Here is a 56559-nt window from a genome sequence, read left to right as displayed (position 1 = left end):
CCAGCACGCGGGCACGCAGGGTTTCCAGCGGGCCGGGGCCGGTGGGCACATCAAAGGCGGGCAGGCGGCTGGGGCCGCTGGCACCCGGGGGTTGCAGGTAGATGCCCGATCCCAGGCGCACCTCGACGAGGCCTTGCACCTCCAGCGCAATGATGGCCTCGCGCACGGCAGTGCGGCTGACGCCGAACATGTCGGCCAGGGTGCGCTCCGACGGCAGGCGCTGGTCGGCTGCCGCGCTGCCTGCGGCGGTTTCTTCGAGGATTTTTCTGGCGAGGTCCTGGTAGGACCTGACACCGGTGGTGCGGCTGTCATCGTCAACCGGAGGGACCAGCTTGTGGGGCATCTTGCGCGTATTCCGTATTCCATTCATCGGCCGGTCCGCCAAAACCGGAAGGGCCAGCAGCAGTGTAAGCCGCCGTCTGGCCCCAAAGCGGCAAATACCGGACATAGTGGTAAACCATCAATTTAAATGGTCTAGCCAGTTTGTAGAATTGGTCTAACCAGATTTTTTGATTGCAGGAAAAGGTGCATCCATGAAGATGTCGTTTCGTTGGTTTGGCAGCTCGGACCCGGTGTCCCTGGCCTATATCCGCCAGATCCCCGGGGTCACCCATATCGTCTCGGCGATCTATGACGAGCCGGTGGGCGCCGTCTGGCCGCTGGCCAAGATCGAGGCGCTCAAGCAGCAGATCGAAGGCGCCGGCCTGGCTTTTGAACTGGTGGAATCGGTGCCGGTGCACGAGGACATCAAGCTCGGCCGCGACAGCCGCGACCAGCTGATCGCCAACTACCAGCAAACCCTGCGCCATCTGGCCGCCGCCGGTGTGCAGGTCGTCTGCTACAACTTCATGCCGGTGTTTGACTGGACGCGCACCGAGCTGGCCAAGCAATTGCCCGATGGCTCCACCTGCCTGGCCTTTGACAGCCGCATGGCCGACAGCATCGATGCGGAAAAAGGCATCTCGCTGCCCGGCTGGGACAGCAGCTACCGCAGCGATGAGCTGCAAGGCCTGCTGCAGGCCTACCGCCAGGTCGATGCCGAGCAGCTCTGGCAGAACCTGGCCTATTTTCTGCAGGCGGTCATCCCGGTGGCCGAGGAGTGCGGCATCAAGATGGCGATCCACCCCGATGACCCGCCGCGCCCGATCTTTGGCCTGCCACGCATCGTGAAGAACCGCGACGACCTGGCCCGTATCGTCAACCTGATCGACAGCCCCGCCAATGGCCTGACCCTGTGCTCGGGCTCGCTGGGCGCCGGCCCGCAGAACAATGTCGAGGCGCTGGTGCGCGAGTTTGGCGGCCGCGGCCGTATCCACTTTGCGCATATCCGCAATGTCAAGGTCTCGCCCGACGGCGATTTCGAAGAGACCGCCCACCTCTCGACCTGCGGCTCGCTCGATATCGCGGCCATCGTCAAGGCCTACCACGATGTGGGCTTTGAAGGCTATGTGCGCCCGGACCACGGCCGCATGATCTGGGGCGAAACCGGCAAGCCCGGCTATGGCCTCTACGACCGGGCACTGGGCGCCGTCTACATCAACGGCCTGTGGGAAGCGGTGGACAAGTTCTCACCCGTGCAGCAAGACAGCGCAGCGACTGCTGCAGTCTGATTTCAAACCAAGGAGACATAACAATGAAGACCAAGACCAAGACCACACCGCACGCGATGCTGCGCCGCAAGATCACCCAGGGTCTGACCCTGGGCCTGGCGCTGGGTGCCGGCTGGGCCAGCGCGCCAGCGCTGGCGCAAGGTGCCTATCCGACCAAACCGGTCACGTTGATGGTGGGCTTTCCACCGGGGGGGCAGACCGATTTTGCTGCCCGTGTGATCAGCAACAGCCTCGCGGCCAACCTGGGCCAGGGCGTGGTCATCGAGAACAAGGCCGGCGTCAACGGCAACCTGGGCTCGGCCGACATCATGCGCTCGGCGCCCGATGGTTACCGCATGCTGGTGGGCAACGGCTCGATGACCGTGACCCCGCATGTCTTCCCGACCTTGGGCATTGTCGATCCGACCAAGTTTGTGCCGGTCGGTATTCTGCTGCAGTCGCCGCTGGTGCTGGTGGTGCCGGCTGCATCGCCGGTGAAGGACTTTGCGCAGTTTGCCGCCCTCGTCAAGGAGCGCGCCAAGGCCGGCAAGGGTGTGGACTATGGCACCCCCGGTGCCGGCTCGCTGGTGCATGTGACCACCGAGCTGATGCGCGAGCGCCTGGGCAGCCCGGCGATGAACCATGTGCCCTACAAGGGCAGCGGCCCGGCGGTGATCGATCTGATGGCCGGCCGTATCGAGGCCATGTTCGATGCCACCTCGGTGTTTGATCCCTATATCAAGTCCGGCAAGGTGCGCGCCATCATGGTGACCAGCAGCAGCCGCGTGGCCTCGCTGCCCGATGTGCCAACCCCCGCCGAAGTGGGCCTGAAGGATTTCGAGATCATCTCGTTCATCGGCATGTATGGCCCGCCCGGCACCCGCCCCGAGGTGGTGCAAAAGCTCAATGCCGCCATCAACACGGTGCTGAAGGAGCCGGCTGTGATCCGCAGCTTTCAGGAACGTGGTGACCAGCCGGGCGGCGGCACGCCTGAGCAGCTGGATGCGATGACGCGCGCGCAGTACAAGCTCTGGGGCGAGGTGGTCAAGGCCAACAAGATCCACGCGGAGTAAAGGCTGAGCCAGACCAGGCGCGCCGCACGGCGCCCTGGCCTGCAGCGTTCAACGCACAAACTGGTTGAGTTGGATGATGGGCATCAGCACCGCCATCACGATGATGCCGACCACGATGCCCATGCCGACGATCAGCAGCGGCTCCAGGATGGTGGCCAGGCGCATTGCGCGGCGCTTCACATCGCCGGCCAGCTGGTTGGCCACACGCTGCAGCATTTGCGGCAGCTCGCCGGTCTGCTCGCCCAGGCGGGCAAACATCGACAGCAGCGCCGGGTAGCGCTTTTTCTGGGCCAGGGCCGAGGCGAGCGGTGCGCCTTCGCGCACCATGTCCAGCGCATCGATGGCATCCTGGCGCATGGCCTGGTTGGAGACGGTTTGCGCAGCGGCCTGCAGCGCCTTCAATATGGGCACACCGGCATTGCTGAGCATCGCCAGGGTGGAGGCAAAACGGGCGGCGTTGTAGTTGCGCGAGAGCTTGCCGATGACCGGCAGCTGCAGCCAGCCGGCATCAAAGCGCTGGCGAAAGGCCGGCTGGCGCAGCGACAGGCGCAGCATCACGGTGCCGACAATGGCCAGGCCCGCGCCCAGCCACCACCAGTGGCGGATCAGGTCGCTGAAGCCCAGCATGATGCGGGTCAGCAGCGGCAGCGCATGCTTGGTGCCCGAGAACACCTCGGCCACCTGGGGCACCACATAGCTCATCAGCACCATCACCACGACAAACGCAAAGCAGGTGACGATGGCCGGGTAGAGCGAGGCACCGATGAGGCTGTTCTTGAGCTGGTCGCGCTCTTCCAGATCATCGGCCAGCCGCGACAGCACCTGGTCCAGGTGGCCGCTGTGCTCGCCCGCATCGATCACGGCGCGGTAGATCTGCGAAAAATCACGAGGATAGAGGGCCAGCGACTTGGCAAAAGTGGAGCCGCCATTGACTTCGGCGCGCAGGCTGGCGACCAGCTGGCGCTGGGGCTCGCTGTCGATCTCTTCGATCAGGGCAGTCAGCGCGCGCTCCAGCGGCAGGCCGGAGCTGATGAGGCCGGCGAGCTGGCGCGTCCAGACTGCCAGGCTCGTGGCATTGAAGACCGCGCGCCGGCTGCGCACCGTGCTGGCACCGCTGTCGTCGACATCGCCCAGCGGCTCGACCGCCAGCGGCACCATGGCCTGGGCACGCAGCAGGCTGCGTGCCGCCTTGGCGCTGTCGGCTTCGATCATGCCCTTGCGGGTCTGGCCCTGGGCGTCTAGAACTTCGTACGAAAAAGCGGGCATGGACTGGTGGATATAACAAGGTGGCGCCACGGCCACCCCGGGCTATTGTGCCTGATCCACATGGCATGCCGATGGCAGCGGCCCGATCAGGCAGCCGCTGCGCCGGGCATCTGCACGGGGCCATCGAGCGCATCGGCACGCTGGGCAGCCGGGCGCTGCAGCAGCGGCAGCGCGTAGTCCTGGAAGGCGGGCAAGCTTGGCAAGGTGCCTTCCTGCATGCTCCAGCCGATGTAGCTGGCCAGGTACAGATCGGCCGCGGTGAAGTGGTCGCCACAGGCATAGCGCTTGCCGGTCACCGCCAGCTGCAGGCTGCGCAGCACATCGTCAAACCGGCCATAGCCGGCCGACAGCGCCTGGCGCTCGGTCTGGTTCTGCAGCCAACCCTCCGCCTTGGCAGTGGACACGGCCTCGACCGGTCCGGCGACAAAGAACAGCCAGCGGTAGTAGCTGCCGCGCTCGGGGCTGTCCAGCGCCGGTGCCAGCTTTTTTTCGGGGTAGAAGTCGGCCAGGTAGGCCAGGATCGCGCCGGTCTCGCTCACCACCGTGTTGCCATGCTGCAGCGCCGGCACCTTGCCCATAGGGTTGAGTGCCAGGTAATCGGGCGCCTTCATCGTGCCGCCAAACTCCAGACGCACCGGTTCATAGACGGCGCCGCACTCTTCCAGCATCCAGCGCACGATACGGGCGCGGGACTGGGGGTGGCAGAAAAAGCGCAGCGGGGCGTTGTGGGGGGTCATGTCTTGGTCCTTTCAGGGCTTGGCAAGATCGCCATGCCCTGCAGGTTAGACAGGGGTGCTGACAGAAACTGTCAGCAGCTGACATGGGGCGCAGGTCCGTGCCGGGCACCTGTTTCCGATCCGGGCGCAGGCGCTCAGGACCAGCCTTCCAACGTATAGCCCGTCTCCGCCAACCACCGCTGGATGAGGCGGTGCCGGCTTTGCGGGTAGCGCTCCTGCAGCTCCTGCATCGCATGCACCCGGTCGGCCCGAAAATGGCGAAAGCCCTGGCGCAGCTCGCACCAGGCAGAGACCACCCGGCTGCGGTCGAAATAGGCCATGGCAAACGGCCAGACCAGGCGCTCGGTCAGGCAGCCGTGCTGGTCCTCGTAGTGCAGCACCACCTTGTGCTCGGCACGGATCGCGCGGCGCAGCGCGGTCTGCCAGGGCTCGGGCTGGAGGGTGGGCTGCATGTTGGGCACCATCAGGCCGCTGGTATCGACTGCGATGCGCAGCTCCAGCGGCAAGGCGCTGCGGATGCGGTCCATCGCGGCGCTGGCGGCATTGGCCAGTTGCGGGTCGGCCTGCAGGCTGGCCCAGCGCGCGCCCAGCAGCAAGGCTTCGAGCTCATCGGCATTGAACATCAGCGGCGGCAGCAAAAAGCCGGGCCGCATCTCAAAGCCAATGCCCGGATCGCCCTCAATGGCCGCGCCTTGCTCGCGCAGGCTGGCGATATCGCGGTAGAGGGTGCGCAGGCTCACCTCGAGGGTCTGGGCCAGCGCCGGGCCGGTTTGGGGCTGGCGGGCGCGGCGCAACAGATCGAGCAGGCGGAGCAGGCGGGCAGGGCGGGACATCGCGCAAGCATAGCCGGTCTGCCGGGCCTGCGGCTGGCTCAGCCCGGCGCTTTTTGCCCGATCTCGAAATTGGCCTGGATCTCCAGCGCACGCACCAGGCCGGAATGGTCCCAGCCCGCACCGCCATGGGCCACGCAGCTGTTGAACAGCTCCTGCGCCTGGGCGGTATTGGGCAGTGACACGCCGAGCTGGCGTGCGCTGGACAGCGCCAGGTTCAGGTCCTTTTGGTGCAGCGCGATGCGAAAGCCCGGATCAAACGTGCGCTGGATCATGCGCTCGGCATGCACTTCCAGAATCTTGGACGATGCAAAGCCGCCCAGCAGCGCCTGTCGCACCCGGGCCGGATCGGCACCGGCACGCGATGCAAACAGCAGCGCCTCGGCCACCGCCTCGATGTTCAGCGCCACGATGATCTGGTTGGCCACCTTGGCGGTCTGGCCGTCGCCATGGCCTCCTACCAGGGTGATGTTCTTGCCCAGGGTCTCGAACAGCGGCTTGACCCGCTCGAAGGCTGCCTCCGGCCCGCCGACCATGATGGACAGGGTGGCATTCCTGGCCCCGACCTCGCCGCCCGATACTGGCGCATCCAGGTACTGCGCGCCCAGTGCCGTGATGCGCTTGGCAAAGTCCTTGGTCGCTACCGGCGAGATGGACGACATATCGACCACAATCTTGCCGCTGCTGCCCTTGAGGCCGGCGGCCAGGCCATCAGCCGCAAACAGCACTTGCTCGACGTCGGGCGTGTCGGGCACCATCACAAAGACGATGTCGGCCCGCTCGGCCACACCGCGCACCGATGTGCATTGGGTGGCGCTGCTCTCGGCGATGGCGGCGGGCACCTTGCCGCGCGTGTTGATGAACAGCTGGTGGCCGGCGGCGATCAGGTGGCTGCACATGGGCGCGCCCATGATGCCCAGGCCGATGAAGCCCAGTTTGAGTGGCGTTGCATGCATGCGGAAATCTCCTTGGTTTTTATCGATGTGTGGGTGTCGGTCCCGGGGCGGTCAAGCAGTGGCCGCCGCGCGCTTCTGGCCCGCCACGGTCTGCAGCCAGTGCAGGCCCGCCTCGGTGCTTTGCGCGGGCTTGTATTCGCAACCCACCCAGCCGCTGTAGCCGATGCGGTCCAGGTGTGCGAACAGGAAGGGGTAGTGGATCTCGCCGGTGCCCGGCTCGTGGCGGCCCGGGTTGTCGGCCAGCTGCACATGGCCGATGCGGGCCAGGTGTTTTTGCAAGGTGGCAGCCAGCTCGCCTTCGCTGCGCTGGGCATGGTAGATGTCGTACTGCACAAAGGCATTGGCGGCGCCTACTTCGTCCAAAATGGCCAGCGCCTGGTCCGTACGGCCGAGGTAAAAGCCGGGAATGTCGAAGGCATTGATGGGCTCGACCAGCAGGCGCAGGTTGGCCATCTTCAGCGCCGCTGCGGCAAAGCGCAGGTTGTCGACCAGGGTGCGGCGCAGGGTGGCGGCATCCACACCGGCGGGCGCCTTGCCGGCCAGGCAGTTGAGCTGGGGCACGCCCAGCGCATGGGCATAGGTGACGGCCTTGGCAACGCCGGCGCGGAATTCATCCACCCGCCGGGGATCGCAGGCAATGCCGCGCTCGCCGGCCTCCCAATCGCCCGCAGGCAGGTTGTGCAACACAATCTGCAGGCCCGTCGCATCGAGCCGCTGCTGGATCTCATCGACGCTATGGGCATAGGGAAACAGAAACTCCACGGCCTCAAAGCCGGCCTGGGCGGCGCGCTCGAAGCGGTCGAGAAAGGGCACTTCGGTAAACAGCATGCTGAGGTTGGCAGCAAAACGGGGCATGGCAAAACTCCGGTTAAAAAACGAGGGGCTCTTCAATCCAGCATCGCGAGGGCGCTGGGGACATCGGCCTTGCCGGTGGCCAGGCCTTCGAACTCGACGACGTTGTCGATCTCGGTGCCCATCGCGATATTGGTCACCCGCTCCAGAATGCATTCGATGACGACCGGCGTGCGGTGCTCGGCCATCCAGGCCTCGGCCTGCTCCATTGCGGGCGCAAAGTCTTCGGGGCGGTGCACGCGGATGGCCTTGCAGCCCAGGCCTTCGACGACCTTGATGTGGTCCACGCCATAGCCGCGCGCGGCCTCGCCGGCGTCCATGTTGATGTTGTCAAAGGCGAGCTGCACGCAGTAGTCGATGCTGAAGGCGCGTTGCGCCTGGCGGATCAGTCCCAGGTAGCTGTTGTTGACCAGCACATGGATGTAGGGCAGCTTGAACTGCGCGCCCACGGCCAGCTCCTCGATCATGAACTGGAAGTCGTAGTCGCCCGACAGCGCGACGATCTTGCGCTGCGGATCGGCCACACGCACGCCCAGCGCGGCCGGCGTGGTCCAGCCCAAGGGACCGGCCTGGCCGCAGTTGATCCAGTGGCGCGGCTTGTAGACATGCAGAAACTGCGCCCCGGCAATCTGCGACAGGCCGATGGTGGAGACATAGGTGGTGTCGCGGTCCAGGGTCTGGTTCATGCACTGGTAGACGCGCTGGGGTTTCATCGGCACGTTGTCGAAGTGGGTCTTGCGCAGGTAGTCGATGCTGTTCTTGCGGCCCTGGCAGTCGGCCACCCAGGCGCTGCGGTCGCGCAGCCTGCCGGCGGCCTTCCAGTCCTTGGCGACAGCAACGAACTGCTCCAGCGCGGCTTTGGCGTCCGAGACGATGCCGAAGTCAGGCGCAAACACGCGGCCGATCTGGGTAGGCTCGATATCGACATGGATGAACTTGCGGCCCTTGGTATAGACATCGACCGAGCCGGTATGGCGGTTGGCCCAGCGGTTGCCGATGCCCAGCACAAAATCCGAGGCCAGCATGCTGGCGTTGCCATAGCGGTGGCTGGTCTGCAGGCCGCACATGCCGGCCATCAACGGGTGGTCGTCGGGGATGCTGCCCCAGCCCATCAACGTGGGAACCACCGGCAGATCGAGGGTCTCCGCCAGTTCCACCAGCAGGTCTGCGGCATCGGCATTGATGACGCCGCCGCCGCTGACGATCAACGGGCGCTCGGCGGCATTGAGCATCGCGATGGCCTTCTCTGCCTGCTTGCGCGTGGCGGCGGGCTTGTAGACGGGCAGGGGCTCGTAGGTGTCGATGTCGAACTCGATCTCGGCCAGTTGCACATCGATGGGCAGGTCAATCAGCACCGGGCCGGGGCGGCCGGATCGCATCAGGTGGAAGGCCTGCTGGAAGGCGCCGGGCACCTGGGCGGGCTCCAGCACGGTGGCCGCCCACTTGGTCACGGTCTTGGCGATGGAGGCAATGTCCACGGCCTGGAAGTCTTCCTTGTGCAACCGGGCGCGCGGCGCCTGGCCGGTAATGCACAGGATCGGGATCGAATCGGCGCTGGCCGAGTACAGCCCGGTGATCATGTCGGTGCCGGCCGGCCCGCTGGTGCCGATGCAGACGCCGATATGGCCTGCCACAGCGCGGGTATAACCCTCGGCCATGTGGCTGGCACCTTCGACATGGCGGGCGAGGATATGGCCGATGCCGCCATGCTCCTTCATCGCCGCGTACAGCGGGTTGATGGCAGCGCCGGGAACGCCGAATGTGACGCTCACACCTTCTTTTTCCAGCACGCGGACGGCGGCTTCGATCGCTTTCATTTTGGCCATGGGGTCTCCTTTACAGCTGGGATCGACTGTAGGGAAGGAGGGCGTTTGCCGGAAGGCGCAGGCGGACCATAAAATTTATTCCAGCCAGGAATGGACGGCGGTGCGCTGCATGCCGCATCATCGGGCGCAGAGGTGCTATGAACCTGTTCAAAAAAGCGCCCCGCATGTGACATGCGGCCTGCCAGGCCGCAGCTATCCCAGGAGACACAACCATGGACCGACTCGATGCCATGCACATGTTTGTGCGCGTGGTGGAAACGGGCAGCTTCACCAAGGTGGCGCAGGAGTTTTCATCGACCCAGCCCACGGTGACCAAGCAGGTCGCAGCGATGGAGGCGCGGCTCAAAGTGCGCCTGCTCAACCGCAATACGCGCGGTGTGAGCCTGACCGAAGCGGGCGCGCTGTACTACGAGAAATGCAAGCGCATCGTCAGCGATGTGGCCGATGCCGACAATGTGGTGCAGGTGCGGCAGACGCAGGTGCAGGGCCAGCTGCGCATTGGCAGCTCGGTGGCGTTTGGGCGGCGCGTGCTGATTCCGCTGGCGATGGAGTTCATGCAACACAACCCGCAGGTGCAGGTGGACCTGAGCTTTGAAGACCGCTACACCGACCTGGTGGCCCAGGGCATCGATGTGGCGCTGCGCCTGGGCAAGCTGGCCGATTCATCGCTGGGCGCGCGCATGCTGGGGGTCAATCCCTGGGTGCTGGTGGCCTCGCCCGCCTACCTTCGCAAGCACGGCACGCCCCGAAAGCCGTCGGAACTGAAAGAGCATTCGGCGCTGATCTACAGCAGCGTGCAGGGCAATGATGTCTGGCGCCTGCGCAATGCCAGTGGCGAGTCCGTCTCCGTGCCGGTCACCGGGCGGCTGCGCTCCAACAACCTCTCGGCCTTGCTGGCTGCGGCGCGCTCGCACATGGGCGTCGCCGCGCTGCCGCGCTATGTGGCGCATGAATCGCTAAAGGCGGGCCGCGTGGTCGAGGTGCTCAAGACCTGCCGCCTGCCGGAGCAGGAGATCCACGCGGTCTACCCCTCGCCGCGCCTGGTGCCGCAAAAGGTGCAGTCCTTTATCGCGTTCCTGCAGGGCAGCTTTGATGCCGCCTGGTGGGAAAACCTGCCCCAAGGCGGCTAGGCGCGGAGCGTCTGCCCAGCCTGGCAGCCCGGATCACAGAATCAGAATGGCGCGGAAATCGTTGACGTTGGTGTGCGTCGGCCCGGTCACCACCAGGTCGCCCAGCGCTTCGAAAAAGCCATAGGCATCGTTGCGGTCCAGGTGGTCGCTCAGGCGCAACTGCAGCGCCGCAGCGCGCTGCAATGTGTCGGGCGCCACGCGCGCGCCGGCATTGTCCTCCACACCATCGATACCATCGGTATCGGCCGCCAGCGCCCAGACACCGCCCTGGCCTTGCAAGGCCTGCGCCAGGCCCATGCAGAATTCGCCCGCGCGCCCACCGCGCCCCTTGGCCGCGCCGGGCTGGCGCGGTCGGATGGTGACCGTGGTCTCGCCGCCCGAGAGGATGACGCAAGGTTTGGCAAAGGGGCTGCCGTGGCGGGCCACGGCGCGTGCCAGCGCTGCATGCATCTTGCCGATCTCGCGCGATTCGCCCTCGATTTCATCGGACAGCACATGGGCGGCGATACCGGCGGCAACGGCGGCTTCGGCTGCCGCATCCAGCGATTGCTGGGGCGTGGCGATCAAATGCACCTCGTGGCTGGCAAAGCGTGGATCGCCGGGCTTGGGGGTTTCCAGCGCGCCATCTTCCAGCGCGGCGCGCAGACTGTCGGGCAACGGGATCTGGTAGCGGTTCAGAATGGCCAGCGCCTCGGCGCAGGCCGAGGCATCGGACACCGTGGGGCCGCTGGCGATGACCGAGGGGTCGTCGCCAGGCACATCGCTGATGGTCAGGGTCACCACCTTCGCGGGGTAGCAGGCAGCGGCCAGGCGCCCGCCCTTGATGCGCGAGAGGTGCTTGCGCACGCAGTTCATCTCGCCAATGGCGGCACCGCTCTCCAGCAGCGCCTGGTTGATGCGCTGCTTGTCCTGCAAGTCCATGCCGTCGGCGGGCAGGGTCAACAGCGCCGAGCCACCGCCCGAGACCAGGCAGAGCACCAGGTCATCGGCGGTCAAGCCTTGGGCCAGCGCCAGGATGCGTTCAGCCGCGGCCAGGCCGGCGGCATCGGGTACCGGATGCGCGGCTTCGACCACCTCCAGGCGCTGGGCCAGCCCTGGAGGGCGGGGCGGAATATGCCCGTAGCGGGTGACGACCAGGCCCGACAGTGGTGCATCCTGGGGCCACAGGGCCTCGAGCGCCTGCGCCATCGAGCCGCCCGCCTTGCCGGCGCCCAGCACCACGGTGCGGCCTTTGGGCGGTGGCGGCAGGTATTGCGCCATGCTGTGCAGCGGTTGGGCGCGCTGCACCGCGCGCTGGTACAGGTCCAGAAGAAACTGCTGGGGATCGCGCCGGGGATCGGCCAGCGCTGGGGATGGGGTGTGGCTCATGCGGTAGGTCTCCGCTGGCCATTATGAAAGCAGGCGGCGCGCGCCGGTGGAATAGACGTTATTCCTGGCCACGCGCTGTACAGCCGCGATGGCCGCCATCAGCCCGGTGGCGTGCGGTTGCCCCAGTCGGTGTAGAACACGCCCGCCGTGTCCTTGCGGATGTAGACATAGGCCGGGCCGGCATGGGTGTCGCCGTGGGCATGGGCCTTGTCCGGAATGCGCCAGTAGTAGACGGTGCCGTCCAGCTCGGCAAAGTGGCCGATGTACTGCAAATCCTCAGCCAGCACCGGGTCGGCGCTGGCCAGCGACTGGCCCAGTTCCATGCGCACATAGCGCGGCACGGAGCGCTCCTGGGCCTCCGTCAACCCGGTGCTGCCCAGCCAGGGGGCGTTTTCCTGCACGTCGGCCTCGGTCTGCAATTGCTCTTGCTTGGTACGGTATTCGCGGCGGAACTCGGGCGTTTGCATGTGCGCCGCCAGCGCGGGGTCTTCGTTGCCGGCGCTGGTTGGGGGCTGGGCGGCCGCTGCAGGCAGGGCCATGGCCGGCGCAGCCTCCTGTGCCTGGGGCGTGGGTGGCGGTGGATCGTCGGGGGGCTGCTGCAGGCAGCCGGCCAGCAGAGTGCAGGCCGTCAGTGCCACTGGCAGGGTGGTTCTAGAGGGAGCAGACATGGCGCAAGCATAGCCTGGGTGAGGCGGGAGCGGCGCCGCTTTTGCTGAAAAAAGGGCGCTGATCAGGGCGAAAGGCGCAGGTTAAGCCGCTGCTTAGGCGGCGTAGCCTGCACGCAAGGCCTGCGTGGCAATATCGAGCGAGCGCAGACGCAAATCGCCATCATAGACATCGCAAACCAGCATCAGCTCGTCGGCCCCGGTGTGCTGGGCTAGCACCTTCAGGCGCTGCTGTACCCGCTCGGGCCCGCCAATGGAGGCCACCGCCAAAAAGCCTTCGATCGCCTGGCGCTCGGCCATGTTCAGGCTGTCCATAAAGCCTTCAACCGGTGGCGGCAGCAGGCCGCGCTTGCCGGTCACAATGCCCAGCACACGCTGGTAGGTGCTGCTGGCGAGGAACTCGGCTTCGCTGTCGGTAGGCGCTGCAATCACCGGCGCGCCGACGATCACATAGGGCTTGTCCAGGGTAGCCGAGGGCTTGAACAGGTCGCGGTACAGCTGCACGGCCTGCTGCAGCATGCGCGGCGCAAAGTGCGAGGCAAAGGCATAGGGCAGGCCCAGGTGGGCGGCCAACTGGGCCGAGAACAAGCTCGATCCCAGCAACCACAGCGGCACATGGGTGCCAGCACCCGGCGTGGCCACCAGCTTTTGCCCAGGCTGGGCGGGGCCCAGCAGGCGCTGCAGCTCCATCACATCGCGGGGGAAATCCTCTTCGGTCTCGACCCGGTCACGGCGCAGTGCCCGCATCGTCATGCCATCGGTGCCGGGTGCGCGGCCCAGGCCCAGGTCGATACGGCCCGGGTAGAGCTCGGCCAGGGTGCCAAAGGCCTCGGCCACCACCAGCGGTGCATGGTTGGGCAGCATGATGCCGCCCGAGCCCACACGGATGTGCTGGGTGGCCCCCGCCACATGGCCGATCAGCACGGCCGTGGACGAGCTGGCAATGCCCGGCATATTGTGGTGTTCGGCCATCCAGTAGCGCGTAAAGCCGAGTGACTCGACATGCTGCGCCGTGCGCACGGCCAGTTGCAAAGCCTGGGCAACGGTGCCGCCTTCGCGCACAGCCACCAGGTCCAACATCGAAAGCGCGGGGGGTGTTTTTGTCTCAGTCATGCGGACATTCTTGCCTAGGCAAATATCCTTTGCTGACTGTGGGTATGGGGGAAATGCGTAGGCCGGAGCCTTGTTTTAGTCAGACCGAGGCAGCGCAAAAGCTGCCTGAATTCAACGCTGCCGAATCGCCCGCGCGCAGCTGATCCCCACCAGAATCCCCCAGAGCAGCACCAGCAGCGCCGTCGCCAGGTAGCGCTCGCCTTGCTGCATCGCAAACCAGGAGATCACCAGCGCCATCAGGCCGGCGATGCGCATCAGCCGGCGCAGCTGCGCGGTGGACATGCGCGGCTGAAAATGGCGCAGCGCTGCCAGGCTGGCGATGGCCAGCACGGTGAGCCAGAGAAACAACATGCCGCCGTAGGGCGCGACGAGGGTATTGAGCGATTCCAACATGGGGCGATTGTGTCAAATCGCCAATACCCGTTGGCGCGGGCGGCGCCGCCAAGGGTATGGGGAGGGGCGTTGTCAATCGCGGGTGACGCGCACGACTTCTTCTGCGCTGGTGATGCCTTCGCGCACCAGCCGCTCGCCGTCCTCGCGCATCAGGTGCATGCCGTTGGCCATTGCCTGGTTGCGGATCTCGGACTCGGGTGCCTGGGCGTGGATCTGGGCGCGGATGGCCTCGTCCACCACCAGCAACTCGAAGATGCCGGTGCGGCCCCGGTAGCCGCTGGGATCGCTGTCGTCGATGCGGCGCACCAGGCGCTGGGCCAGCACGCCCAAGAGCGAGGAGGACAGCAGAAACGGCTCGACGCCCATGTCGGTCAGGCGAGTGATGGCGCTGGTCGCATCGTTGGTGTGCAAAGTGGCCAGCACCAGGTGACCGGTCAGCGAGGCCTGGATGGCGATCTGCGCGGTTTCGAAATCGCGGATTTCACCAATCATGATGATGTCCGGGTCCTGGCGCAGGATGGCGCGCAAGGCCTTGGCAAAGGTCAGGTCGATCTTGGGGTTGACCTGGGTCTGGCCGATGCCCGACAGCTCGTACTCGATCGGGTCCTCCACCGTCATGATGTTGCCCTGGCTGGCATCGAGCCCGCTGAGCGCCGCATACAAGGTGGTGGTTTTGCCCGAGCCGGTGGGGCCGGTCACCAGCACGATACCGTGCGGCTGGGCCACCAGTTTTTCAAAGCGCGCCAGCGTTTCGCCCTGCATGCCGACCGAGCCCAGGCTGAGCTTGGATTCGCTCTTGTCGAGCAGACGCAGCACGGCGCGCTCGCCATGGGCGCTGGGCAGGGTGGAGACCCGCACATCGATGGCGCGGGTGCCCAGGCGCAGGCTGATACGGCCGTCCTGGGGAAGGCGTTTTTCCGAGATGTCCAGGTCGGCCATGATCTTGAGGCGCGAGATCAGCGCCGCATGCAGCGCGCGGTGGGGTTGTACCACTTCGCGCAGCGAGCCATCGATGCGAAAGCGCACACTGGAATGGCGCTCATAGGGCTCGATGTGGATGTCCGAGGCGCCGTCGCGCGCAGCTTGCGTGAGCAGCGCGTTGAGCATGCGGATGATGGGTGCATCGCCAGCCGATTCGAGCAAGTCCTCAACGGCGGGGATGTCCTGCATCATGCGCGAGAGGTCGGTGCCTTCTTCCACCTCGCTGATCACGGTGGCGGCATTCGATTCGCTGTGCGAATAGGCGGCGCTGATGCGCTGGGCCAGTTCGGCATCGTCCAGCTGGGCCAGGTGCTGCACGGGGTACTTGCGCAGCACCTCGGACAGCGCGGAGCCCTGGGGCTGCGCGCCGTGCCACAGCAGGTGCTGGCCGGCATCTTCTTCCAGCAGCAGCTGGCTGCTGCGCGCAAAGGCATAGGGCAGGGGGTGGCGCATGGGTTCGGCTCTCTGTGCGCGCTATCAGGGCTCGAAGCGCATGCCTTGCGGCGTCACGGTCAGCGGGCGGGACTCGATCACCGGTGTTTCGGAGTAGCCCAGTGGCGTGCCTGAGGTCTGCTGGCCCATCGGCGTGATGATGGACGAGTCGTTGATCGGCACGCGCGTGCTTTGCTCGGGCTGGGCGGCAATCTGCGCGCCGCGCATCAGCTCGTAGCGGTCCATGCTGACCTGCTGGGTGGTGGCGGCATCGCGCATCACCACGGGGCGCAGGAAGACCATCAGGTTGGTCTTCTTGCGCGAGCGGGTGTCACTGCGGAACAGCGCACCGATGCCGGGGATATCGCCCAGGTAAGGCACTTTCTGCACCGAGCCGGAGTACTGGTCTTGCAGCAGGCCGCCGATCACGATCACCGAGCCATCGTCCACCAGCACGGTCGATTCGATCGAGCGCTTGTTGGTGGTGGGGCCATTGGCATTGGTGGTCGTGCCGTCGAGCACGTTGGAGGTTTCCTGGTAAATGGTCAGCTTGACGGTGCCGTTGGCATTGATTTGCGGGCGCACGCGCAGGGTCAGGCCCACGTCCTTGCGCTCCACCGTGGTGAAGGGGTTGACGGTGCTGCTGCCCGTGCTGTTGGCGTAGGAGCCGGTGACGAAGGGCACGTTCTGGCCGACCAGGATCTGCGCTTCCTGGTTGTCCAGGGTCAGCAGGTTGGGGGTGGCCAGCACATTGCCATCGGCATTGGTCTGCAGCAGATTGGCCAGCGCGCCCAGCACATATTCGCCGTTGTGCTTGAAGGCGATACCGGCGTTCATGCCGGCGCTGGGCAGGGTGCTGTAGGTGCCATTGGCAATGCCGGCGGCCAGGTTGAACAGGTTGGCCCCGCCCACGGTGAAGTTGTTGCCGATGACGCCGACGACGTTATTGCCCTGGCCCAGCAGGCTTTGCCACTGCACGCCAAACTGCGCAGCCTTCTCGGCGCTGACTTCGACGATCAGGCTCTCGACCAGCACCTGGGCGCGGCGGCTGTCGAGCTGGTCGATGACCGAGCGGATCTGGCGGTACAGCGGCTCGGGCGCGGTGATGATCAGCGAGTTGGTGGCCGTGTCGGCCTGGATGATGCCGCCGGTGGCGCTGCCGCTGTCCCCCGAGGTGCCCAACGAGGTGCCGGTGCCCAGGCGCGCGCCCGAGCCCAGGCCACCAGCGCTGCTGTTGCTGGCGCTGTTGCCCAGTGTGCCGCTGGTGCTGCCACCGAGCGAGGTGAGGCCGCTGCGCGTGTTGGTGCTGAGCCCACCGCTGCTGCCGCTGCTCGACAGGTTGGTGGAGGGGCTTGCACTGTTGCCGTCCTGGCCGGCCAGTGCGGCGCGCAAGGTCGTCGCCAGCGCGGTGGCATCGGCATTGCGCAGGTAGACCACATGGATGTTGCCCGAGGCGTTGGCGCCCCGGCTGGGGCTGTCGAGCTTGCCGATCAGCATCTTGGCCTGCGACAGGCGTGCCGGGTTGGCCGCGCGCAGCAGGATGCTGTTGGTGCGCGGGTCGGCCAGCACCGAGGTGCGGTAGGCGTTGTCGGTCTGTGCGGCGCCCGGGGCTGCGCCGGCAGTGGCCGTGCCGCTGGCGGACACGGTCTGGCCGCCTTCCAGCAGGCGCTGCAGCATGGGCACGATGTCGGTGGCCACCGCATGCTCGAGCGGCACCACTTCCACATCGCTGGCGTTGGCCACATCCATCGACGCGATGATGCGCGAGAGGCGCTGCAGGTTGTCGGCGTAGTCGGTGATGACCAGGGAGTTGTTGCCCGGGTTCACATTGATGGTGTTGTTGGGGCTGATCAGCGGACGCAGCACCGGCACCAGGTTGTTGGCGCTCTCGAAGTTGAGCTTGAAGATCTGGGTGACGATCTGGCCGCCACCGGGCACCTGCCCGCCGGCGCCGCCCTGGGTGATGCGCACCGTGCCGCCCTGGAGCTTGGCATCGGCCTCGGGCACGACCTTGTAGAGGCCTGCGGCCTCGACCACGGTGTAGTTCTGCAGCCGCAAGGCGGCGAGGAACTGCTCGAACGCAGCCTGGGGCGAGACGGGTTTGTCGGTCACCAGGTTCATCGTGCCCTTGATGCGCGGGTCCACCACCACGCTCTTGCCGGTGATGGTGGCCATCGTGCGCGCGATGGACTCGATGTCGGCATTGGCAAAGTTCAGGGTCACCGGCTCGCCGGGGCGAATGCTGGCAGTGCCGGCGTTGACAGCCGTCTGCGCAAGCGCCGCGCCATTGCCGCCCATTAGAAGGACGCTCGCCGCAATGGAGTGCAGCGCAAATCGATAAATGGGAGAGTGGTAATGCATCATATGTTCAACCAACCGAGAGCAGCACGCGGCTTCCGCTGCGCTGCCCGATCATAGTCAATAGATTTGCGAGAGCCGCCTCGCGCCCTTCGGCGGCCCAGGCTTCCCCCTGAAAACGCAGGCGCTGGCCCACCCATTGGCCCTGGCCTTTGAGCTGGAGCGCGCCATCCAGGGTGGTCAGCTGCAAGCTGGTGCTGTCACCGCCTTGCAGTTGCAGGCGGTAGCTGCCCAGCGGCTGTATCGTCGACAGGCGGGAGGTCACCGTCATCACATCGAGATCGGCGCCGCCTTCGACCTGCAGGCGCCCGGCATTGAGTGCCAGCGACAGATCATGGGTCTTGAGCAGCAGCTGGCCCTGGGGCTGGAGGGTGTTCCAGGGCGTACCCAGGCCCACCAGCAGCGATGCCGGCCAGCGGCTTTCATGCGCGCCCAGTTGCACCTTGGCACCGCCCCAATGGGGCTGGATGCGGATGGGCAGGGGCGCGGCCATGCAGCAGCTGGCGTTCCAGCGCATGTTCAAGCCCCGCAGGCCGGGGCGCAATGCCCAGTCCACCCGGCCGGGCAGGGCCATCTGGTCGCGGCTGGCCTGTCCGCCGGTGAACACCAACTGGGCGGAACCGTTCCAGACCGTGCCACGCGGCTCGCGCAGCTGCAGCTGGCCCTGGCTGGCCCAGGCCAGGCCTTGCGCCAACCAGTGTGCGGGCGCAAACAGCACCAGCGCGGCCAGGCCGCCCGTGCAGGCGCCCAATACTGCCCAGCGCCAGGGCGCACGGGCGCTGCCGTGGGGCAGGGTGGGGTTCATGCGTTGCCGGGCCATGCGCTGTGTGCCGCTTACTGGGCCGGCAACTGCAAGACGATGTTGCCCGACCAGGTGGGCGCGGCAGCGGAGCCTGCGCCCTTGGCCGGCTCGTCGCGGGTCAGGCGCAACTCGGTGGCAATCGCATGCGCATTGGCCCGCACCTGGCCCAGCCAGCGCTGGGTGGAGGCGGCCGAGGCGCGGCTCAACGTGACCGTCACGCGCTCGCCGAGCACCGTCAGTTTGGCGCTGGTGCCCAGCTGCTGCGTGAGCGAGGCTTCGAGCTGCTGGCGTGCCTGCGTGGCGGTGATCGTAGTGGCCGATTGCAGCTGGCGCGCTTCGGCCTGCAAGGCCTGCATGCGGGCGAGCTGCTGGTCCAGCTGCGCATGTGCGGCGGGCGCGCTGCGCCAGGTCTGCAGCACCGGCGCAATGGCCAGCCACCACAGGAGCGCGATCAGCACCACGCCAGCGGCCAGGCTGACGCCCCGGCGCTCACGTGCATCCAGCGCGCGCCAGCGTTGGCGCAGCAGTTGGGCTGCGGAGGACGAGGCCGCTGCAGATGCCGGCGGGCGGGAGGAATGTTTCTTCATGGCTGGGCCTGCGCGCGGATGACCCACTGGTCGTTTTGCATCTGGGCCTGCAGGCCCTGGGCTTGCAGTTTCTGGCGGAAGGCATCAAAGCGATCGGTGGGCAGGCCGCGCAGGCGCAGCTCGCCGCCGCTGTATTCGACCGTGCTCGGCACCGTACCTGTGGGCAGGCTGGACAGCGCCTGGCCGGCAGCGGCCAGCAGCGGTTCGGCGTCTGACGGCGACAAGCCGCCCGAGGCCTGGCGCAGGTTGGCGACTTCGCGTGCCATCTGCACGGGCGCATCGACCACGACTTGCACGTTGGGGAAGGCCTGGGTCAAGGTGCTGCGCACCAGTGCGGCCTTGGCCTGCAGCTGCTGGCGCTCTTGCCAGGCCCAGATATTGGCGCCCACCAGGCTGAGCACCACCAGCGCCAGCACGGCCCAGCGCGCCGGGCGCCATGCCGGGGCATGGAGCACATCATTGAGGCCGCTGCCTAGGCGCCGTTGCAGGCGGTTGCGCCCACTGTTGGCAAATTCGAGCTGCGCCAGGTCCCAGTCGCTGCGTGCAGCATCGCGCATGGTCTGTGCAGGGCTGTAGAGCTGCACCGGGCGCTGCAGCCAGTGCTCGGCGGTGCTGACCACAGCCGGCTCGGCATGCACGATGCTGTCGGGGCCGAGCGGGGGCAGCAGTGCTGCGCTCTCGCGCGAGACGGGCAGCACCAGCACCGCATCGGCACTGCCGGTGCCATAGACCACGGCCTGCGCCAACTCAGGGCTGCCGGTGACCAGGATCTGCGCGCCATCGGGCGACGGCTCGCCCGGCGCATGGCTGGGCACCACGCGGGCTACGGCGCGGCCTGCGGCTTCGAGCACCTGCAGATGCTCGCGCAGCCACTGGCGCGGGCAGCAGGCAACCCAGATCGGTTCGCCCTGGCCGGTGGCACGGGTATCGGGTTGCAACGCGAAGTGCAATTGGGCGGGGTCGTCCAGCAGGCGCTCTTCGAGCAGGCCTTCGAGCACGGCACGCAGCCGGGGCGAGCCCGGGCCCACGCCTTGGGGCAGGCTGACCCGTTGCCACGACAGCAGGGCCGCCGGTACCACGGCCACCACCTCACCAGCGCGGCCGGGTTGGGGCAGCAGGCCGGCGGTGGTGCTGCCTTGCTGGCTGATGGCCACGCCATCCGGAGACAGGGCGTAGCTATAGCTTCCGGCTGCGCTGGGCGCCGTGTCCGGCCCAGCGGCCAGCGGCAGTGAAATCAGTAAGGTACTCATGAGCGTGTTGTGCGCTGCATTGTAGAGGGCTCGGCTTCACCAAACTGCAATACGTTTGTCATCATGTTTCTGTTAGCGCGCCGCCACCGGGTTGCCGCTGCCATCGCCCATCAGGCTGGTGGCCAGCGCGGCACCGCGCTCGCGCACCACGGTCGTTACATTCAGCCCCTGGCGGTAGACCAGGGATTTCTCCTGCACCACCAGGTCATCAAAGCGCAGGCGTGCCCAGACTTCGAAATACACCGATTTGACATCGAGCAGTGCGTTGGCATTGGTGAGCGCGGTATTGTTGCTGAAGCGCTGCTGCAGCTCGGCGGTGCTCTCGAAAGCCTTGTTCAGCCGCATCTGGGTCATTTGCTGGGCCGTTGCAAAATCCAGGCCCTCCACGGCGGCCCAGATGACGGTGGCCGAGGCGGTATTGACGTTGACCCTGCTCTCCTGGGGCAGCAGCACCACATAGGGCTCCAGCTGGGTCAGGGTGGACGGCGACAGGCCCCACCAGGCCAGCTCCTTATAGGTGCGGGGCAGCAGCGGCGCATTGGCGGGCTGGCCCTCGCTGCGCAGCGCGGCCAGCGCCTGCTGGCTGAGGACGGTCAGCTCGGCACCGGGCAGGCCCAGGCGCTCGAACAGGCGCTGGAACTGGCGCAGCGCGACGCTGTTGATCTGGTTGTTGGCGACCAGGTTGCGGATGTTGAGGCGCGCCTGGGCATCGACAATCGCGCCCGACAGAAAGGCCTGGGCGGCATCGATGCTGCTGTCATCGGCATTGCTCTGGTTGTTGGAGGCCTGCAAAAAGGTGGACAGGCGCGCTTCGGCCAGCGGCACCGACCAGGGCTCGGACAGTGAATCGGGGCCGCCCACGCGCGCATCCTGGCGCAGCACCTGGCGAGAAAAATCCAGACCGCCCAGCAGCAACCAGGCGGCCTGTACGCGGGTGCGCTCGGCGCCCTCGACCTCCAGATTGCGCCATTGCTGCCAGAGGGCGCTGGCGGCAATGGTGGCCACCAGGGTGACGGTGAGCATGGCGGCCAGCAGTGCTGCACCGCGCTGGCCGCAAGCGGGAATGCGGAGCGGCTTCATGATTTGTTGCCCGACACGATGGGGTTGACCCAGTCGTTGGTGATGACGCCCGACAGCGCGCCCGGTGCAGGCAGCTCCAGGCGCAGGCGGATGCCATCGGGCAGCGCCACCGTCGTGGGGTTGTTGGCATCGGTCTGGGGATTGGCGCCCTGGCTGGACAGCGGGTTGCTCCAGCTGTTGCCCCGAAAATACAGCAGCTGCCAGCCGCTGATGGGCATCAGCACGGTTTGCTGCGGGCCGCCGTCGCCGGAATTGTTGGTGATGGCGCTGTTGGTGACGGCATGGGCGGCCATGTCCCAGGCCTGCTGCCACTGCTGCAGATCACGCACTGGCGAGGATTGCCAGCGCACCCAGTAGTCGCGGTTGCCCAGGCGGCGCTGGGCCCAGCTGACGACGCGCAGGCCTTGCTCGTTGATGTCGCTGCTGCGGCGCGTGAGCCGCAGCACGCGGCCATCCCAGTCCAACGGGGTGGTGCTGGAGACGCGCTCAATGCCATGGAGGTCGGTGTTCCACTGCGACAGTGCAGCCTGCACCACCATCACCTCTTCGCTGTAATCGCGGGCCTGCTGCTGGGCGCGCACCATGCCATCGATGCCGCGCCAGCTGGCAATGGTCATCACGGCCAGGATGGAGATGGCGATCAGCAGCTCGATCAAGGTAAAGCCCTGGCTGCGCTGCTGACTAAAACGGGGGAAGCGCTGCATCAGTACCTCCCCACGATGGTGCTGAGGCGCAGCAAAGGTGCGCCACCGGAGAACACATGGGCATCGATGCGGCGGAAATCCGGGTTCGGCGTGGCAAACACGCCCACGCGCACATCAAACAGGCGGCCAGCCTGCTCGCAGGCCACGCTGGTGGTGCCCAGCCCGGGCAGTTGCTGGGAGAGGCGCGCGGCGATCAGCTGGTTTTCGGCGCAGATCTGCGCGAGCATCACGTCGCTTTGGCGCCCTGCGGTCTGGGTCAGCGCGTTCATCGCCTTGCCGCCGGCGAGCAAGGCGATCGCGACAATGGCGAGCGCGACCAGCACCTCGATCAGGGTGAAGCCGGAGTGGGGCGAGGACTTGCTGCGCACGCGGTGCTTGTCGGGAAAGGGTTCAGGGGGCCTGCAGCGCAAAGGGGCGCACACCATCGGTGGCCACGGCAATGCTGCCCGCGCTGCGGTTGGGGTAGGCCAGCACCACCGTCTGGGGCCGATCAGTGCCTCGGGCCCCAGGATGATATCGCCACTGCTGCGCACTGCCACCGGCGGGTGCAGCCAGGCGCCCTGGCGGGTGCCGCCTTGCAGGCCTTCGATCACAAAGCCCTGGCTGTCGGCCCGCCAGCGCACTGGCTGGCCGCTGGCGCGGGACTGGGCCCGGGCGGCCTCCAGCTGCGCGGCCAGGCGCTGGCCTTCGCGCTGAAGCTGGTCCTGGCTGTTGTCGCCCATCGCAAACACCACGCCGGCGCTGGCCAGCGCCATCAACGTGATGACGACCAGCAGCTCCATCAAGGTAAAGCCGCGCTGGCGGCGCGGCTGGAGGAGGTGTGGAAGGGGGCGGGGCATGGAGGCCGGAGAGCGGGGCAGCGGGAAAAGGCAGAAAGCAGGGATCAGGCAGGCTTATTGCCAGCTGCCGATGTCGGCATTGTTGCCTTCACCGCCGGCCTGGCCATCGGCGCCAAAGCTCATCACATCGACCTCGCCTTTGACGCCAGGGTTCAGGTACTGGTAGGGGTGGCCCCAGGGGTCATTGGGCAGCTTTTCCAGATAGGGCTTCCAGTTCATCGGCGCGGGGCCGGAGGTGGGGCGGTTGATCAGCGCAGCCAGGCCTTGCTCGGCGGTGGGGTAGCGCTGGTTGTCCAGCCGGTAGCGCTTGAGCGCGCCGCTGATGTTGGTGATATCGGTGCGCGCGGCGGTCACGCGTGCCTCGTCGGCAGCGCCAATCACATTAGGCACGATCAGCGCGGCCAGCACGCCGATGATGACCAGCACCACCATCAGCTCGATCAGGGTAAAGCCGCGCTGGAGGTTGGCTTGGATGCGGCGTGCAGCAGACTGCGGGCGTAAGGAAAACATCATGCTCTCAGGTCTCAGGGGGCAAAGTGGTGAAACTGACATCTGGGTGCATCATAATCTGCGAATGGTGACACTATCACGCAACCCCTGGTCTCCTCGGTTGGCGGCCGGCCTTTGTGGGCTGGCGCTGCGGCATTGGCGGTGTTCTGGGGGCTCAAGCTGTCGGCGCCGCGCCAGGTGCTGTCGGCCCCCCAGGCCGGTGGGCCTGCCCCGGTGCAGGTCGATGGCGCCGCAATGGCGCGCCTCTTGGGTGTGCAGGATGGCGCTCCCGTTGCGGCGCCCGCTGCCCCCACCCGTTGGCGCCTGCTGGGTGTGATGGTGGGCAAGGACAGTGGTGGGGGCGCTGCCGTCATCGCCGTGGATGACCAGCCAGCCAAGGTGTTCCGCGTGGGCGCGACCGTTGCCGATGGCCTAGTGCTGCAGGCGCTGCGCAGCGATGCCCCGCGCGCCGTGAGCCTGGGCGCTGGTGTCGATGGCCCGGCCGCTGTCACCATCAACCTGCCTGCGTTGCGCCCGGTGGATGCCGTGGCTGCGCCGGTCCCGGCTACCGCACCCAATACCGTGGCTGCGGCCCCGCAAGCGGCTGCTTCTGTGCCAGCGCCTGTGCCGGCCACCGCGGCGAATGTGGACCGCAGCACGGGTTCGCTGCGCGACTGATCGCGGGCGCTTTACGTAAAAGTTTGTTGGGCGGCTGAGGGTTCTTACAGATCGCCGAACAGCGGCAATCGGAGCCATTCCCCATAAGCGAGTTTGACCGAGGGCCAGTCCTTGGCCAGCGGCAGCCTTTGGCCCCTGGTCAGCAGCCAATGCGCGCATTGCGCGACACCAGCGTGGCTGATCCAGAGAACGGGCTGGCCCGTTTCCCGCGCCTGCTGGCGCGCGGCATCCAGCGCACGCGTGATGCGCGCCATCATCGTGGCCAGCGATTCGCCGCCGCCTGGCGCATAGGCCATGAAGTCGGCCGTCCAGGCCTGCATCTCCTCGCGCGCAATGCCATCCCAGCGCTGGCCTTCCCAGGCGCCAAAGTCCATTTCTGCCAGATCGTTGCAGGCGCGCAGCTGGAATGCCGGTGCCTGCGTCTGCAAGGCGGCGGCCAGCTGCGTGCAGCGCTGCAGCGGGGAGTGCCAGACGGTGCCGGCCGGCAGCGCCTCGGCCGTCCAGGCGCTTTGCAGCGCTTGTGCGGCGGCGGCGGTAGCCTTGTCGTCGGCAGCCATGTCCGTGCGGCCGTAGCAGACGCCCGGCGCCACCAGCGGCTGGGCATGGCGCTGCAGCCACAGCGCGCTCATGCCAGCGCCTTGGCCAGCCAACTGCCAGCAGGGCCCAGCGACAGTGCTGCACCCAGGTAGAACGCGATTTCGCTGACCTGTTCGGCAGCGCCCAGACCATCGCCAGTAAAGCCTTGCAGGCGGCGCTGCAGCCACTGGCGCATCCACAGCGCAGCGGCGGCGCTGAGCACCAGCGCCAGCAGCAGGACCTCCCAGCCTTGGGCCAGGCCCAGCAGCAAGGCGGCGGGCAAGGACCAGGCCAGACAGCAAGCCAGGCCTTTGCGGCTGATAAAGGCCGCCAGCGGCTTGCTTTTGGACGAGGCGCTGTCGCCCACATGGGGCAGGCTGCGCACGACGAACATGGGCCAGAGGCGAGCGATGACATGGGCGGCCACCAAGCTCGCCATGGCCAAGGACAGGCTGTGGCTGGCGAGCAGCGCGATGAGGGCTGTCTTGCTGAGCACGGCCAGCACCATGGCCATTGCGCCATACGCACCAATGCGCGAGTCCTTCATGATTTCCAGCGCGCGCTCACGCTGGTGGCTGCCGCCGAGGCCATCGACCACATCGCTGAGGCCATCTTCATGGAAACAGCCGGTGAGCAGCACGGTGGCCAAGGTGCTGAGCACCGCAGCGGCCAGTGGGCTGTAGCCGTTGCCAGACGGCAGCAGCAGGGTGCTGGCGGCCAGCACACCGGCGGCCACCAGGCCTACGATCCAGCCCACGCCGGGGAAATGGCCGGCGCTGGCGCGCAGCATCTCGGGGCTGTAGCCCACCCAGTCGCCCAGCTTGCCGGTGATCGGAATGCGGGTGAAAAACTGCACCGCCAACAGAAAATGGCGCAAGGCTTGCATGCTGCGACTGGGCTTGTTCGGCTTTAAGCCTGCAGGAACAAGCGGTAGGCCGGGTTCTGGGTCTCTTCGATCCAGGGGTAGCCCAGGTTGTTCAGGAACTGCTCAAAGCTGTGCGAATCTTCCTTGGGCACCTGCATGCCGACAAGGATGCGCCCATAGTCTGCGCCCTGGTTGCGGTAGTGGAACAGCGAGATGTTCCAGTTCGGGGCCATCAGGCTCAGGAACTTGAACAGTGCGCCGGGCCGCTCGGGGAAGATGAAGCGCAGCAGGCGCTCGTCCTGCGCGAGCTGCGAGCGCCCGCCGACCATGTGGCGCACATGCTCCTTGGCCAGCTCGTCAAAGGTCAGGTCCAGCGCTTCAAAGCCGTTTTTCTGGAAGTTGCGGCAGATCTTTTCCGACTCGCCCTTGCTGTTGGTTGAAATGCCAACAAAGACATGGGCGCGCCGGTCATCGCTGATGCGGTAGTTGAATTCGGTCACGCTGCGTGCGCCACCGGGCAGGTTGCCAATGACTTCGCAGAAACGCTTGAAGCTGCCGCGCTCCTCCGGAATGGTGACGGCAAACAGCGCTTCCTTTTCCTCGCCCACATCGGCGCGCTCGGCGACGAAGCGCAGGCGGTCGAAGTTCATGTTGGCGCCGCTCAGGATCGCGGCATAGGTCTCGCCCTTGGTCTTGTTCCTGGCCACATACTGCTTGATGCCGGCCACGGCCAGCGCGCCGGAGGGCTCGACGATGGAGCGGGTGTCGACAAAGATGTCCTTGATCGCAGCGCAGACGGCATCGGTGTCGACCGTGATGTATTCATCGACCAGGCCATGGGCAACGCGGAAGGTTTCCTCGCCCACCAGCTTGACGGCGGTGCCATCGGCAAACAGGCCCACATCGTTCAGTGCCACGCGCTTGCCTTCGCGGGCCGACTGGATCATCGCGTCCGAATCGTTCATCTGCACGCCGATGACCTTGATCTCGGGCCGTACGGCCTTGATGTAGTTGGCCACCCCGGCGATCAGGCCACCACCGCCAATCGCGACAAAGACCGCATTGAGCGGCGAGGAGCCGATTTTCTGCACCTGGCGCATGATCTCCATCGCGATCGTGCCCTGGCCGGCGATCACGTCGGGGTCATCGAAAGGGTGGACAAAAGTCAGGCCTTGTTCCTTTTGCAGCGTCAACGAGTGCTCGTAGGCATCGCTGAAGCTCTCGCCCATCAGCACCACCTCACCCCCCAGGCCCTTGACGGCATCGACCTTGACCTGCGGCGTGGTGGTCGGCATCACAATGACGGCACGGGTGCCCATGCGGCTGGCTGACAGCGCCACACCCTGGGCATGGTTGCCTGCCGAGGCGCAAATGACACCCGCCTTGAGCTGTTCGGCCGTCAGATGGGCCATCTTGTTATAGGCCCCCCGCAGCTTGAAGCTGAATACCGGCTGCTGGTCTTCGCGTTTGAGCAGCACCTTGTTGTGCAGGCGGCGGCTGAGGTTCTTGGCCGAGTCCAGGCTGGATTCAATGGCCACGTCATAGACACGCGCAGTGAGAATTTTCTTCAGGTAATCGGCCGGCGTCAGCGCGGCAGCAGTCTTGGTGGGCATAGGGATGCACGCTAGAGAAATGAGGCAACGAGAAGGTAGCGCATGCGGATGGCGCGCCTGGTTGATGCGCCAGCCCGCAAGACATGCGCGGGTGGCGGCATGGGCGGGGGTGGCGGGCATCAGGTGATCGAAAGACCGATGCACTATAACCGCTGGCGTTCACTGGAGCGGACCGGCAGTGGATTTGCGCCAGCGACGGGCAGAAAAAAAAGCCCCTGATGTGAATCAGGGGCTTGAAACCACCATTTGAGAGGTGGAGGAGACAACTTGCAAGCTACATCCAACAGTTTTGGCATCGCCTGGCTGTGGAGCAGCAGATGGGTCCAAGTATAGCGATGTTTCTGCTGCGATGCAGCAAAATAATGCCCGCAACCATTTTTTTCTCCAATGCTGTTGATAGACAGCAACAAATAGCAGGGGTGAGGGCAGATCTGCCACACTTGTGGCGTCTGATTTTTGGAGAGATGCAATGGAATGCACGGTGACGTGGACGGGTGCGAGCGGCGCCCGCTCGGGAATGGGCTTTGTGGCAGAAACCGGCAGCGGCCATGTGGTGGCCATGGATGGCGCGCCCGACGCGGCCAACCCGGCCAACGGCGGCCAGAACTTCGCAGCCCGCCCGATGGAGCTGCTGCTGGCCGGCACCGGCGGCTGCACGGCCTATGATGTGGTGCTGATCCTCAAGCGCGGCCGCCACGATGTGAAAAACTGCACCGTGGCCCTGAAGGCCGAGCGCGCCGACACCGAGCCCAAGGTGTTCACCAAGATCCATATGCAGTTCACTGTCACCGGCAAGGGCATTCCGCCAGCGGCCGTGGAACGCGCGATCGCGATGAGCCACGAGAAATACTGCTCGGCCAGCATCATGCTGGGCAAGACGGCCGAGATCACCACGGGGTTTGACCTGGTGGAAGGCTAAGCAGGGGTGTTGACATTCCGCAATGCCCCTGGGGCAGATGTGCAGGATGTCAACTGGCCTTGTAGTTCGATGTAAAAAAGGCGACAATTGACGCCTTATATGAATCAATCTCTGATTGCCTTGCTGCTGCCGGAGTACCGGCGACGTGTCCTGGGGCTGTTGCTGCTGCACCCTGATACGCAGCTGCACGGGCGAGAAATTGCCAGACGCACGGGGCTTCCAGCAGGCACCATCACCCGAGAACTTGGCAAGCTCACGTCGGTGGGCTTGTTGCAACGAGAAAAACGGGGCAACCAACAGCTGTACCGCGCAGACAAGGGCTGCCCTGTTTTTACAGAGCTGGCCAGTATCTTGCGCAAGACATCAGGCGTGGCCGATGTGTTGGCAACCGCCCTGGCGCCTGTTGCAGACAAGATCGATGTGGCCTTTATCTATGGTTCTGTGGCGCGCGGAAAAGAGACTGCGGGCAGCGACATTGACCTGATGCTGGTCGGTCAACTAGGATTTGACGAGGCGGTGCAGTTGCTGTGGCCGCTTCAAGCCGAGTTGGGCAGAGAGATCAATCCGCACGTGCTGGACCAGCAAGAGTTCGCAGCGCGCTCCCAGGAGGGGTTCATGCGCGATGTGCTGTCCAAACCCAAGATCTTTGTGATGGGGAGCGACGATGAGCTTGCAAAACTTGGTCGGCATCAGTCTTGAGACCGTCGAGCCCAATGCGCAGCAAGTGCGGTCTTTGCTCGCTGCGGCCGACCGCAACATTGCCGACGCACACCTCACCGGCTTAAGCGAAGAAAACCAGTTTGATGCCGCCTATAAGGCTATCATGCAGTTGGCCATGCTGGGCCTGATTGCCAATGGCTACCGCCCACTGACCAGCAAACCCGGCCACCACCAGACCGCCATCCAGACGCTCGCGCTTACTGTGCAGTGGCCCAGTCAGAAGATCTGGCCGCTGGACGCCTTGCGCAAGCAGCGCAATTTGACGGACTACTCAGGAGACTTGGTGACCCAGGCAGCGGTAGACAGCTGTCTGACCAATGCCATGGCCTTGCGGGGCCATGTGCATGCCTGGCTGCTGGCGCAGCGGCCTGACTGGTTGGCTTAAGAATGCTTGCCGGCCGCCTCAGAGGCGGCCTTTCATTCTTCTCTATATATGGTGCGCCGTCACCGTCATCACCTTGGAGGCGATCTTCATCAGCATCCGGGCGGGCAGGGGCACGGGCAGGGCGCCGGCGTCCACCGCCGCGGCGGCATGGCGCTCTTCGTCGGCTTTCATCTGGCTGACGACGGCGCGCGAAGGTGCGTCGTGTGCGGGCAACAGCTCCAGGTGCGATTGCAGGTGCAAGGACACCTGGTTCTCGGTCTCTTCGACAAAACCCAGGCTGGCGCGGTCGCTGACCGTGGCGGCCACGGTGCCAATCACGAAAGCGCCTGCAAACCACAGCGGGTTGAGCAGGCTGGGGCGCTCGCCCAGATCCTGCAGGCGCTGGTGGGTCCAGGCCAGGTGGTCCATTTCTTCCTGGGCGGCGTCCAGCAGGTGTTCGCGCAGATGCGCGTCGCGGGTGACCATGGCCTGGGCGGTGTAGAGCGCCTGTGCGCAGACCTCGCCCACATGGTTGACACGCATATAGGAAGCGGAGAGCTTCTTCTCCTCAGGACTGAGATCGGGCTCGTCCATGCCCGTGGCAGGCGAAGGGGTGGCCGCACGGGGTGTTGCAAACAGGGTGCGCAGCGCAGTATCTGCTGCGCAAAGGAGTCGTTCTTGCATAGGGTGTCATGCTAACCAGTAGAATACACCCCGCTGCAAACATGGCGAATCTCCTCTGAAACGGCTTGTTTTGCAGCAAATTTTTTGTCGAAAAATTGGACGGCGGCTGACATTCGTTAAACGTTGCACTCAAGCAACGATTTACAGCGAATAGGTCCTCAAGTGGGGGAATTTGTTTGCGCAACCGCCTGCGGTCTGTTGAAATAGAGAGAACTTCCACACTAGGAGGTTGGCGCGGGAGCAGGTAGAAGTTGTGCAGAACCGTGAGGCTGACATCAACCCCCCCGTACCAGCGCCGTCTGTTAAACCTTGGAGTAACTCGCAATGAAAAAATCTCTTGTTGCCTTGGCAGTGCTGGCCGCTTCCGGCGCCGCAATGGCTCAATCTTCCGTGACCCTGTTCGGTATCGTTGATGCTGGCGTGACCTACGCTAAGACCAGCGGTGGCGAAAGCAACTACGGTCTGACCAACTCCGGTAACGCCACCAGCCGTCTGGGCTTCCGCGGCGTGGAAGATCTGGGTGGCGGTCTGAAGGCTGGTTTCTGGCTGGAAGGCGCAATCCAGAACGACAGCGGTACCGCTTCCGGCGGCGGCGCTGCAGGTCCTGGCTTCGAGTTCAAGCGTCGTTCCACCGTGTCCCTGATGGGCAACTTCGGTGAAGTGCGTCTGGGTCGTGAACTGACCGCAGCTTACAACACCGTGTCTGGCTACGACGTGTTCGGCCAAGTTGGTATCGGCCAAAACTTCAGCTTCGGCAACGGCACCTACGGCTTCGGCGACCCAGTTCGCGTGGGCAACATGGTTTCGTACTACACCCCTAACATGTCCGGCTTCACCGCTGGCGTGAACTACGGCTTCGGCGAAACCGCTGGCGACAGCTCCGCTAAGCGTTACATCGGCGTGTCCGCTGGTTACAACAACGGCCCTCTGAGCGCCGGTATTGCTTACGACCAGCAAAACGATCCAACCACCAGCTTCGAAAAGGCTCAAGGTCTGGGTCTGGGTGCTGCTTACAACTTTGGCGCTTTCAAGCTGTCGGGTCTGATCCGTCAAGTGCAAAGCACCCCAGTGGGTGGTGGCAGCAAGGCTAAGTTCCAGTCCGCTGGTCTGGGCGCAACGGCTGCTGTCGGCGCTGCTGGCGAAGCACGTCTGGCTTACAACTACTACGACAACAAGGAAATCGAAGGCAAGGCTCACCAGCTGTCGCTGGGCTATGTCCACAACCTGTCGAAGCGCACCGCTCTGTACGGCACCTACGCTTTCCTGAAGAACCAGAAGAGCGAAACCATGAGCCTGTCGGCTAACGGCCTGGGCATCGACCCAGCCCGCGCTGGCAAGAACCAAAACGCTATCACCGTTGGTGTGCGTCACGCTTTCTAATGAATGGCTAGGGTTTCCTAGCTACTCAACCTGAAAAGCAAAAAGCCCGTCGAAAGACGGGCTTTTTTTTATGCCTGCGCGAGCCACGCGCACCGCACTGGCCAAGGCCGCGCACCGCCATCGTTGCGGCAGCACCAATGGTGCTCGCCGCTGCAGCTTGAATGCCCCGCAGCGCGCTGGGGCTGGGCGCAAGGCGTCGTATTGGCGCTTGATCCTGGGCTTTGTTCCTTTCTGCCAACGTTGAGAAGGTACTGCCAGGTACCTTGTTGCAGCCTTCCTACAGGCCGCACGCTGTATCGCTGTTGATAGCCCCCAAGATGCCGCTGTACCGCGTTCCACCAGCAGCCTGCGTTGGCGTCGCTCATCGCCCTGCTGTGCAGGCATTTTCAGTTTTGCCAGAAGAAGCCGTGTTTTGCCCGACAAAACACCTGCTTTTGCCGGTCACCTAGCAGAAATAAGCCGGACTCGGGAATATCCCCTGCTTGGGGGAAGCACCATGCGGAAGATCGGTTCCTTGCGGCATAGTGGGGCACTACTATTCTGCGAGGACTTATGAAACAGCCTTCTCTTGCTCTGGTTGCGATAGCGGTAGCCACCGTTTTGTCAGCTGGCGTGGCCCAGGCCAAGCCCTTCAAATGGGCCAGCCAGGCCGACGTCGCCAGCTGGGATATCCATGCGCAAAACAATGGCCTGCACAACGCCATTCACCCTTACGTCTACGAGACCCTGGTCACCTATAACAGCAAGACCTTCCAGGTCGAGCCGCTGCTGGCTACCTCGTGGAAAGAAGTCACCCCCAAGCAGATGCGCTTTGCATTGCGCCAGGGCGTGAAGTTCCAGGACGGATCGAGCTTCACCGCCGATGATGCGGTGTTCTCGATCACGCGTGCGATGGCCAAGACCTCGAACTATGGCCCCTTTGTGCAGGGCATCGAGAAGGTCGTCAAGGTCGATGACGCGACCATCGACATCTTCATGGTGGACCCCAACCCGGTGCTGCTGCGCCAGATGACCGAGCTGCGCATGATGAGCAAGGCCTGGTCCGAGAAGAACAAGTCCACTGAACCGATGGACATCAAGAAGTCCGACGAGAATTTTGCCCACCGCAATGCGATGGGCACGGGGCCTTTCATCCTCGAATCCTGGCAGCCCGATGTACGCATGGTGCTCAAGAAGAACCCCAACTGGTGGGGACAGATGCCGGGCAATGTGACCTCGATCACCTATACCCCGATCAAGTCGGCGCCCACCCGCATGGCGGCCCTGCTGTCGGGTGAAGTGGACATGGTGCTCGATCCCACACCCCAGGACCTGAACCGCCTGCGCGCCAGCCCGGATCTGAAGATCCTCGAAGGCCTGGAGAACCGTACGATTTTCTTCGGCATGGACCAGTTCCGCGACGAGCTGCCCGGGTCGAACGTCAAAGGCAAGAACCCGCTCAAGGACCAGAAGGTGCGCCAGGCGCTGTACCAGTCCATCGATATCCAGGCGATCACCAAGACCATCCTGCGTGGCCTGGGCAAACCCACCGGCACCCTGGTGGCACCTCAGGTCAACGGCTGGACCGAGGCAGTCGGTCAGCGTCTGCCCTATGACCAGGAGGCCGCCAAGAAGCTGCTGGTTCAAGCGGGTTACCCCGATGGTTTTGAGGTGGACTTTGCCTGCCCCAACAACCGCTATATCAGCGACGAGGCGATCTGCCAGGCGGTCACCGCGATGTGGGCCAAGGTGGGGGTCAAGGCCAAGCTGCGCACCTTGCCGATGGTCACCTACTTCCCGATGATCCAGCGCAACGAAGCGAGCATCTACATGCTGGGCTGGGGCGTGCCTACCTTCGATTCGCTCTACAGCCTGCAGTCGCTGGTGCGCACCGTCGGCAAGGGCGGCGACGGAAACTACAATGTCGGCCGCTACAGCAATGAGCGCATGGACTACCTGGTCGATCGCGTCAAAACGGAAACCGACCAGCCCGTGCGCACCCGCATGCTGACCGAGGGCTTGCAGCTGTCCAACGACATGGTCTCCCACCTGCCGCTGTATGACCAGGTGATCCCCTGGGCGATGAAGAAGAACATCGACCTGGTGCACCGTGCTGACAACCGGGTCGACATCAAGCTGGTGACGGTCCGCTGACCAGCGGCGAGCCGTTTGCAGGCCTGCCGCCAGATAGGGTGGCAGGCTGTTCCATAAAAAGCGAAAGAAGAATAGGCAGACAACACGGGTGCTGGGGATCCTCTGCAGAGCCCTCGCCAAAACGGGATGGACACGGATCGGGACGAGACGCCAGCGGCTCGCCCGGGCTTGCGTTCAGACCATGGCGGAGCGTTTTGCAAAGGGTCCTGGGCACCTTCCCTCTGTTTGTCACGATGAGAGTCAGCCATGTTTGCATTCATATTGCGCCGATTGATACAGGCGGTGATCGTGATGATCGCCGTGGCGTTCATCTCCTTCATGTTGTTCCAGTATGTCGGTGACCCGGTCACCTTCCTGCTGGGCCAGGATGCCACCCCCCAGCAAATTGCCGAGTTGCGCAGCGCACTGGGGCTGGACAAACCCTTTTTCGTGCAGTTCTGGCACTTTCTGGTGAATGCCGCCCAGGGCGAGTTCGGCATCAGCCTGCGCCAGGGTGCCAAGGTCTCCTCACTGATTGCCGAGCGCTTCCCGGCGACCTTTGAACTAGCCATGGTCGCCGCGTTGCTGGCCCTGGTCATCGGCGTGCCGATGGGCGTGTATGCGGCGCTGCGCCGTGGCAGCTTCATGAGCCAGGTGTTCATGACCTTGTCACTGCTGGGCGTGTCCTTGCCCACTTTCCTGATCGGCATCTTGCTGATCCTGATCTTCTCTGTGCACCTGGGCTGGTTCCCGAGCTTTGGCCGTGGCACGACGATGCAGCTGGGCTTTTGGAGCACCGGCCTGCTGAGCGCCAAGGGCTGGCACCACATCATCCTGCCGGCCATCACGTTGGCGGTGTTCCAGCTCACGTTGATCATGCGCCTGGTGCGTGCCGAGATGCTGGAGGTGCTGCGCACCGACTACATCAAGTTTGCCAAGGCCCGGGGTCTGAGCAACCGCACCATCTACTTTGGCCACGCACTGAAAAACACGCTGGTGCCGGTGATGACCATCACCGGTCTGCAGCTGGGCGGCCTGATTGCCTTCGCGATCATCACCGAGACCGTGTTCCAGTGGCCCGGCATGGGACTGCTGTTCATCCAGGCGGTCACCTTTGCCGATATCCCCGTCATGGCCGCCTACCTGTGCCTGATTGCGCTGATTTTTGTCGTGATCAACCTGGTGGTCGATCTGTTGTATTTCGCTGTCGACCCGCGCCTGCGCGTCGAGAAATCGGGAGGGCACTGAGATGCCACGTCTGCCTTACAGCGCGAGCTCGCGCGCCTTTTCTCACCTGGCCCAGATCCATCCGGAGCTGACGGCCTTCCGCCGTGACCTGCATGCCAACCCGGAGCTGGGTTTCGAAGAAAAATACACCGCCGCCCGCGTGAGCGAGGCCTTGCGCCTCTGCGGCGTGGACGAGATCCACCAGGGCATCGGCAAGACCGGCGTGGTCGGTGTGATCCGTGGCCACAAGCACGGCAGCGGCCGCATGATCGGCCTGCGGGCCGACATGGATGCGCTGCCGATCACCGAGCAGGGCAACTGCAGCTGGCGTTCGGGCAAGCAGGGGCTGATGCATGCCTGCGGCCATGACGGCCACACGGCGATGCTGGTGGGCGCGGCCCGCTATCTGGCCGAGACCCGCAACTTCGACGGCACCGCCGTGCTGATCTTCCAACCGGGTGAGGAAGGTTATGCCGGGGCGCGCGAAATGATCCAGGATGGCCTGTTCGAGCGCTTTCCGGTCGATTCGGTCTATGCGATGCACAACTGGCCGGCGATGCGCCAGGGCATGATCGGCATCAACCCGGGCGCGATGATGGCGGCGGCCGACCGCATCCAGATCAATATCACCGGCAAGGGCGGGCATGGCGCGCACCCCTACCAGACCAACGATGTGGTGCTGGCGTCGGCCCACCTGATCACCGCGATCCAGTCCATCGTCTCGCGCAATGTGCGCGCGATCGATTCCGCCGTCATCAGCATCTGTGCAGTGCAATCCGGTGACCTGGCTGCGTTCAGCGTGACGCCGGGCTCCTCGACCCTGGTGGGCACGGTGCGCACTTTCAACCCTGATGTGCAGAACATGGTCGAGCGCCGGCTGGGCGAGCTGTGCCAGGCGCTGGGCCTGGCCTTTGGCGTGAACGCGCAGCTGCAGTACGAGCGCTCGTACCCCGCCACCATCAATACGCCTGAAGAGGCCCTCTTTGCCGGTGATGTCGCCTCCGAGCTGGTCGGCGAAGCGCTGGTGGTGCGCGACATGGATCCGAGCATGGGCGCCGAGGACTTCTCCTTCATGCTGCAGCAAAAGCCGGGGGCCTATCTGCGCCTGGGACAGGCCGTCGGTGACGACATCATCCCACTGCACAACAACCGCTATGACTTCAATGACGATGTGCTGCCACTGGGGGCAGCGCTGCATGCCGGCATCGTCGAGCGTGGCATGCCACTTGCATTGGGCTGAGGCCTCGGCACCCGGCTCCTCCAGAGCCGGATTTCACAAAAAGGGGAAAACATGAAGCACACGATGAGCAAGACCTTGTTGGTATCGATGTTGGCTGCCGCCTATGTTTCCGCCGGCGCGCAGACCGTGCGCATCGGTTCCCAGGGCGATGCGCTGTCCATGGACCCGCATTCCTTCAACGAGACGGTACAGCTGAGCGTGACCGGCAATGTCTACGAGCCGCTGGCCGGCCGCAACAAGGATCTGAGCTTGCGCCCGGTGCTGGCCACCCAATGGGAGCAGACCTCGCCCACGGTCTGGCGCTTTACCTTGCGCAAGGGGGTGCAGTTTCATGATGGCACGCCGTTCACGGCCGATGATGTGGTGTTCTCGATGATGCGCACGCAGCTCGAGGGCTCGGACATGAAGTCCTACACCAACCCGATCAAGGAGACCCGCAAGGTCGACGACTACACGGTCGATATCGAGACCAAGGATCCGGCCCCGATCCTGCCGAGCATGATCTCGCAGGTCTACATCATGAGCAAGGCTTGGTCCGAGGCCAACAATGCCGTCAACCCGGTGGACCGCCGCAAGGGCATCGAGAACACGGCATCGTTCAAGGCCAATGGCACCGGGCCGTACCGCGTGCGCGAGCGCCAACCCAATGTGCGCACCGTCTTCAACCGCAGCGCCAACTACTGGGACAAGATCGACGGCAATGTGCAGGAGGTGGTCTACACGCCGGTGGCCAACGATGCCACCCGCGTGGCCGCGCTGCTGTCGGGCCAGGTCGATGTGATCGACCCGGTGCCGGTGCAGGATCTGGACCGCGTGGCCAACACGGGCAGCACCCGCGTGGTGTCCGGGCCGGAGCTGCGCGCCATCTTCATGGGCATGGACCAGAAGCGCGATGAGCTGCTGAACGCCAGCGTCAAGGGCAAGAACCCGTTCAAGGACAAGCGCGTGCGCCAGGCCTTCTACCAGGCCATCGATATCGAAGGCCTGCACAAGCAGGTGATGCGCGGGGCATCGGGCAATCTGGCCACCTTGATCGGCAAGGGCGTCAATGGCTACGCCGAAGACATCAAGCGCCTGCCCTACGATCCTGCCGCCGCCAAGAAGCTGCTGACCGAGGCGGGCTACCCGGATGGCTTTTCGCTGACCTTTAACTGCTCGAACGACCGCTACATCAACGACAGCCGCATCTGCCAGGCCGTGTCTGCCAACCTGGCCAAGATCGGCATCAAGGTGCAGCTCAATGCCGAGACCAAGGGCACCTATTTCCCGCGCATCATGCGCCATGAAACCGCCTTCTACATCCTCGGCTGGACGCCATCGACCTACGACGCACACAACCCGCTGCTGGCCCTGATGAACTGCAATGACGGCAAGGGTGCGGGCGCGTTCAACTACGGCAACTACTGCAACCCCAAGGTCGATGCGCTGACCCGCCAGGTGCAGTCCGAGACCGATACGGCCAAGCGCAACCAGGCGATCCATGAAGCGCTGCAGACCGTAGCCGACGACGTGGGCTACCTGCCGCTGCACCAGCAGTTCATGAACTGGGGTGTCAGCAAGAACGTGGAGCTGGTGCAGATGGCCGATGGCTTCATGCCCTTCAAGTGGATGACGGTGAAGAAGTAAATGCCCGGGCCGCTGCGCTGCAGCGGCCAGCGATTAGAGAGAGAAGATGACGATGAAAAACCGAATCAGGCGCTGGATGGACAGCGATGTGGGCTACAGCTTTCGCAACTCGCCCACAGCCATTGTGGCGGCGCTCATTGCGGCGGTATGCGTGTTCTGCGCGCTGTTTGCCGGCTGGGTGGCGCCCCACAACCCCTTTGACCTGACCACCCTGGAGCTGAGCGATGCGCGCATTCCGCCGGTCTGGAGCGAAGAAGGTGGCTGGAAGTACATTCTGGGCACCGACGACCAGGGCCGCGACATCCTGTCGGCGCTGATGTATGGCGCGCGCATTTCGCTGATCGTCGGCCTGGCCTCGGTGGCCTTGTCCGTGGTGGTAGGCGTGGGCCTGGGCCTGCTTGCCGGCTTCAAGGGCGGCTGGATCGATTCGGTGCTGATGCGCCTGTGCGATGTGATGCTGTCCTTCCCGGCCATTCTGGTGGCCTTGCTGATCGCTGGTGTCGGCCGCGCGGTGTTTCCCAATGCCAACGAATCGCTGGCCTTTGGCGTGCTGATCCTCTCGATCTCGCTGACCGGCTGGGTGCAGTATGCGCGCACGGTGCGCGGCTCCACGATGGTGGAGCGCAACAAGGAATATGTGCAGGCCGCCCGCGTTACCGGCGTGGCGCCGCTGCGCATCATGGTCAAGCATGTGCTGCCCAATGTGCTGGGCCCCGTCATGGTGCTGGCCACCATCCAGGTGGCCACGGCCATCATCACCGAGGCGACCCTGTCCTTCCTGGGCGTGGGCGCACCGCCCACCTCGCCATCGCTGGGCACCCTGATCCGCGTGGGCAATGATTACCTGTTCTCCGGTGAGTGGTGGATCACGATCTTCCCGGGCCTGATGCTGGTGCTGATCGCGCTGTCGGTCAACCTGCTGGGCGACTGGCTGCGCGATGCGCTCAACCCGCGCCTGCGTTGATGGTGCGGACACAAGACGAACAAGGAACAACCACGATGTCATTGTTGGAAGTTAAAAATCTGGTGGTCGAGTTTCCCAATCGCCATGGTGTGCTGCGGGCGCTGGACAACATCTCCTTTTCCATCGCCCCCGGCGAGATCCTGGGCGTGGTCGGCGAATCGGGCGCGGGCAAGTCGCTGACCGGCGCGTCCATCATCGGCCTGCTGGAGCCGCCAGGCCATGTGGCCTCGGGCGAGATCGTGCTCGAAGGCGAGCGCATCGACAACCTGTCTGCCGACAAGATGCGCCACATCCGGGGGCGCCGCATCGGCGCGATCTTCCAGGATCCGCTCACGTCGCTGAACCCGCTCTACACCGTGGGCCGCCAGCTGATCGAGACCATCCAGACCCACCTCCAGCTTTCGGCGGCGGAGGCGCGCCAGCGCGCGATCCAGCTGCTCAAGGACACCGGCATTCCGGCAGCCGAAGAGCGGATTGACCACTTTCCGCACCAGTTCTCCGGCGGCATGCGCCAGCGCGTGGTGATTGCGCTGGCGCTGGCGGCCGAGCCCAAGCTGATCGTCGCCGATGAGCCCACGACGGCGCTGGACGTATCGATCCAGGCGCAGATCATCAGCCTGCTCAAAAACATCTGCCGCACCCGCGGTGCTGCGGTGATGCTGATCACCCATGACATGGGCGTGATCGCAGAGACCTGTGACCGGGTCGCGGTGATGTATGCCGGCCGTGTTGCAGAAATCGGCCCGGTGCATGAGGTGATCAACCACCCGGCGCACCCCTATACCCGGGGCCTGATGGCGTCCATCCCCGATATGGACGCCGACCGCGAACGCCTCAACCAGATCGACGGCGCCATGCCCCGGCTCAATGCCATTCCCAAGGGCTGCGCATTCAACCCGCGCTGCCCCCAGGTGTTTGACCGCTGCATGGAGCAGCGCCCCGAGCTGATGGCCGCTGGCGCCACCCAGGCCGCCTGCTGGCTGCATGCAGCCGATAACCAGCCCCAAGTGGCTGCCACCGAGGACACGGTATGAGCGAGATGGCAACCATGACGAACAACGATGCAGCGCCGCTGCAGAGTGCACAAGGCCACGCAGGCGCAGGCGACAAGCAGCCGCTGGTGCAGGCCCGTGACCTGGCCAAGACCTTTGATGTGTCCGCACCGTGGCTCAACCGGGTGCTGGAGCGCAAGCCGCGCAGCCTGCTGCGCGCCGTCGATGGCGTGAGCTTTGACATTGAAAAGGGCAAGACCCTGGCCCTGGTGGGCGAGTCCGGCTGCGGCAAGAGCACGGTGGCGCGCCTGCTGGTGGGTTTGTACGGCCCCACGCGTGGCACCTTCACCTTTGATGGCCAGGATGCGCATGCCGCCTTCCGCGACCCGAACGCGCGCGCGATGCGCCGCCGCGTGCAGATGATCTTCCAGGACCCCTATGCCAGCCTGAACCCGCGCTGGTCGGTCGAGCAGATCATCGGCGAGCCGCTCAAGGAGCATGGCCTGATCACCAATACAGAGCAACTCAAGGCCCGTGTGGCCGAGCTGCTGGTGCAGGTGGGCCTGGCGCCGATGGACATGCTCAAGTACCCGCACCAGTTCTCGGGCGGGCAGCGCCAGCGCATCTCCATCGCCCGCGCACTGGCGACCGAGCCGGAGTTTCTGGTCTGCGATGAGCCCACCTCGGCGCTCGACGTCTCGGTGCAGGCCCAGGTGCTCAACATCATGAAGGACCTGCAGAAAAAGCGCGGTCTGACCTATCTGTTCATCTCGCACAACCTGGCCGTGGTGCGCCATGTCAGCGACCAGGTGGGTGTCATGTATTTGGGTAGGCTTGTAGAGCTGGCCGATAAGCAAACCCTGTTTGCCAAGCCGCGCCACCCCTATACGCGCATGCTGCTTGATGCCATCCCGAAGATGCACGACACCGGCAAGGCGCGCACCCCCGTGCAGGGCGAGGTGCCCAATCCGCTGAACCCACCCACCGGTTGCGCCTTCAACCCGCGCTGCCCGCTGGCCAATGAGCGCTGCCGCAGCGAGCGCCCGCAGCTGATCGATGATGCCGGCGTGAAAGTGGCCTGCCATGCGGTCGAGGAAGGGCGCATTCCGGTGCTGTAAAACACCGGTCTTTTGCAAAACCGGCGTCTCAGGCGCCGGTCTTGCTGTGGGGCGCACCCGCTGGCTAAGCCCCTTTGCTATTACAGAAAGTCACACCTACGTCATCTGGCGGACAAACCATAGAGCCCTTTGTTAATACGGAGAGCGCAGAAATGGTTGCATTGTCAGTGCGAGAGGGTACGCGTCAGGTGATGGTATGGGCGGTGTGCGGTGTGACAGCCGCCGTGCTGGTGGCTTGCGGGGGCGGCTCCAGCGACAACGACAGCGACAGCGACAAAGACGATGTGCTGACGATCCTGCACATCAACGACCACCACTCCACGTTGGCCAGCAAGACAGCCACCCTGCAATTGCCGGTGGATGGCAAGACCACGGCCGTGACCGTGGACGCCGCAGGTTTCCCGCGCGTGACGGCCGCCATCGACGCGATCGCTGCCCAGTCGACCCATGTGCTGAAACTGCACGCCGGCGATGCGGTGACCGGTACCCTGTACTTCAACCGCGCAGGTGCCGATGGCGAGGCCGACATGGCCATGCTCAACACCGTGTGCTTTGATGCCTACACCCTGGGCAACCACGAATTCGACAAGGGCGATTCGGGCCTCAAGGGCATCCTGGACCGCCTCAAGACGGGCCGATGCGCCACGCCGGTGCTGAGTGCGAACGTGCAGTTTGGCGCCAACTCGGCGCTGAACCCCAGCCGCGCACCGAACGCGGTCTCGCCCTCCACCGTGGTGGAGCGGGGCGGCCAGAAGATCGGTATCGTCGGCCTGACCATTGCGCAAAAGACCAAGGCCTCGTCCAGCCCGGACAAGGACACCTTGTTCGAAGACGAAGCCGTGGCGGCCCAGCGCGAAATCGACAGGCTGCAGGCCCAGGGCGTCAAGCGCATCGTGCTGCTGAGCCACATCGGCTACGACAACGACCGCAGCATCGCCAAAAAGCTGCGTGGTGTGGACGTGATCGTCGGCGGTGACTCGCACACCTTGCTGGGCCCGGACGCGATGAAGACCATCGGCGTGGGCACGCCAGGTGGCGCCTACCCCACCAACACCACCGACCTCGACGGCAAGCCCGTCTGTATCGTGCAGGCCTGGGAGTACTCGCAGGTCGTGGGCGAGCTGAAGGTGAAGTTCGACAAGGACGGCGTGGTCCGCCAGTGCGAAGGCACGCCCCATGTGCTGATCGGCGATGACTTCAAGATCGCCGGCACTGCCGCGACCCAAGCCCAGCGCGCGTCCATCATCAGCAGCGTGAATGCCGCCGGCTTCCTGCGCATCACGGCGCCTTCTGCGCAGGCCGCCGCCGTGCTTAAGCCTTTCAGCGACAAGGTCGCCAGCTTCAACGTGACCAAGGTCGCCTATGCCCCACAAGAGCTGTGCTCGCGCCGGGTGCCCGGTGGCGAAGGCAGCTCCGACTACAGCCGCTCCAGCGCGGCCTGCAATGCCGAAGGCAGTGTCAGCCTGCGCGGCGGTGACATTCAGCAGCTGGTGGCCCAGTCCTATCTGGAAGTGGCCAATGCACACTACGGCGGTGCCGACATCTCGCTGCAAAGCGGCGGTGGCGTGCGCATTCCGCTCAATGGTGAAGTGACCGCTGCCAATGCGATCCAGGTGCTGCCGTTTGGCAACATGCTGTTCCGCCTGGATGTCACCGGCACCGAAGTCAAGGGCATGCTTGAAGATGGCCTGGAAGCCGTGTACGGCGTTGGCGGCTCGACCGGTCCTTACCCTTATACCGGTGGCATGCGCTTTGACGTGAATGCCAAGGCCACCTTGGGCAGCCGTGTTTCAGGCATCGAAGTGCGCGACACCACGACTGGCCAATGGGCTGCGCTGGACCCGGGCAAGAGCTACCGCCTGTTCGTGCTGAGCTTCAACGCCAACGGCGGTGACGGCTACAAGACCCTGGCCTCGGTGCCTGCAGCGCGCCGCCTCGATATCGGCGTGCTCGATGCCGATGTGTTCTTCAACTACATTGAATCGCAGCCCAAGGATGCCAGCACCGGTCTGCCCGCGCTCAAGCGCCTGTCCACCGACCTGTACAGCACCAAGCGCTTTGCCGATGTGCGCTGAATGCTGACGCGGCTGCACACGCCGCTGCACACGCCGCATGACAACGGGGCAGCCTTGGCTGCCCCGTTTTTCGTTGCGTCCAGCCGAAAACGCTGTCAGGTATAGCGCTTGGCGTGCAGGTTGTCCTTCATCTGCTGCAGCACCGGCTGCAGTGGCTCGCCAATGCGCAGTGCCACGCTGGTGGCCAGCACATCCAGAATCAGCAGGTGCAGAAGGCGCGAGACCATGGGGCTGTAGCGGTCGTAGCCCTCGGGGTGGTCGGCGGCCAGATGGATATTGGCCGCACGGGCCAGTGGCGAGCCGCTGGCGGTGATGGCAATCGTCGTGGCGCCATTGCGCTTGGCAATGTCGGTGGCATCCATCAGGTCGCGCGTGCGGCCGGAGTTGGAGATGACGATGGCGCAGTCGCCCGCGCCCAGCATGGTGGCACTCATCACCTGCATATGGCCGTCGCTGGTCGCCAGGCTGGTGACACCCAGGCGGAAGAACTTGTGCTGCCCATCCTGCGCGACGATACCGGAGTTGCCCACGCCATAGAACTCGATGCGCTTGCCTGCCTGCCAGGTCGCCACGATGGCGCTGGATGCGGCCTCCAGCGCCGTGGTGCTGGCGGCATTGCGGTAAGCCAGGAAGGCGGCGACCGAATTGTCCACCACCTTGACCAGCACATCGCTGGTCTTGTCATCGGCATCGACACTGCGGTGGATGAAGGGCACCCCCTCGCTGACGCTGCCGGCCAGCTTGAGCTTGAAATCGGCCAGGCCGTCATAGCCCATGCTGCGGCAAAAGCGCACCACGGTGGGTTTGCTGACATGGGCCAGTTCGGCCAGCTCGCGCACGGGGCGCGAGGCAAAGGCACGCGGATCGGCCAGCACCAGGCGCGCCACGCGCTGCTCGGCCGGTGCCAGCGAGGGAAGGGAGGCGGTGATGCGGTCTAGCATGGCGTTACCTTGAAGCGGGTGAAGCGGTAGTGGGCGGTGGCGGTCAAAACTCTTCCATCCAGCTGTGGCCGTCGCGTGCCACCAGCGCGCTGGCGGCGCCCGGGCCCCAATGGCCGGCCACATAGGGGCGGGGGCCTTCGCCGCGGGCATTGGCCTGTTGCCAGGCCTCCAGAATCGGCTCCACCCATTGCCAGGCGGCCTCTTGCTCGTCGGCGCGCACAAACAGGTTCAGGCGCCCGGCGATCACATCGAGCAGCAGGCGTTCGTAGGCGCCCACGCGCTCGGTGCCAAAGCGCTGGTCAAAGTCCAGGTCCAGCGCGGCGGGCGACAGGGTCTGCACACCACCGGTATCGGCCTGGCTCTGCGCAGCGGCCATCAGCTGCAGGGTCAGCCCATCCTTGGGCTGCAGGTGGATGGTCAGGCGGTTGGCCGCACCCAGCGGCGTGCGGTAGATGGCATGCGGCACCTGGCGGAAATGCACGACGATCGAGGCCTCGCGCCCCGCCAGGCGTTTGCCGGTGCGGATGAAAAACGGCACGCCGGCCCAGCGCCAGTTGCTGATCTCGGTGCGCAGCGCCACAAAGGTTTCGGTCTGGCTATTGGGCGAGACGCCGTCTTCCTGGCGGTAGCCCGGCACCGGCTTGCCGGCAATCTGGCCGGCCGCGTACTGGCCGCGCACCACGTCGCGGCTCACCGTCTCCGGCGTCCAGCGCTTGAGCGATTGCAGCACCTTGAGCTTTTCATTGCGAATGGCATCGGCATCGGCGCTGATGGGAGGCTCCATGCCGATCGCGCACAGCAGTTGCAGCGCATGGTTTTGCACCATGTCGCGCAGCGCGCCGGTGCTTTCGTAGAACTCGCCACGCTTTTCCACGCCCAGCTGCTCGGCCATCGTGATCTCGATGCTGGCGATGTTCTCGCGCCGCCACAGTGGCTCGAAGATGGCATTGCCAAAGCGCAGCGCCAGCAGGTTCTGTACCGATGGCTTGCCCAGGTAGTGGTCGATGCGGAAGATCTGGGTTTCGGAAAACACCTCGCGCACGGCCGCGTTGATGGCGCGGTTCGAGGGCAGGTCATGGCCCAGCGGCTTTTCCAGCACCACGCGGGTGCGCTCGGTGGCCAGGCCCGCCGCGCCCAGCTGCTCGCAGACCGTGGTGAACAGCGACGGTGCCGTAGCCAGGTACATCACGACGGTGTCGGCATCGCGCGCCTGGAGCAGCTCGCGCAGCGCAGCATAGTCGGCCGGCTGGGACAGGTCCATGCGCAGGTAGTGCAGGTGCTGGGCAAAGCGGGCAAATTCTGCATCACTGGGCCGCTTGTCGGCCTCGACCTCGGCCAGCCGCTGGGCGATCAGCGCGCGGTACGCGTCGTCGCTCATCGCGCCACGGCCTACGCCGATGATGCGCCCGTCGGCAGGCAGGCTGCCATGGCGGAAAGATTGAAACAGCGCGGGCAGCAATTTGCGCCAGGCCAGATCGCCGGTGCCGCCAAATAAAACCAGATCAAAACGCATGAAACTTCCTGAACATCAAGGCAGGGATTAATGTAACTCAGTTTCATAGTGATGGGAGAAGCCGTAGAATGCAGACAGCCTCAAACCGCGCAAAAGTTCGGTTAAGCTTGAGCGCCCCCCGTGTTGGCCGCCGTGCGCAGGAGGGGAGACAAGCACGTCAGACCGGATATTGACCAAGAGCAGACCATGAACCAACTCGATGCACTCAAAGCGCTGACCACGGTGGTGGCAGACACCGGTGACTTTCACCAGCTGGCCCAGTTCCAGCCGCAAGACGCGACGACCAACCCGTCCCTGATCCTCAAGGCCGTGCAGAAGGCCGATTACGCGCCGTTGCTGGCCGAGACCGTGCAAAAGTTCCGCGGCAAGCCGCTGGACGAGGTGATGGACCGCCTGCTGGTGCGCTTTGGCGCCGAGATCCTGTCCATCATTCCGGGCCGTGTGTCCACCGAGGTCGATGCCCGCCTGTCGTTCGACACCGATGCGACGGTGGCCCGTGCCCAGCGCCTCATCGCGCTGTATGAGGCCGAGGGCATTCACATCGACCGCGTGCTGATCAAGATCGCCTCGACCTGGGAAGGCATCCAGGCCGCCAAGGCGCTGGAGGCGCAGGGCATCCACACCAACCTGACCCTGCTGTTTGCGCAGTGCCAGGCCATTGCCTGCGGCCAGGCCCAGGTGCAGCTGATCTCGCCTTTTGTGGGCCGTATCTACGACTGGTACAAGAAGCAGGCCGGCAGCAACTGGGACGAGGCCGCAATGGCCGGCGCCAACGACCCGGGTGTGAAGTCGGTCAAGGCCATCTTTGACTACTACAAGCATTTCGGCATCCCCACCGAGGTGATGGGCGCGAGCTTCCGCAATACCGGCCAGGTCACTGCGCTGGCCGGCTGCGATCTGCTGACCATCTCGCCCGAGCTGCTGGCCCAGCTGGCCGCGGCCGATGCACCATTGCAGCCCGCGCTGAATGCCGAAGCCGCCAAGGCACTGTCGCTGGAGCGCGTGCAGTACGACGAAGCGGGCTTTCGCTTTGCACTGAACGAGGACGCGATGGCCACCGAAAAACTGGCCGAAGGCATCCGCGCCTTTGTGGCCGATGCCATCAAGCTCGACAAGTTGTTGCAATCCGCCTGAGCTGGCCGCTGCCAGCGAGGTCTGGCAGCGCTGGTGAGCACTTTACACTGCCCGTATGAACCTAGAATGTGCGACACAGCGCAAGCGCTGCGATGAAACGCCCGCATGGCAAGAACTGCAAAAGTACTACGACGCTGAGGGCCGGGGCCTGGATCTGCGCGCAGCCTTTGCCGGTGACGCAACGCGCCTGGACGCGTTCAGCCAGCAGGCGCCCCATCTGTTTGCCGACCTGTCCAAGAACCTGATCGACCACCCAAGCCAGCAGATCTTGCTGCAGCTGGCTCGCGAATGCGGTCTGGCGCAGGCACGCGATGCGATGTTTGCCGGCGCGCAGGTCAATGGCTCCGAAGGCCGGGCGGCCATGCACTGGCTGCTGCGCCAGCCCGCCGAGGGCCTGGAGGACTGGTTGCCAGATAGCCCCGCTTTCGTGCGCGAGGCCCTGGTGGATGTGCACGACAGCCTGGCCCAGATGCTGGCGCTGGCCGAGCAGGTGCGCGCCAATCCGCAGATCACCGACATCGTCAACATCGGCATTGGCGGCTCCGACCTGGGCCCGGCCATGGTGGTCAATGCGCTGGAGGACTGGCGCATTGCCGGCAAGCGCTTCCACTTTGTGTCGAACGTGGACGGGCATGAGCTGGGCCATGTGCTGGCGCAGACCCGGCCTGAGAGCACCTTGTTCCTGATCGCGTCCAAGTCGTTCACGACGTTGGAGACCATGGTCAACGCCCATTCGGCACGCGATTGGTTCATCGCGCAAGGCGGCAGCGAGGACCGCAGCGCCGCGCTGTCGATCTCCAAGCATTTCTGGGCGCTGACCACCAATACCGAGGCGGCCGCAGCCTTTGGCATCGACACCACCCTGGGCTTCTGGGACTGGGTCGGCGGCCGCTACTCGCTGTGGTCGGTGATCGGCCTGCCGATTGCGATTGCGGTGGGGGCCGAGTCCTTCCGGGCGATGCTGCAAGGCGCGCATGACATGGATGTGCACTTCAAGACCGCGCCGCTGGCGCAGAACCTGCCGGTGCGCCTGGGCCTGCTCGACGTCTGGTACCGCAACTTCCACGGCTTTGCGACGCGCTGTGTCGCGCCCTACAGCCATGGCCTGCGCCGGCTGTCGGCCTACCTGCAGCAGCTGGAGATGGAGAGCAACGGCAAGGGCCGGGACGTGCAGAACCAGCCGCTGCCCTATGCCACGTCGCCGGTGGTCTGGGGCGAGCCGGGTACCAATGGCCAGCATGCCTTTTTCCAGATGATCCACCAGGGCCGCGATGTGATCCCGGTGGAGTTCATCGCCGCACGCGAGGGCGGCAAGAACCTCGCCAGCCACCAGAACAACCTGGTCATCAATGCCATTGCGCAGGCGCAGGCGCTGCTGGTGGGCCGCACCGAAGAGCAGGGCCCCAAGTACTGCCCGGGCAACCGGCCCAGCACGTTCTTGCTGATGGACAAGCTCACCCCCACCTCGCTGGGCGCGCTGATCGCGCTGTATGAGCACCGCGTGTTCGTCAGCGGTTCGCTCTGGGGCATCAACAGCTTCGACCAGTGGGGCGTGGAGCTGGGCAAGCAACTGGCCAAGGACCTGTTTGCGCGCCGCGACCAGGGCGACTGGCAGGGCGTGGACCCATCGACCGTGGCGCTGGTGAGCCGGCTGGCTCCCTGAAGCCGCTCGCCAGGCACTGCCGTCCGCAGATACGGCAGTGCAGCACGGTGTTTCCAAAACAGCAACACATGCTTCGGAATCCGCGCTAGGGATTGGCGCGACTCTCTGGAATACTTGGAGGCTGGATGCGCTGGCGCAAAGCCAGTGCATCCAGTTTGCTCTCAAGCGCGCATGCGCAGCGCACCAAGACCAGCGCAACCACAAAGCTGGTGGAGCAGCTTCGGCCCCACGCCTGGCTGCCAATTCATCATTTCCAAGGAGTACACAATGACATTCAGCATCAAGATGCTTGCTGCAGCGGTGGCTTTTGCCGCAGGCGGCGCGGCGTTTGCGCAAAGCACCTTCGACAAGATCAACAGCAGCGGCAAGGTGGTGGTAGGCGTGCGCGAAAGCTCGGCCCCGATGGCCTACGCCATCGGCTCCAACCAGACCTTCGGCGGCTACCACGTCGAGCTGTGCGAGCGCGTGCTCAAGGACATCGCGCCCAAGGCCAAGATCGAATACATGGCGCTGACGGCCCAGAACACGATGCCACTGGTGCAAAACGGCACCGTGGACATCGGCTGCGGCCCCACCACCAACAACCTCAGCCGCCAAAAGCAGGTGGCCTTTGCGGTGACCACCTATGTGAGCCAGGTGCGCGCCGCGGTACGTGCCGATTCCAACATCACCAGCGTCAAGCAGCTCGATGGCAAGACGGTGGCAGCCTCGGCCGGTACCACCGCCGTGCAGCTGCTGCGCAAGTTTGCCAAGGACAACAGCATCAACCTGCCCACCACCCTGGGCAAGGACCACTTCGAGAGCTTCATGCTGCTGGAATCGGGCCGTGCCGATGCCTTTGTGCTGGATGACAACCTGCTGGCCGGCGTGATTGCCAACTCGGCCAATCCGGCGGGCTACAAGATTGTCGGCGAGGCGCTGGGATCGGAGCCGATTGCGCTGCTGTTCCGCAAGGACGACCCCGCCTTCAAGAAGGCCGTGGACGACAGTCTGACCAAGATGATGAAGTCCGGCGAGCTGGCCAAGGTCTATGACAAGTGGTTCATGCAACCGATCCCGCCCAAGGGCCAGGCACTGAACCTGCCGATGAGCGATACGCTGAAGAAGCTGCTGCAAGAGCCTAACGACAAGCCTCTGGAAGCCTACGCGGACCAGTAAGCGACGCGCTTGCACCCTGCATCCACCCAGCCCCGGCTGGGTTTTTTTATGCCTGCAGGCCGCGTACACCGGCCCTGCAGGGGCGCAGCCAGCATCGCATCGCGCATCGCAGCCACCGCTTCGGCCATGTTGTGCGTATTTGGAATAATGTGCCGCGCTATTGTCGTTTGACCTGGCACAACGCTCTGCCTAGCATGACGCGCAGTGCTGACCTGGTGCGCCCGCTGTCTGTGGTGGCTGGCACCAGGCCCGTTTCCCCGTTTTATTAGCTATTGATCTGGTACCCACGATGACCCAATTTGTGCACCCCGATGAGGTTCGTTCGCGCTTCTCCCGCGCCATGTCCGATATGTACCGCGACGAAGTGCCGCAATACGGCAACCTGATGGCGCTGGTGGCCCAGGTCAATGGCGAAGTGCTGAAGGCCCAGCCCGCGCTGGCGCAGGCGATGGAGCAGGCCGACGAGCTGGACCGCCTGGATGTGGAGCGCCATGGTGCGATCCGCGTGGGCACCAAGGAGGAGCTGTCCACCCTGCGCCGCCTGTTTGCCGTGATGGGCATGGAAGCCGTGGGCTACTACGACCTGTCGGTGGCCGGCGTGCCGGTGCACTCCACCGCGTTCCGCCCTGTGCTGGGCAGCTCGCTCAACCGCAACCCGTTCCGCGTGTTCACGTCGCTGCTGCGCCTGGATCTGCTGGCCGATGCAGCGTTGCGGCAGGAGGCTGCCGCCATCCTCGCCCGCCGCCAGATCTTTACCGAACGCGCGCTGGCGCTGATCGCCCAGTGCGAAGCCGCCGGTGGCCTGACCGATGCAGAGGCTGATGAGTTTGTGCGCGAAGCGCTGGAGACCTTCCGCTGGCATAGCGAGGCGACCGTGGACGCTGCCACCTATGACAAGCTGCACAAGGCACACCGCCTGGTGGCCGATGTGGTCTGCTTCAAGGGCCCGCATATCAACCACCTGACGCCGCGCACCCTCGATATCGATGCTGCCCAGCAGCGCATGCCCGCCCATGGCATGGATGCCAAGGATGTGGTCGAAGGCCCACCCCGCCGCGCCTGCCCGATCCTGCTGCGCCAGACCAGCTTCAAGGCGCTGCAGGAGCGCGTGAACTTCCCCGGCAGCGATGACCAGGGCACGCACACCGCCCGTTTTGGCGAGATCGAGCAGCGCGGCGTGGCGCTGACCCGCAAGGGCCGTGCGTTGTACGACAGCCTGCTGGCCAATGTGCGCAGCATGGGCAATGCCGGCAGCGCCAGCGCTAACTACCAGGACCGCCTGGAGTCGTCGTTCGCGGCCTTCCCCGACAGCCATGACGCCATGCGCCAGCAGGGCCTGGCCTTCTACCGCTATGTGCTGCAGCAGCCCGTAGGCGATGCATCGGCTGATATCGAGACCTTGATTGCCGATGGTGTGGTGCGCGCCGAGCCGATCGTGTACGAGGACTTTCTGCCGGTGAGCGCGGCCGGTATCTTCCAGTCCAACCTGGGTGGTGAAGAGCAAAAGCACTATGAAGCCAACCAGGCGCAGCAGGCGTTCGAGGCCGACCTGGGCGCCCAGGTGCATGACGAGATCGCGCTGTACCAGGCGATGCAGGATGCGTCGTTGCAAGCAGTGCGTGAGGCCCTGGCGCAAGCCGCTGTGGCAGAAAGCGTGGCCTGAGCAATGGCCGCCTCTGATCTGGACAACCGCGAGTTGCTGGGCGCGCTGCACGCCATTGTGGGCGAAGCCGGGGTGCTGCAAGGCGCCGACATGGCCGCCTACGAAGAAGGCGCGCGCTACGGCCAGGGCCGTGCGCGCCTGGTGGTGCGCCCCGCCGATGTGGCACAGGTGCAGGCGGTGGTACGGCTCTGCGCCGAACGCGGCCTTGCGCTGCTGCCCCAAGGCGCCAATACCGGCATGGTGGGCGCCAGCACGCCGGACATGAGCGGCACCCAGCTGGTGCTGAGCCTGTCGCGCCTGCGCAGCCGCTGCGAGGTGGATGTGGCCAACCGCAGCGTGGTGGTGGACGCTGGCGTGACCCTGCAGGAGCTCAACGACCAGCTCGAACCCCATGGCCTGTGGTTCCCGATCGATCTGGGTGCCAACCCCTCGATCGGCGGCATGGTGGCCACCAACACCGGTGGCACGCGCCTGATCCGCTACGGCGATGTGCGCTCCAACCTGATGGCGCTGCAAGTGGTGCTGATGGACCCGCCCGGTGAGGTGGTGGAGCTGGGCCGCGCGCTGCGCAAGAACAATACCGGGGTGGACTGGAAGCAGTTGTTTGTCGGCGGCTCCGGCGCAGGCGCCATCGTGACGCAGGCCACCATCCAGGTGCATGCCCGCCCGGCGCAACGCGCCACGGCGCTGGTGGTGCCGGCCTCGGACGAGGCGGTGATGGAGCTGCTGCAGTCCTTTGAGCGCGACCTGGGTGACTGGCTGGCCGCGTTCGAAGGCATCTCGGGCAATGCGATGCAGGCGGCCATTGACCATGTGCCCAACCTGCGCAACCCCTTTGCACCGGATGATGCGCCTGAGTTCGCCATTCTGGTCGAGCTGGAAGCGAATGCCTCGCCCAAGTACAGCCAGCTGGATCTGCAAGAAGCACTCAACAGCTTCCTGGAAGACCAGTTTGAGTCGACCATCGTCAACGCGGCCTTGGGCAATGCCACCGAGCTGTGGCACCTGCGCCATAGCATCAGCGAAGGCGCGCGTGCGCTGGGCAAGCCCATCGCGTTTGATGTGTCGGTGCCGCGCTCGCGCATCATGGAGTTCTGCCGCAAAGGGCGCGATCTGGTGGCACGCGACTACCCCTTCCTCACGGTGGTGGACTTTGGCCATATCGCCGACGGCGGTGTGCACTTCAACGTCATCTGGCGCAAGGATGCGCCCGAGCAGTACGACCCGGCCGTGGTGCAGCGCCTGCGCGATGCCATCTACGGCATGGTGGTGCAGGACTTTGGCGGCAGCTACAGCGCCGAGCATGGCGTGGGCCCCCACAACCTCACCTACTACCAGCGCTTTACGCCGCCGCTGCTGCAGCAATGGGCCGATGGCTGGCGCGACCGGCTCGATCCCCGGCACCTGTGCGGCACCGTGGATCTGGGCACCGCTAAAAACTGAGACCCTGGCTGTGCCCGCGTTGGCAGGCATGGCCCATAACCACCACCAGAGACAAACCAGCGAGACAAGGCCATGTCCTTTTTTCAATTCACTCCCGCCTTTGCCAACCCCCAGGGCTCGCCCATACGCGAGCTGTTCCCCTACCTGAGCCGGCCGGGCATGATCTCGCTGGCGGGCGGCTACCCCTCGCCCAGCCTGTTCGACCAGGAAGGCCTGGCCGCTGCCGCCGCGCAGGCGATGACCACGGGCGCCACGGCGCTGCAGTACGGCGCCACCGAAGGCTCGCCCGCATTGCGCGAGCAGCTGGCCGCGCAGTGCCAGGCCCGGGGTATCCGCTGCAGCGCTGGCGACGTGCTGGTGACGACCGGCTCACAGCAGGGCTTTGACCTGCTGCTGCGCGTGCTGATCCAGCCCGGTGATGCCGTCTGTGTAGAGACCCCTGCTTACCCCGCAACCATTGCGGCGCTGCGCCAGGCGGGCGCCAAGATCCTGAGCACGCCAGTGGATGGCGATGGCCTGGATGTGGAGGCGCTGGCCACCATGCTGGCGGCGCTGCCGGCGGCCGAGCGTCCCAAGCTGCTCTACACCGTGCCCAACTTCTCCAACCCCTGCGGCACCTTGCTGGTGCAGCAGCGCCGCGAGCGCCTGGTGCAGCTGGCGCTGCAGTATGGCTTTGTCGTCGTCGAAGACGATCCCTATGGCGAGCTGGCCTTCACCGATGCCCGGCCCGCACCGGTCTATGCCGCAGCCCAGCAGCGCGTGGGCGAGGGCGAGAACCCCGTGGTCTACCTGTCGAGCCTGTCCAAGACCGTGGCCCCCGGCCTGCGCGTGGGCTGGATGGTGGCCGACCCGGCCGTGCTGCGCCGCTGCACCGTGGCCAAGCAGACCAATGACCTGTGCACCTCCCCACTGGCGCAAGCCGTGGCCGCCAGCTACCTGCAGTCGGGCCGCTATGGCCAGGCGGTGGCCAAGGCCTGTGCCGAGTACCAGCGCCGCATGCTCGCCCTCACCCAGGGCCTGAAGGCGCGTCTGGGTGGGCTGGTGCAGTTTGTGCAGCCCGCTGGCGGCATGTTTGTCTGGATGACCTTTGATGCCCGCATTGATCCGCAAAAGCTGTTTGATGCCGCAGTGGCGGCCCATGTGATCTTTGTGCCCGGCAAGGCCTTCTATGCCGACAATGCGAACCTGCATTCGATGCGGCTGTCGTTTGCGGCGCCCGATGTGGCCCAGATTGAGCAGGCGGTCGATAGGCTGACAGAAGCATTTCATAAAGCCAGTTAAGCGCTATCCAAGCCATAGCAACCTAGCCCGTCGGGGTGTAAGCCGGCGGGCTTTTTTCTTGTTTGGCTGGGTGGGGTACTGCCGCCATTTACGCGGTATTGCCGCTTCTGCCAGTTGTTGCTTGGGTAGGTTGTTGTTATTTGAGAAGATTTTCGCAAACCAGCCGAACACAATGGGTCTGTCCTGAACGCGATGCCGTGCAGGATCTCAGGTTCAACCGGAGAAGCCCGAGGGGCGCGGTCTGCTGGCGCGGCGCTCCCCCTGGGCTGCACTCCGATCTTCTGGAGAAACCCATGGCTGCTGCACCCTTCTCACGTCGCTGGCTGATCGCCGCTGCCGGCTTGCTGGCCTGTTCGGCCCATTCCGCCTACCCGGACAAACCCATCAAGATCATTGTGCCCAGCGTGGCTGGCAGCAGCCCTGATGTGCTGGTGCGCCTGGTCGGCCATGCGCTGGCGCTGCAGCTGGGCAAGCCGGTCGTCATCGAGAACCGGGGTGGGGCGGGCGGCAACATCGGCATGCAAGCCTTGATGGCCGCGGCGCCCGATGGTTATACCCTGGGCTATGGCAACAACGCCACGTTGACGACCAACGAGTTTCTGTTCAGCAAACTGCCCTATGACCCGCGCAGTTTGTTGCCGGTGGGCGGTATTGCGACGACCAGCAGCTTCTTGCTGGTCAACCCCGAGGTACCCGTCCATTCGGTGGAAGAATTGGTCACCTATATCCGCAGCTCGGATGCGCCGGTGCACTATGGATCGGGCGGCATTGGAACCACCAGCCACCTGGGCGCGGAGTTGTTCAAGACCAGGATGGGGCTGTCGTCGGCGGTACATGTTCCCTACAAGGGTTCCCCGCAGGCGCTGAACGATCTGGTCAGTGGCAGCTTGCAGTTCTATTTTGAAAACATCGTCACTGCCGCGCCGCAACTGAAAGCGGGCAAGGTGCGCGCCTTGGCCGTGACCAGCGCCCAGCGTTCGCCCCAATACCCGGAGATACCGACCATGCAGGAGGCGGGCGTGCAGGGCTTTGTGATGAACGCCTGGGGTGGTCTGCTGGTGCCGCCCGGTACAGCGCGCGATGTGCTGATGCGCTTGAACACGGCCTTGAACCAGGGGCTGCGCTCGCCTGGCATCCAGGCGCAACTGGAGAAAATGGCCTATATCCCGCTGGCGGGCACGCCTGAGGATTTCCAAGCGCTTGCCGATTCGGAGCGTGTGCATTGGGGGGCCGTCGTGAAAGCCAGTGGGGCCCGGGTCGAATGAGCGCGCGGGCGCATCGCAGCGCATGGACGCAGCGCGTTTATCCATCCTTTTGGGGAGGCCGGCCCGATGAAGACAGAGACCTTTGATGTGCTGATTCAAGGCGGTGAGGTGATCGATGGCACCAGGCGCCCCCGCTACCGCGCCGATGTCGGCATTCGTGCTACCCGGATCGTCGCCTTGGGCGACCTGGCTGGCGCGGTGGCAGACCGCGTGGTCGATGCCAGCGGCAAGATCGTCGCGCCCGGATTTATCGATGCGCACTCGCATGATGACCAGGCGCTGCTGCTGCAGCCGCAGATGCCGTTCAAGCTCTCGCAGGGCGTGACCGCGGTGGTCACCGGTAACTGCGGCATCAGTGCGGCGCCGCTCCATCCCGGCACGCCGGTGCCCGCACCGCTGAATCTGCTCAGCGATGCCGCCACGCGCTTTGCCAGCTTCGGGGCCTATCTGCAAGCGCTGCGCGCCGCACCGCCGGCGGTGCATGTGATTCCGCTGGTGGGACATACCACCTTGCGGGTCGTGGCGATGGCCGATCTGAGCCGGGCCGCCGGCGCGGAAGAAATGGCCCACATGCAGGCCTTGCTGCGGGAGGCCCTGGAGGCCGGAGCCGTCGGGCTGTCTTCCGGCACTTACTACCCCCCGGCAGCAGCGGCCAGCACCCAGGAGCTGTGCCGGGTGGCCCAGCCGCTGGCCGAATACGGTGCGCTGTATGTGAGCCATCTGCGCAACGAGGGCGCGCACAGCCAGCAAGCCATCGACGAGACCTTGCAGATAGGTCTGTTTGCGCGGACTGCAGTGCTCATCTCCCACCACAAGCTGCAAGGTCCGGCGAACTGGGGGAGGTCAGTACAAACCTTGCCGCAGATCGCAGCAGCGATGCAGCACCAATGTGTGTCACTCGACTGCTATCCCTACCATGCCAGCTCCACCATCCTGCACCTGGAAGAGGAGCGCCTGGCGGGCAAAATCGTCATTGCCGACAGCAAGTCCCATCCGGAGCTGCAGGGCCAGGAGCTGGGCGAGATTGCCCGGCGCTGGCAGGTCTCGCGCGCCGAGGCCTCAGCGCGTCTGCAGCCGGCCAGCGCCATCTATTTCAATATGGAGGAAAGCGATGTGCGGCGCATCCTGGCCTTTGGCCCGACGATGATTGGTTCGGATGGCGTCCCCTCCAACGAACGCCCGCATCCGCGCCTTTGGGGCACCTTTCCTCGCGTGCTGGGCCACTACAGCCGTGAGCTTGGTCTGTTCCCGCTGGAGACCGCTGTCTGGAAAATGACCGGTCTCACCGCCCAGGTCTTTGGCATCGACAGGCGTGGCGTTGTGGCCGAAGGCCACTATGCCGATCTGTGCATATTTGACCCGCAGACCGTGCGCGATACTGCCACCTTTGACGACCCCCAGCAGCCCGCTACGGGCATCGACTGCGTCATTGTCAGTGGGGCCATCGCTTACGAACAGGGGGTGTACCTGGGTAGCAGAACCGGCACGGTGCTGCGGCGTACGGTACCTGCGAAGCTGAGCCCAGGTTTGCAGTGATGCGCTGATGAGACTACCCGGTTGAAGTGCTTGGGCGATGATCAATCCCAAGCACCCGTGTTTCGAAGTTCAGAACCTCGCTCAGGGCGCTGCTTGGGGCAAAGCAATACGGTAGGTTGCCGATCCTTCAAGATTTTGCCGCTGCGGCTCTTTGCCTTCAAAGACGAGGCTATGCGTGGCAGCATCCCACTGCATGGCTTGCAAGGTATAGGGGTTGCGCAGCTCGGCAGGTGATGCCTGCAACCACGCCTGCATATCTTGAGCACGGACGCTTTCGGCCGTCGCAAGGTATTGCAGCATGACCAAGCGGCGGTATCCATCCATGTCATGAATGCGTTGAAAGTAGCTTTGGTAGTGGGCAGCGTTCATGGCAACCATGCATGTGCCAAGGGGGTTGCGCAGTCGAATTGGATAAGGGCAGTGATAGTGGTTAGCCAATACCTGGTTGTGTGACTTGAATGCAGCCTCTAGCGCATCAGCGGGCATATT

51 protein-coding genes (2 of these 51 only partly in view) are annotated in these 56559 nt (G+C 64.9%); 24 read left to right on the top strand and 27 right to left on the bottom strand.

Translation table 11 applies throughout. The features are described 5' to 3' along the window. Nucleotides 1-343, bottom strand: partial view of a FadR/GntR family transcriptional regulator gene (locus tag MJ205_RS16285; protein ID WP_239809414.1) — the beginning only. It extends 392 nt beyond the left edge of the window; 343 of the gene's 735 nt are visible here — the first part of the coding sequence; it begins with the start codon at nt 341-343; its stop codon lies beyond the left edge, outside the window. A 190-nt stretch (nt 344-533) separates the two neighbouring features. Here MJ205_RS16285 and uxuA point away from each other — a divergent pair, with 190 nt between their 5' ends. Together uxuA and MJ205_RS16275 are read left to right on the top strand one after the other, a co-directional pair. Then, nucleotides 534-1610, top strand: a complete 1077-nt coding sequence (uxuA, locus tag MJ205_RS16280; RefSeq protein WP_239809413.1) for a mannonate dehydratase — start codon at nt 534-536, stop codon at nt 1608-1610. Nucleotides 1611-1633: 23 nt separating this feature from the next. Continuing rightward, on the top strand, nt 1634-2662 hold the full coding sequence (locus tag MJ205_RS16275; protein WP_239809412.1) for a Bug family tripartite tricarboxylate transporter substrate binding protein: 1029 nt from the start codon (nt 1634-1636) through the stop codon (nt 2660-2662). Nucleotides 2663-2710: 48 nt separating this feature from the next. Here the strand turns inward: MJ205_RS16275 and gspF are convergent, their stop codons facing one another. From gspF to gcl, 6 genes are all read right to left on the bottom strand, one after another. Then, entirely contained in the window at nt 2711-3928 is a 1218-nt protein-coding gene (gspF, locus tag MJ205_RS16270) for a type II secretion system inner membrane protein GspF (protein WP_230779170.1), read from the bottom strand. An 86-nt stretch (nt 3929-4014) separates the two neighbouring features. Continuing rightward, on the bottom strand, nt 4015-4665 hold the full coding sequence (locus tag MJ205_RS16265; RefSeq protein ID WP_239809411.1) for a glutathione S-transferase family protein: 651 nt from the start codon (nt 4663-4665) through the stop codon (nt 4015-4017). A 134-nt stretch (nt 4666-4799) separates the two neighbouring features. Continuing rightward, entirely contained in the window at nt 4800-5498 is a 699-nt protein-coding gene (locus MJ205_RS16260; RefSeq protein ID WP_239809410.1) for a helix-turn-helix transcriptional regulator, read from the bottom strand. Nucleotides 5499-5536: 38 nt separating this feature from the next. Further along, nucleotides 5537-6451 (bottom strand): 2-hydroxy-3-oxopropionate reductase, encoded by a 915-nt coding sequence (glxR, locus tag MJ205_RS16255; protein ID WP_239809409.1) that lies wholly within the window; start codon nt 6449-6451, stop codon nt 5537-5539. 51 nt (nt 6452-6502) lie between these two features. Then, nucleotides 6503-7306 carry a hydroxypyruvate isomerase gene (gene hyi, locus MJ205_RS16250; protein WP_239809408.1) on the bottom strand — a complete coding sequence of 268 codons (804 nt, stop codon included), beginning with the start codon at nt 7304-7306 and terminating at the stop codon, nt 6503-6505. 32 nt (nt 7307-7338) lie between these two features. Further along, nucleotides 7339-9129: a glyoxylate carboligase gene (gene gcl / locus MJ205_RS16245; protein ID WP_239809407.1), complete on the bottom strand. Its 1791-nt coding sequence runs from the start codon at nt 9127-9129 to the stop codon at nt 7339-7341. A gap of 212 nt (nt 9130-9341) precedes the next feature. On the opposite strand from gcl, the gene MJ205_RS16240 reads away from it, so the two are divergent. Next, a complete protein-coding gene (locus MJ205_RS16240) occupies nt 9342-10259 on the top strand; it encodes a LysR family transcriptional regulator (protein WP_239809406.1) in 918 nt (305 codons plus the stop codon). A gap of 33 nt (nt 10260-10292) precedes the next feature. Here the strand turns inward: MJ205_RS16240 and MJ205_RS16235 are convergent, their stop codons facing one another. The 13 genes from MJ205_RS16235 to gspG all read right to left on the bottom strand — a co-directional run bounded on the left by MJ205_RS16235 (nt 10293) and on the right by gspG (nt 23341). Beyond that, nucleotides 10293-11627, bottom strand: a complete 1335-nt coding sequence (locus MJ205_RS16235) for a glycerate kinase type-2 family protein (RefSeq protein ID WP_239809405.1) — start codon at nt 11625-11627, stop codon at nt 10293-10295. A 98-nt stretch (nt 11628-11725) separates the two neighbouring features. Then, nucleotides 11726-12295 (bottom strand): hypothetical protein, encoded by a 570-nt coding sequence (locus MJ205_RS16230; protein ID WP_239809404.1) that lies wholly within the window; start codon nt 12293-12295, stop codon nt 11726-11728. Between the two features lie 93 nt (nt 12296-12388). Beyond that, the gene (locus tag MJ205_RS16225; RefSeq protein WP_239809403.1) at nt 12389-13405 is read right to left on the bottom strand and encodes an LLM class flavin-dependent oxidoreductase; all 1017 of its coding nucleotides are present in this window, start codon (nt 13403-13405) and stop codon (nt 12389-12391) included. Between the two features lie 111 nt (nt 13406-13516). Further along, nucleotides 13517-13798, bottom strand: coding sequence for a hypothetical protein (locus MJ205_RS16220; RefSeq protein WP_021025524.1), 282 nt, complete (start codon nt 13796-13798; stop codon nt 13517-13519). 72 nt (nt 13799-13870) lie between these two features. Further along, entirely contained in the window at nt 13871-15232 is a 1362-nt protein-coding gene (locus MJ205_RS16215; protein ID WP_239809402.1) for a GspE/PulE family protein, read from the bottom strand. Between the two features lie 24 nt (nt 15233-15256). After that, nucleotides 15257-17575, bottom strand: a complete 2319-nt coding sequence (gspD, locus tag MJ205_RS16210; RefSeq protein WP_429949145.1) for a type II secretion system secretin GspD — start codon at nt 17573-17575, stop codon at nt 15257-15259. Between the two features lie 4 nt (nt 17576-17579). Next, nucleotides 17580-18374: a type II secretion system protein N gene (gene gspN / locus MJ205_RS16205; protein WP_239809400.1), complete on the bottom strand. Its 795-nt coding sequence runs from the start codon at nt 18372-18374 to the stop codon at nt 17580-17582. A 29-nt stretch (nt 18375-18403) separates the two neighbouring features. Beyond that, nucleotides 18404-18958, bottom strand: a complete 555-nt coding sequence (gspM, locus tag MJ205_RS16200) for a type II secretion system protein GspM (RefSeq protein WP_239809399.1) — start codon at nt 18956-18958, stop codon at nt 18404-18406. Then, complete coding sequence (gspL, locus tag MJ205_RS16195) at nt 18955-20208, bottom strand: type II secretion system protein GspL (protein WP_239809398.1); 1254 nt, start codon at nt 20206-20208, stop codon at nt 18955-18957. Before gspL ends, gspM begins: the two co-directional genes overlap by 4 nt. A 72-nt stretch (nt 20209-20280) precedes the next feature. After that, nucleotides 20281-21288, bottom strand: coding sequence for a type II secretion system minor pseudopilin GspK (gene gspK, locus MJ205_RS16190; RefSeq protein ID WP_239809397.1), 1008 nt, complete (start codon nt 21286-21288; stop codon nt 20281-20283). Continuing rightward, on the bottom strand, nt 21285-21992 hold the full coding sequence (locus MJ205_RS16185) for a prepilin-type N-terminal cleavage/methylation domain-containing protein (protein ID WP_239809396.1): 708 nt from the start codon (nt 21990-21992) through the stop codon (nt 21285-21287). The genes gspK and MJ205_RS16185 overlap by 4 nt, the downstream gene beginning before the upstream one ends. Then, complete coding sequence (gspI, locus tag MJ205_RS16180) at nt 21992-22417, bottom strand: type II secretion system minor pseudopilin GspI (protein ID WP_239809395.1); 426 nt, start codon at nt 22415-22417, stop codon at nt 21992-21994. Before gspI ends, MJ205_RS16185 begins: the two co-directional genes overlap by 1 nt. 468 nt (nt 22418-22885) lie before the next feature. Then, nucleotides 22886-23341: a type II secretion system major pseudopilin GspG gene (gspG, locus tag MJ205_RS16170; protein ID WP_239809394.1), complete on the bottom strand. Its 456-nt coding sequence runs from the start codon at nt 23339-23341 to the stop codon at nt 22886-22888. Between the two features lie 114 nt (nt 23342-23455). Between gspG and MJ205_RS16165 the strand changes: the two genes are divergently transcribed. Next, on the top strand, nt 23456-23998 hold the full coding sequence (locus tag MJ205_RS16165; RefSeq protein WP_239809393.1) for a type II secretion system protein N: 543 nt from the start codon (nt 23456-23458) through the stop codon (nt 23996-23998). Nucleotides 23999-24042: 44 nt separating this feature from the next. On the opposite strand, the gene MJ205_RS16160 is transcribed toward MJ205_RS16165, so the two are convergent. The 3 genes from MJ205_RS16160 to ilvA are packed head-to-tail and all read right to left on the bottom strand — an operon-like array spanning nt 24043 to nt 27052. Then, nucleotides 24043-24627, bottom strand: coding sequence for a histidine phosphatase family protein (locus MJ205_RS16160; protein ID WP_239809392.1), 585 nt, complete (start codon nt 24625-24627; stop codon nt 24043-24045). After that, nucleotides 24624-25460: an adenosylcobinamide-GDP ribazoletransferase gene (gene cobS, locus MJ205_RS16155; RefSeq protein WP_239809391.1), complete on the bottom strand. Its 837-nt coding sequence runs from the start codon at nt 25458-25460 to the stop codon at nt 24624-24626. Before cobS ends, MJ205_RS16160 begins: the two co-directional genes overlap by 4 nt. 23 nt (nt 25461-25483) lie before the next feature. After that, a complete protein-coding gene (ilvA, locus tag MJ205_RS16150; protein ID WP_239809390.1) occupies nt 25484-27052 on the bottom strand; it encodes a threonine ammonia-lyase, biosynthetic in 1569 nt (522 codons plus the stop codon). A gap of 469 nt (nt 27053-27521) precedes the next feature. Here ilvA and MJ205_RS16145 point away from each other — a divergent pair, with 469 nt between their 5' ends. The 3 genes from MJ205_RS16145 (at nt 27522) to MJ205_RS16135 (ending at nt 29076) form a co-directional block, all read left to right on the top strand. Next, nucleotides 27522-27971: an OsmC family protein gene (locus MJ205_RS16145; RefSeq protein WP_239809389.1), complete on the top strand. Its 450-nt coding sequence runs from the start codon at nt 27522-27524 to the stop codon at nt 27969-27971. 99 nt (nt 27972-28070) lie between these two features. Beyond that, nucleotides 28071-28670 carry a MarR family transcriptional regulator gene (locus tag MJ205_RS16140; protein ID WP_239809388.1) on the top strand — a complete coding sequence of 200 codons (600 nt, stop codon included), beginning with the start codon at nt 28071-28073 and terminating at the stop codon, nt 28668-28670. After that, on the top strand, nt 28636-29076 hold the full coding sequence (locus MJ205_RS16135; RefSeq protein WP_239809387.1) for a DNA-binding protein: 441 nt from the start codon (nt 28636-28638) through the stop codon (nt 29074-29076). Before MJ205_RS16140 ends, MJ205_RS16135 begins: the two co-directional genes overlap by 35 nt. A gap of 42 nt (nt 29077-29118) precedes the next feature. On the opposite strand, the gene coq7 is transcribed toward MJ205_RS16135, so the two are convergent. After that, on the bottom strand, nt 29119-29739 hold the full coding sequence (coq7, locus tag MJ205_RS16130) for a 2-polyprenyl-3-methyl-6-methoxy-1,4-benzoquinone monooxygenase (RefSeq protein ID WP_239809386.1): 621 nt from the start codon (nt 29737-29739) through the stop codon (nt 29119-29121). 324 nt (nt 29740-30063) lie between these two features. On the opposite strand from coq7, the gene MJ205_RS16125 reads away from it, so the two are divergent. From MJ205_RS16125 to MJ205_RS16085, 9 genes are all read left to right on the top strand, one after another. Next, entirely contained in the window at nt 30064-31119 is a 1056-nt protein-coding gene (locus tag MJ205_RS16125; RefSeq protein ID WP_239809385.1) for a porin, read from the top strand. 552 nt (nt 31120-31671) lie between these two features. After that, nucleotides 31672-33252: an ABC transporter substrate-binding protein gene (locus MJ205_RS16120; protein ID WP_239809384.1), complete on the top strand. Its 1581-nt coding sequence runs from the start codon at nt 31672-31674 to the stop codon at nt 33250-33252. Nucleotides 33253-33498: 246 nt separating this feature from the next. Then, nucleotides 33499-34479 carry an ABC transporter permease gene (locus MJ205_RS16115; protein ID WP_133857713.1) on the top strand — a complete coding sequence of 327 codons (981 nt, stop codon included), beginning with the start codon at nt 33499-33501 and terminating at the stop codon, nt 34477-34479. A 1-nt stretch (nt 34480) separates the two neighbouring features. After that, on the top strand, nt 34481-35698 hold the full coding sequence (locus MJ205_RS16110) for a M20 aminoacylase family protein (protein ID WP_239809383.1): 1218 nt from the start codon (nt 34481-34483) through the stop codon (nt 35696-35698). A 51-nt stretch (nt 35699-35749) separates the two neighbouring features. After that, nucleotides 35750-37324: an ABC transporter substrate-binding protein gene (locus tag MJ205_RS16105; protein ID WP_239809382.1), complete on the top strand. Its 1575-nt coding sequence runs from the start codon at nt 35750-35752 to the stop codon at nt 37322-37324. A gap of 52 nt (nt 37325-37376) precedes the next feature. Further along, nucleotides 37377-38288, top strand: coding sequence for an ABC transporter permease (locus MJ205_RS16100; RefSeq protein WP_239809381.1), 912 nt, complete (start codon nt 37377-37379; stop codon nt 38286-38288). 35 nt (nt 38289-38323) lie between these two features. Beyond that, entirely contained in the window at nt 38324-39322 is a 999-nt protein-coding gene (locus MJ205_RS16095; protein WP_239809380.1) for an ABC transporter ATP-binding protein, read from the top strand. Continuing rightward, nucleotides 39319-40398 (top strand): ABC transporter ATP-binding protein, encoded by a 1080-nt coding sequence (locus tag MJ205_RS16090; protein ID WP_305852690.1) that lies wholly within the window; start codon nt 39319-39321, stop codon nt 40396-40398. Before MJ205_RS16095 ends, MJ205_RS16090 begins: the two co-directional genes overlap by 4 nt. A gap of 191 nt (nt 40399-40589) precedes the next feature. Continuing rightward, nucleotides 40590-42473, top strand: a complete 1884-nt coding sequence (locus tag MJ205_RS16085; protein ID WP_239812769.1) for a bifunctional metallophosphatase/5'-nucleotidase — start codon at nt 40590-40592, stop codon at nt 42471-42473. Nucleotides 42474-42568: 95 nt separating this feature from the next. On the opposite strand, the gene MJ205_RS16080 is transcribed toward MJ205_RS16085, so the two are convergent. Beyond that, nucleotides 42569-43414 carry a MurR/RpiR family transcriptional regulator gene (locus MJ205_RS16080; protein WP_133857719.1) on the bottom strand — a complete coding sequence of 282 codons (846 nt, stop codon included), beginning with the start codon at nt 43412-43414 and terminating at the stop codon, nt 42569-42571. 43 nt (nt 43415-43457) lie between these two features. Next, entirely contained in the window at nt 43458-44927 is a 1470-nt protein-coding gene (gene zwf / locus MJ205_RS16075; RefSeq protein WP_239809379.1) for a glucose-6-phosphate dehydrogenase, read from the bottom strand. Between the two features lie 186 nt (nt 44928-45113). Here zwf and tal point away from each other — a divergent pair, with 186 nt between their 5' ends. The 8 genes from tal to MJ205_RS16035 all read left to right on the top strand — a co-directional run bounded on the left by tal (nt 45114) and on the right by MJ205_RS16035 (nt 56070). Further along, a complete protein-coding gene (gene tal, locus MJ205_RS16070) occupies nt 45114-46061 on the top strand; it encodes a transaldolase (RefSeq protein WP_239809378.1) in 948 nt (315 codons plus the stop codon). 55 nt (nt 46062-46116) lie between these two features. Next, the gene (pgi, locus tag MJ205_RS16065; RefSeq protein WP_239809377.1) at nt 46117-47724 is read left to right on the top strand and encodes a glucose-6-phosphate isomerase; all 1608 of its coding nucleotides are present in this window, start codon (nt 46117-46119) and stop codon (nt 47722-47724) included. 267 nt (nt 47725-47991) lie between these two features. Then, a complete protein-coding gene (locus MJ205_RS16060) occupies nt 47992-48882 on the top strand; it encodes a transporter substrate-binding domain-containing protein (RefSeq protein ID WP_373450409.1) in 891 nt (296 codons plus the stop codon). Between the two features lie 289 nt (nt 48883-49171). After that, nucleotides 49172-50545, top strand: a complete 1374-nt coding sequence (hglS, locus tag MJ205_RS16055) for a 2-oxoadipate dioxygenase/decarboxylase HglS (protein WP_239809376.1) — start codon at nt 49172-49174, stop codon at nt 50543-50545. A 3-nt stretch (nt 50546-50548) separates the two neighbouring features. Next, entirely contained in the window at nt 50549-51988 is a 1440-nt protein-coding gene (locus tag MJ205_RS16050) for an FAD-binding oxidoreductase (RefSeq protein ID WP_239809375.1), read from the top strand. A 72-nt stretch (nt 51989-52060) separates the two neighbouring features. After that, nucleotides 52061-53269 (top strand): aminotransferase-like domain-containing protein, encoded by a 1209-nt coding sequence (locus tag MJ205_RS16045; RefSeq protein WP_239809374.1) that lies wholly within the window; start codon nt 52061-52063, stop codon nt 53267-53269. A 293-nt stretch (nt 53270-53562) separates the two neighbouring features. Beyond that, complete coding sequence (locus MJ205_RS16040; protein WP_239809373.1) at nt 53563-54534, top strand: Bug family tripartite tricarboxylate transporter substrate binding protein; 972 nt, start codon at nt 53563-53565, stop codon at nt 54532-54534. A 66-nt stretch (nt 54535-54600) separates the two neighbouring features. Continuing rightward, on the top strand, nt 54601-56070 hold the full coding sequence (locus MJ205_RS16035; protein WP_239809372.1) for an N-acyl-D-amino-acid deacylase family protein: 1470 nt from the start codon (nt 54601-54603) through the stop codon (nt 56068-56070). 81 nt (nt 56071-56151) lie between these two features. On the opposite strand, the gene MJ205_RS16030 is transcribed toward MJ205_RS16035, so the two are convergent. Beyond that, nucleotides 56152-56559, bottom strand: partial view of a hypothetical protein gene (locus MJ205_RS16030; RefSeq protein WP_239809371.1) — the final stretch only. It continues 1008 nt past the right edge of the window; only the last 408 of its 1416 coding nucleotides appear in the window; its start codon lies off the right edge, out of view — the gene reads right to left on this strand; its stop codon occupies nt 56152-56154.

Source organism: Comamonas sp. B21-038 (assembly GCF_022387135.1).
Taxonomy (GTDB): domain Bacteria; phylum Pseudomonadota; class Gammaproteobacteria; order Burkholderiales; family Burkholderiaceae_C; genus Comamonas; species Comamonas sediminis.
This window is presented reverse-complemented; position numbering and strand designations above follow the sequence as displayed.

What these genes read in the sequence shown, in the direction of transcription:
- gspK (WP_239809397.1), bottom strand. Translation starts at nt 21,288, where the DNA reads ATGAAGCCGCTCCGCATTCCCGCTTGCGGCCAGCGCGGTGCAGCACTG.
- MJ205_RS16115 (WP_133857713.1), top strand. Translation starts at nt 33,499, where the DNA reads ATGTTTGCATTCATATTGCGCCGATTGATACAGGCGGTGATCGTGATG.
- MJ205_RS16035 (WP_239809372.1), top strand. Translation starts at nt 54,601, where the DNA reads ATGAAGACAGAGACCTTTGATGTGCTGATTCAAGGCGGTGAGGTGATC.
- ilvA (WP_239809390.1), bottom strand. Translation starts at nt 27,052, where the DNA reads ATGCCCACCAAGACTGCTGCCGCGCTGACGCCGGCCGATTACCTGAAG.
- MJ205_RS16275 (WP_239809412.1), top strand. Translation starts at nt 1,634, where the DNA reads ATGAAGACCAAGACCAAGACCACACCGCACGCGATGCTGCGCCGCAAG.
- MJ205_RS16225 (WP_239809403.1), bottom strand. Translation starts at nt 13,405, where the DNA reads ATGACTGAGACAAAAACACCCCCCGCGCTTTCGATGTTGGACCTGGTG.
- MJ205_RS16120 (WP_239809384.1), top strand. Translation starts at nt 31,672, where the DNA reads ATGAAACAGCCTTCTCTTGCTCTGGTTGCGATAGCGGTAGCCACCGTT.
- MJ205_RS16230 (WP_239809404.1), bottom strand. Translation starts at nt 12,295, where the DNA reads ATGTCTGCTCCCTCTAGAACCACCCTGCCAGTGGCACTGACGGCCTGC.
- MJ205_RS16110 (WP_239809383.1), top strand. Translation starts at nt 34,481, where the DNA reads ATGCCACGTCTGCCTTACAGCGCGAGCTCGCGCGCCTTTTCTCACCTG.
- MJ205_RS16235 (WP_239809405.1), bottom strand. Translation starts at nt 11,627, where the DNA reads ATGAGCCACACCCCATCCCCAGCGCTGGCCGATCCCCGGCGCGATCCC.
- MJ205_RS16160 (WP_239809392.1), bottom strand. Translation starts at nt 24,627, where the DNA reads ATGAGCGCGCTGTGGCTGCAGCGCCATGCCCAGCCGCTGGTGGCGCCG.
- MJ205_RS16135 (WP_239809387.1), top strand. Translation starts at nt 28,636, where the DNA reads ATGAGCTTGCAAAACTTGGTCGGCATCAGTCTTGAGACCGTCGAGCCC.
- gspG (WP_239809394.1), bottom strand. Translation starts at nt 23,341, where the DNA reads ATGTTTTCCTTACGCCCGCAGTCTGCTGCACGCCGCATCCAAGCCAAC.
- gspL (WP_239809398.1), bottom strand. Translation starts at nt 20,208, where the DNA reads ATGAGTACCTTACTGATTTCACTGCCGCTGGCCGCTGGGCCGGACACG.
- gspM (WP_239809399.1), bottom strand. Translation starts at nt 18,958, where the DNA reads ATGAAGAAACATTCCTCCCGCCCGCCGGCATCTGCAGCGGCCTCGTCC.
- MJ205_RS16125 (WP_239809385.1), top strand. Translation starts at nt 30,064, where the DNA reads ATGAAAAAATCTCTTGTTGCCTTGGCAGTGCTGGCCGCTTCCGGCGCC.
- zwf (WP_239809379.1), bottom strand. Translation starts at nt 44,927, where the DNA reads ATGCGTTTTGATCTGGTTTTATTTGGCGGCACCGGCGATCTGGCCTGG.
- MJ205_RS16050 (WP_239809375.1), top strand. Translation starts at nt 50,549, where the DNA reads ATGGCCGCCTCTGATCTGGACAACCGCGAGTTGCTGGGCGCGCTGCAC.
- MJ205_RS16265 (WP_239809411.1), bottom strand. Translation starts at nt 4,665, where the DNA reads ATGACCCCCCACAACGCCCCGCTGCGCTTTTTCTGCCACCCCCAGTCC.
- MJ205_RS16105 (WP_239809382.1), top strand. Translation starts at nt 35,750, where the DNA reads ATGAAGCACACGATGAGCAAGACCTTGTTGGTATCGATGTTGGCTGCC.
- MJ205_RS16145 (WP_239809389.1), top strand. Translation starts at nt 27,522, where the DNA reads ATGGAATGCACGGTGACGTGGACGGGTGCGAGCGGCGCCCGCTCGGGA.
- uxuA (WP_239809413.1), top strand. Translation starts at nt 534, where the DNA reads ATGAAGATGTCGTTTCGTTGGTTTGGCAGCTCGGACCCGGTGTCCCTG.
- MJ205_RS16100 (WP_239809381.1), top strand. Translation starts at nt 37,377, where the DNA reads ATGAAAAACCGAATCAGGCGCTGGATGGACAGCGATGTGGGCTACAGC.
- MJ205_RS16215 (WP_239809402.1), bottom strand. Translation starts at nt 15,232, where the DNA reads ATGCGCCACCCCCTGCCCTATGCCTTTGCGCGCAGCAGCCAGCTGCTG.
- MJ205_RS16220 (WP_021025524.1), bottom strand. Translation starts at nt 13,798, where the DNA reads ATGTTGGAATCGCTCAATACCCTCGTCGCGCCCTACGGCGGCATGTTG.
- MJ205_RS16060 (WP_373450409.1), top strand. Translation starts at nt 47,992, where the DNA reads ATGACATTCAGCATCAAGATGCTTGCTGCAGCGGTGGCTTTTGCCGCA.
- gspI (WP_239809395.1), bottom strand. Translation starts at nt 22,417, where the DNA reads ATGGTGTGCGCCCCTTTGCGCTGCAGGCCCCCTGAACCCTTTCCCGAC.
- gspD (WP_429949145.1), bottom strand. Translation starts at nt 17,575, where the DNA reads ATGATGCATTACCACTCTCCCATTTATCGATTTGCGCTGCACTCCATT.
- MJ205_RS16080 (WP_133857719.1), bottom strand. Translation starts at nt 43,414, where the DNA reads ATGCTAGACCGCATCACCGCCTCCCTTCCCTCGCTGGCACCGGCCGAG.
- tal (WP_239809378.1), top strand. Translation starts at nt 45,114, where the DNA reads ATGAACCAACTCGATGCACTCAAAGCGCTGACCACGGTGGTGGCAGAC.
- cobS (WP_239809391.1), bottom strand. Translation starts at nt 25,460, where the DNA reads ATGCAAGCCTTGCGCCATTTTCTGTTGGCGGTGCAGTTTTTCACCCGC.
- MJ205_RS16240 (WP_239809406.1), top strand. Translation starts at nt 9,342, where the DNA reads ATGGACCGACTCGATGCCATGCACATGTTTGTGCGCGTGGTGGAAACG.
- MJ205_RS16260 (WP_239809410.1), bottom strand. Translation starts at nt 5,498, where the DNA reads ATGTCCCGCCCTGCCCGCCTGCTCCGCCTGCTCGATCTGTTGCGCCGC.
- glxR (WP_239809409.1), bottom strand. Translation starts at nt 6,451, where the DNA reads ATGCATGCAACGCCACTCAAACTGGGCTTCATCGGCCTGGGCATCATG.
- MJ205_RS16095 (WP_239809380.1), top strand. Translation starts at nt 38,324, where the DNA reads ATGTCATTGTTGGAAGTTAAAAATCTGGTGGTCGAGTTTCCCAATCGC.
- gspN (WP_239809400.1), bottom strand. Translation starts at nt 18,374, where the DNA reads ATGAACCCCACCCTGCCCCACGGCAGCGCCCGTGCGCCCTGGCGCTGG.
- MJ205_RS16085 (WP_239812769.1), top strand. Translation starts at nt 40,590, where the DNA reads ATGGTATGGGCGGTGTGCGGTGTGACAGCCGCCGTGCTGGTGGCTTGC.
- hyi (WP_239809408.1), bottom strand. Translation starts at nt 7,306, where the DNA reads ATGCCCCGTTTTGCTGCCAACCTCAGCATGCTGTTTACCGAAGTGCCC.
- MJ205_RS16140 (WP_239809388.1), top strand. Translation starts at nt 28,071, where the DNA reads ATGAATCAATCTCTGATTGCCTTGCTGCTGCCGGAGTACCGGCGACGT.
- gspF (WP_230779170.1), bottom strand. Translation starts at nt 3,928, where the DNA reads ATGCCCGCTTTTTCGTACGAAGTTCTAGACGCCCAGGGCCAGACCCGC.
- MJ205_RS16090 (WP_305852690.1), top strand. Translation starts at nt 39,319, where the DNA reads ATGAGCGAGATGGCAACCATGACGAACAACGATGCAGCGCCGCTGCAG.
- gcl (WP_239809407.1), bottom strand. Translation starts at nt 9,129, where the DNA reads ATGGCCAAAATGAAAGCGATCGAAGCCGCCGTCCGCGTGCTGGAAAAA.
- pgi (WP_239809377.1), top strand. Translation starts at nt 46,117, where the DNA reads ATGAACCTAGAATGTGCGACACAGCGCAAGCGCTGCGATGAAACGCCC.
- MJ205_RS16185 (WP_239809396.1), bottom strand. Translation starts at nt 21,992, where the DNA reads ATGCAGCGCTTCCCCCGTTTTAGTCAGCAGCGCAGCCAGGGCTTTACC.
- hglS (WP_239809376.1), top strand. Translation starts at nt 49,172, where the DNA reads ATGACCCAATTTGTGCACCCCGATGAGGTTCGTTCGCGCTTCTCCCGC.
- MJ205_RS16040 (WP_239809373.1), top strand. Translation starts at nt 53,563, where the DNA reads ATGGCTGCTGCACCCTTCTCACGTCGCTGGCTGATCGCCGCTGCCGGC.
- coq7 (WP_239809386.1), bottom strand. Translation starts at nt 29,739, where the DNA reads ATGCAAGAACGACTCCTTTGCGCAGCAGATACTGCGCTGCGCACCCTG.
- MJ205_RS16045 (WP_239809374.1), top strand. Translation starts at nt 52,061, where the DNA reads ATGTCCTTTTTTCAATTCACTCCCGCCTTTGCCAACCCCCAGGGCTCG.